Annotated in this window: 59 protein-coding genes, 1 tRNA gene, 1 pseudogene and 1 riboswitch (2 of these 62 running past the window's edge); of the genes and pseudogenes, 34 read left to right on the top strand and 27 right to left on the bottom strand. The window is 61.4% G+C overall.

What is annotated here, in order from left to right:
* From ACODTD_RS17790 to ACODTD_RS17765, 6 genes are all read left to right on the top strand, one after another.
* On the top strand, positions 1–240 hold the end of the coding sequence (locus ACODTD_RS17790; RefSeq protein WP_011332839.1) for a M20 aminoacylase family protein. The gene continues 936 nt to the left of window position 1, outside the view; 240 of the gene's 1,176 nt are visible here — the last part of the coding sequence; its start codon lies off the left edge, out of view; the stop codon is at positions 238–240.
* A gap of 79 nt (positions 241–319) precedes the next feature.
* Positions 320–1,630, top strand: a complete 1,311-nt coding sequence (locus ACODTD_RS17785) for a citrate-proton symporter (RefSeq protein ID WP_011332840.1) — start codon at positions 320–322, stop codon at positions 1,628–1,630.
* Complete coding sequence (locus ACODTD_RS17780; RefSeq protein WP_285356769.1) at positions 1,627–3,084, top strand: amidase; 1,458 nt, start codon at positions 1,627–1,629, stop codon at positions 3,082–3,084. The genes ACODTD_RS17785 and ACODTD_RS17780 overlap by 4 nt, the downstream gene beginning before the upstream one ends.
* 59 nt (positions 3,085–3,143) lie before the next feature.
* Positions 3,144–3,914, top strand: a complete 771-nt coding sequence (locus tag ACODTD_RS17775; protein WP_285356771.1) for an IclR family transcriptional regulator — start codon at positions 3,144–3,146, stop codon at positions 3,912–3,914.
* A gap of 81 nt (positions 3,915–3,995) precedes the next feature.
* Positions 3,996–4,586: a YceI family protein gene (locus ACODTD_RS17770; protein ID WP_011332843.1), complete on the top strand. Its 591-nt coding sequence runs from the start codon at positions 3,996–3,998 to the stop codon at positions 4,584–4,586.
* A gap of 1 nt (position 4,587) precedes the next feature.
* The gene (locus ACODTD_RS17765) at positions 4,588–5,745 is read left to right on the top strand and encodes a phospholipase D-like domain-containing protein (protein ID WP_323150793.1); all 1,158 of its coding nucleotides are present in this window, start codon (positions 4,588–4,590) and stop codon (positions 5,743–5,745) included.
* A 151-nt stretch (positions 5,746–5,896) separates the two neighbouring features.
* On the opposite strand, the gene bglX is transcribed toward ACODTD_RS17765, so the two are convergent.
* Positions 5,897–8,188, bottom strand: coding sequence for a beta-glucosidase BglX (bglX, locus tag ACODTD_RS17760; protein ID WP_108559965.1), 2,292 nt, complete (start codon positions 8,186–8,188; stop codon positions 5,897–5,899).
* Between bglX and ACODTD_RS17755 the strand changes: the two genes are divergently transcribed.
* The 5 genes from ACODTD_RS17755 to ACODTD_RS17735 all read left to right on the top strand — a co-directional run bounded on the left by ACODTD_RS17755 (position 8,187) and on the right by ACODTD_RS17735 (position 11,791).
* Positions 8,187–8,423 carry a hypothetical protein gene (locus ACODTD_RS17755; RefSeq protein ID WP_139831639.1) on the top strand — a complete coding sequence of 79 codons (237 nt, stop codon included), beginning with the start codon at positions 8,187–8,189 and terminating at the stop codon, positions 8,421–8,423. The two genes, bglX and ACODTD_RS17755, sit on opposite strands and share 2 nt — an antisense overlap.
* A 24-nt stretch (positions 8,424–8,447) precedes the next feature.
* Complete coding sequence (locus tag ACODTD_RS17750) at positions 8,448–9,056, top strand: LemA family protein (RefSeq protein WP_323150912.1); 609 nt, start codon at positions 8,448–8,450, stop codon at positions 9,054–9,056.
* Positions 9,057–9,069: 13 nt separating this feature from the next.
* Positions 9,070–9,822 (top strand): TPM domain-containing protein, encoded by a 753-nt coding sequence (locus ACODTD_RS17745; protein WP_489105061.1) that lies wholly within the window; start codon positions 9,070–9,072, stop codon positions 9,820–9,822.
* Positions 9,823–9,850: 28 nt separating this feature from the next.
* Complete coding sequence (locus ACODTD_RS17740; protein ID WP_192559989.1) at positions 9,851–10,468, top strand: TPM domain-containing protein; 618 nt, start codon at positions 9,851–9,853, stop codon at positions 10,466–10,468.
* A 90-nt stretch (positions 10,469–10,558) separates the two neighbouring features.
* On the top strand, positions 10,559–11,791 hold the full coding sequence (locus ACODTD_RS17735; RefSeq protein WP_489105060.1) for a class I SAM-dependent methyltransferase: 1,233 nt from the start codon (positions 10,559–10,561) through the stop codon (positions 11,789–11,791).
* Here the strand turns inward: ACODTD_RS17735 and ACODTD_RS17730 are convergent.
* A complete protein-coding gene (locus ACODTD_RS17730) occupies positions 11,781–12,695 on the bottom strand; it encodes a DMT family transporter (RefSeq protein ID WP_039772745.1) in 915 nt (304 codons plus the stop codon). The two genes, ACODTD_RS17735 and ACODTD_RS17730, sit on opposite strands and share 11 nt — an antisense overlap.
* A gap of 169 nt (positions 12,696–12,864) precedes the next feature.
* On the opposite strand from ACODTD_RS17730, the gene ACODTD_RS17725 reads away from it, so the two are divergent.
* The 4 genes from ACODTD_RS17725 to ACODTD_RS17710 all read left to right on the top strand — a co-directional run bounded on the left by ACODTD_RS17725 (position 12,865) and on the right by ACODTD_RS17710 (position 15,136).
* Entirely contained in the window at positions 12,865–13,446 is a 582-nt protein-coding gene (locus tag ACODTD_RS17725; protein ID WP_007957909.1) for a DJ-1/PfpI family protein, read from the top strand.
* A gap of 22 nt (positions 13,447–13,468) precedes the next feature.
* Positions 13,469–13,813, top strand: coding sequence for a YegP family protein (locus ACODTD_RS17720; RefSeq protein ID WP_011332849.1), 345 nt, complete (start codon positions 13,469–13,471; stop codon positions 13,811–13,813).
* Between the two features lie 154 nt (positions 13,814–13,967).
* Positions 13,968–14,612 (top strand): hypothetical protein, encoded by a 645-nt coding sequence (locus tag ACODTD_RS17715; protein WP_011332850.1) that lies wholly within the window; start codon positions 13,968–13,970, stop codon positions 14,610–14,612.
* Complete coding sequence (locus ACODTD_RS17710; protein WP_011332851.1) at positions 14,612–15,136, top strand: hypothetical protein; 525 nt, start codon at positions 14,612–14,614, stop codon at positions 15,134–15,136. The genes ACODTD_RS17715 and ACODTD_RS17710 overlap by 1 nt, the downstream gene beginning before the upstream one ends.
* A gap of 53 nt (positions 15,137–15,189) precedes the next feature.
* On the opposite strand, the gene ACODTD_RS17705 is transcribed toward ACODTD_RS17710, so the two are convergent.
* Positions 15,190–16,071, bottom strand: coding sequence for a dihydrodipicolinate synthase family protein (locus tag ACODTD_RS17705; RefSeq protein ID WP_489105059.1), 882 nt, complete (start codon positions 16,069–16,071; stop codon positions 15,190–15,192).
* Between the two features lie 26 nt (positions 16,072–16,097).
* Positions 16,098–16,880 carry an aldolase gene (locus ACODTD_RS17700; RefSeq protein WP_064594034.1) on the bottom strand — a complete coding sequence of 261 codons (783 nt, stop codon included), beginning with the start codon at positions 16,878–16,880 and terminating at the stop codon, positions 16,098–16,100.
* 108 nt (positions 16,881–16,988) lie between these two features.
* Between ACODTD_RS17700 and ACODTD_RS17695 the strand changes: the two genes are divergently transcribed.
* Entirely contained in the window at positions 16,989–17,531 is a 543-nt protein-coding gene (locus tag ACODTD_RS17695) for a helix-turn-helix domain-containing protein (RefSeq protein WP_011332854.1), read from the top strand.
* Here ACODTD_RS17695 and ACODTD_RS17690 read toward each other — a convergent pair whose 3' ends face one another.
* Positions 17,532–18,551 (bottom strand): DUF4917 family protein, encoded by a 1,020-nt coding sequence (locus ACODTD_RS17690; RefSeq protein WP_041475163.1) that lies wholly within the window; start codon positions 18,549–18,551, stop codon positions 17,532–17,534.
* Between the two features lie 155 nt (positions 18,552–18,706).
* On the opposite strand from ACODTD_RS17690, the gene yiaY reads away from it, so the two are divergent.
* Positions 18,707–19,855, top strand: a complete 1,149-nt coding sequence (gene yiaY, locus ACODTD_RS17685) for an L-threonine dehydrogenase (RefSeq protein WP_011332856.1) — start codon at positions 18,707–18,709, stop codon at positions 19,853–19,855.
* Here yiaY and ACODTD_RS17680 read toward each other — a convergent pair.
* A complete protein-coding gene (locus ACODTD_RS17680) occupies positions 19,852–21,018 on the bottom strand; it encodes an MFS transporter (protein ID WP_011332857.1) in 1,167 nt (388 codons plus the stop codon). The two genes, yiaY and ACODTD_RS17680, sit on opposite strands and share 4 nt — an antisense overlap.
* A gap of 219 nt (positions 21,019–21,237) precedes the next feature.
* Between ACODTD_RS17680 and ACODTD_RS17675 the strand changes: the two genes are divergently transcribed.
* From ACODTD_RS17675 to ACODTD_RS17660, 4 genes are all read left to right on the top strand, one after another.
* A complete protein-coding gene (locus ACODTD_RS17675) occupies positions 21,238–22,146 on the top strand; it encodes a LysR family transcriptional regulator (RefSeq protein WP_011332858.1) in 909 nt (302 codons plus the stop codon).
* A gap of 103 nt (positions 22,147–22,249) precedes the next feature.
* Positions 22,250–23,443: a CaiB/BaiF CoA transferase family protein gene (locus ACODTD_RS17670; RefSeq protein WP_285356798.1), complete on the top strand. Its 1,194-nt coding sequence runs from the start codon at positions 22,250–22,252 to the stop codon at positions 23,441–23,443.
* Positions 23,440–24,366 carry a hydroxymethylglutaryl-CoA lyase gene (locus tag ACODTD_RS17665; RefSeq protein WP_285356800.1) on the top strand — a complete coding sequence of 309 codons (927 nt, stop codon included), beginning with the start codon at positions 23,440–23,442 and terminating at the stop codon, positions 24,364–24,366. Before ACODTD_RS17670 ends, ACODTD_RS17665 begins: the two co-directional genes overlap by 4 nt.
* An 82-nt stretch (positions 24,367–24,448) precedes the next feature.
* Positions 24,449–25,780 carry an MFS transporter gene (locus ACODTD_RS17660; protein ID WP_011332861.1) on the top strand — a complete coding sequence of 444 codons (1,332 nt, stop codon included), beginning with the start codon at positions 24,449–24,451 and terminating at the stop codon, positions 25,778–25,780.
* A gap of 34 nt (positions 25,781–25,814) precedes the next feature.
* On the opposite strand, the gene ACODTD_RS17655 is transcribed toward ACODTD_RS17660, so the two are convergent.
* The gene (locus tag ACODTD_RS17655; RefSeq protein ID WP_489105058.1) at positions 25,815–26,303 is read right to left on the bottom strand and encodes a DMT family transporter; all 489 of its coding nucleotides are present in this window, start codon (positions 26,301–26,303) and stop codon (positions 25,815–25,817) included.
* 79 nt (positions 26,304–26,382) lie between these two features.
* Between ACODTD_RS17655 and ACODTD_RS17650 the strand changes: the two genes are divergently transcribed.
* The 8 genes from ACODTD_RS17650 (at position 26,383) to ACODTD_RS17615 (ending at position 32,207) form a co-directional block, all read left to right on the top strand.
* Positions 26,383–27,294, top strand: coding sequence for a LysR family transcriptional regulator (locus ACODTD_RS17650; protein ID WP_285356804.1), 912 nt, complete (start codon positions 26,383–26,385; stop codon positions 27,292–27,294).
* Positions 27,295–27,314: 20 nt separating this feature from the next.
* A complete protein-coding gene (locus ACODTD_RS17645) occupies positions 27,315–28,052 on the top strand; it encodes a PA3715 family protein (protein WP_489105057.1) in 738 nt (245 codons plus the stop codon).
* Between the two features lie 35 nt (positions 28,053–28,087).
* A complete protein-coding gene (locus ACODTD_RS17640; RefSeq protein WP_489105056.1) occupies positions 28,088–28,807 on the top strand; it encodes a PA3715 family protein in 720 nt (239 codons plus the stop codon).
* Between the two features lie 4 nt (positions 28,808–28,811).
* The gene (fos, locus tag ACODTD_RS17635) at positions 28,812–29,228 is read left to right on the top strand and encodes a fosfomycin resistance glutathione transferase (protein ID WP_489105055.1); all 417 of its coding nucleotides are present in this window, start codon (positions 28,812–28,814) and stop codon (positions 29,226–29,228) included.
* A gap of 60 nt (positions 29,229–29,288) precedes the next feature.
* Positions 29,289–29,927, top strand: coding sequence for a LysE family translocator (locus ACODTD_RS17630; protein WP_011332867.1), 639 nt, complete (start codon positions 29,289–29,291; stop codon positions 29,925–29,927).
* Between the two features lie 77 nt (positions 29,928–30,004).
* Positions 30,005–31,354 (top strand): sensor domain-containing protein, encoded by a 1,350-nt coding sequence (locus ACODTD_RS17625; protein WP_085655534.1) that lies wholly within the window; start codon positions 30,005–30,007, stop codon positions 31,352–31,354.
* 118 nt (positions 31,355–31,472) lie between these two features.
* Positions 31,473–31,628, top strand: a complete 156-nt coding sequence (locus ACODTD_RS17620) for a KGG domain-containing protein (RefSeq protein ID WP_077045875.1) — start codon at positions 31,473–31,475, stop codon at positions 31,626–31,628.
* A gap of 75 nt (positions 31,629–31,703) precedes the next feature.
* Positions 31,704–32,207 (top strand): DUF4142 domain-containing protein, encoded by a 504-nt coding sequence (locus ACODTD_RS17615; protein WP_064383040.1) that lies wholly within the window; start codon positions 31,704–31,706, stop codon positions 32,205–32,207.
* A gap of 49 nt (positions 32,208–32,256) precedes the next feature.
* Here ACODTD_RS17615 and ACODTD_RS17610 read toward each other — a convergent pair whose 3' ends face one another.
* Positions 32,257–32,667 (bottom strand): low affinity iron permease family protein, encoded by a 411-nt coding sequence (locus ACODTD_RS17610; RefSeq protein ID WP_489105054.1) that lies wholly within the window; start codon positions 32,665–32,667, stop codon positions 32,257–32,259.
* Between the two features lie 214 nt (positions 32,668–32,881).
* Between ACODTD_RS17610 and tam the strand changes: the two genes are divergently transcribed.
* Positions 32,882–33,652 (top strand): trans-aconitate 2-methyltransferase, encoded by a 771-nt coding sequence (gene tam, locus ACODTD_RS17605; RefSeq protein ID WP_285356817.1) that lies wholly within the window; start codon positions 32,882–32,884, stop codon positions 33,650–33,652.
* A 40-nt stretch (positions 33,653–33,692) separates the two neighbouring features.
* On the opposite strand, the gene ACODTD_RS17600 is transcribed toward tam, so the two are convergent.
* Complete coding sequence (locus ACODTD_RS17600) at positions 33,693–34,421, bottom strand: class I SAM-dependent methyltransferase (protein ID WP_489105053.1); 729 nt, start codon at positions 34,419–34,421, stop codon at positions 33,693–33,695.
* A 529-nt stretch (positions 34,422–34,950) separates the two neighbouring features.
* Here ACODTD_RS17600 and ACODTD_RS17595 point away from each other — a divergent pair.
* Complete coding sequence (locus ACODTD_RS17595) at positions 34,951–35,319, top strand: DUF6124 family protein (RefSeq protein ID WP_489105052.1); 369 nt, start codon at positions 34,951–34,953, stop codon at positions 35,317–35,319.
* 78 nt (positions 35,320–35,397) lie between these two features.
* Here the strand turns inward: ACODTD_RS17595 and ACODTD_RS17590 are convergent, their stop codons facing one another.
* From ACODTD_RS17590 to ACODTD_RS17510, 17 genes and pseudogenes are all read right to left on the bottom strand, one after another.
* Positions 35,398–35,796, bottom strand: coding sequence for a hypothetical protein (locus tag ACODTD_RS17590; protein ID WP_489105051.1), 399 nt, complete (start codon positions 35,794–35,796; stop codon positions 35,398–35,400).
* Positions 35,797–36,012: 216 nt separating this feature from the next.
* Positions 36,013–36,207 carry a hypothetical protein gene (locus ACODTD_RS17585; protein WP_050761152.1) on the bottom strand — a complete coding sequence of 65 codons (195 nt, stop codon included), beginning with the start codon at positions 36,205–36,207 and terminating at the stop codon, positions 36,013–36,015.
* Between the two features lie 44 nt (positions 36,208–36,251).
* A complete protein-coding gene (locus ACODTD_RS17580; RefSeq protein WP_041475514.1) occupies positions 36,252–36,656 on the bottom strand; it encodes a type II toxin-antitoxin system HicB family antitoxin in 405 nt (134 codons plus the stop codon).
* A gap of 316 nt (positions 36,657–36,972) precedes the next feature.
* A complete protein-coding gene (locus ACODTD_RS17575; protein WP_167443763.1) occupies positions 36,973–37,140 on the bottom strand; it encodes a hypothetical protein in 168 nt (55 codons plus the stop codon).
* Positions 37,128–37,862 carry a zeta toxin family protein gene (locus tag ACODTD_RS17570; protein WP_041475165.1) on the bottom strand — a complete coding sequence of 245 codons (735 nt, stop codon included), beginning with the start codon at positions 37,860–37,862 and terminating at the stop codon, positions 37,128–37,130. Before ACODTD_RS17570 ends, ACODTD_RS17575 begins: the two co-directional genes overlap by 13 nt.
* A 349-nt stretch (positions 37,863–38,211) precedes the next feature.
* Positions 38,212–38,285 (bottom strand) — tRNA-Gly (locus ACODTD_RS17565).
* Positions 38,286–38,455: 170 nt separating this feature from the next.
* On the bottom strand, positions 38,456–39,340 hold the full coding sequence (locus ACODTD_RS17560) for an alpha/beta fold hydrolase (RefSeq protein ID WP_011332879.1): 885 nt from the start codon (positions 39,338–39,340) through the stop codon (positions 38,456–38,458).
* A 316-nt stretch (positions 39,341–39,656) separates the two neighbouring features.
* Positions 39,657–40,349, bottom strand: coding sequence for a pseudouridine synthase (locus ACODTD_RS17555; RefSeq protein WP_011332880.1), 693 nt, complete (start codon positions 40,347–40,349; stop codon positions 39,657–39,659).
* Between the two features lie 33 nt (positions 40,350–40,382).
* The gene (locus ACODTD_RS17550) at positions 40,383–40,613 is read right to left on the bottom strand and encodes a cysteine-rich CWC family protein (RefSeq protein ID WP_201816676.1); all 231 of its coding nucleotides are present in this window, start codon (positions 40,611–40,613) and stop codon (positions 40,383–40,385) included.
* Positions 40,606–42,093 (bottom strand): sensor domain-containing diguanylate cyclase, encoded by a 1,488-nt coding sequence (locus tag ACODTD_RS17545; protein WP_085655528.1) that lies wholly within the window; start codon positions 42,091–42,093, stop codon positions 40,606–40,608. The genes ACODTD_RS17550 and ACODTD_RS17545 overlap by 8 nt, the downstream gene beginning before the upstream one ends.
* Before the next feature lie 168 nt (positions 42,094–42,261).
* Positions 42,262–44,034, bottom strand: coding sequence for an allophanate hydrolase (atzF, locus tag ACODTD_RS17540; protein ID WP_201816673.1), 1,773 nt, complete (start codon positions 44,032–44,034; stop codon positions 42,262–42,264).
* Positions 44,035–44,058: 24 nt separating this feature from the next.
* Positions 44,059–47,599, bottom strand: a pseudogene (locus tag ACODTD_RS17535) (urea carboxylase).
* Positions 47,600–47,879: 280 nt separating this feature from the next.
* Positions 47,880–48,521: an urea amidolyase associated protein UAAP2 gene (locus ACODTD_RS17530; RefSeq protein WP_201819592.1), complete on the bottom strand. Its 642-nt coding sequence runs from the start codon at positions 48,519–48,521 to the stop codon at positions 47,880–47,882.
* A gap of 11 nt (positions 48,522–48,532) precedes the next feature.
* Positions 48,533–49,258, bottom strand: a complete 726-nt coding sequence (locus ACODTD_RS17525; protein WP_074691078.1) for an urea amidolyase associated protein UAAP1 — start codon at positions 49,256–49,258, stop codon at positions 48,533–48,535.
* Between the two features lie 13 nt (positions 49,259–49,271).
* Positions 49,272–50,060: an ABC transporter ATP-binding protein gene (locus ACODTD_RS17520; RefSeq protein WP_489105050.1), complete on the bottom strand. Its 789-nt coding sequence runs from the start codon at positions 50,058–50,060 to the stop codon at positions 49,272–49,274.
* Entirely contained in the window at positions 50,057–50,872 is an 816-nt protein-coding gene (locus ACODTD_RS17515) for an ABC transporter permease (RefSeq protein ID WP_085611623.1), read from the bottom strand. The genes ACODTD_RS17520 and ACODTD_RS17515 overlap by 4 nt, the downstream gene beginning before the upstream one ends.
* An 18-nt stretch (positions 50,873–50,890) precedes the next feature.
* A complete protein-coding gene (locus tag ACODTD_RS17510) occupies positions 50,891–51,958 on the bottom strand; it encodes a putative urea ABC transporter substrate-binding protein (protein WP_085655521.1) in 1,068 nt (355 codons plus the stop codon).
* Between the two features lie 63 nt (positions 51,959–52,021).
* Positions 52,022–52,122, bottom strand: a riboswitch (guanidine-I (ykkC/yxkD leader).
* 283 nt (positions 52,123–52,405) lie between these two features.
* On the opposite strand from ACODTD_RS17510, the gene ACODTD_RS17505 reads away from it, so the two are divergent.
* Together ACODTD_RS17505 and ACODTD_RS17500 are read left to right on the top strand one after the other, a co-directional pair.
* Positions 52,406–52,669, top strand: coding sequence for a hypothetical protein (locus ACODTD_RS17505; RefSeq protein ID WP_064383076.1), 264 nt, complete (start codon positions 52,406–52,408; stop codon positions 52,667–52,669).
* Between the two features lie 178 nt (positions 52,670–52,847).
* Positions 52,848–53,249, top strand: a complete 402-nt coding sequence (locus ACODTD_RS17500) for a hypothetical protein (protein WP_011332890.1) — start codon at positions 52,848–52,850, stop codon at positions 53,247–53,249.
* Between the two features lie 52 nt (positions 53,250–53,301).
* Here the strand turns inward: ACODTD_RS17500 and ACODTD_RS17495 are convergent, their stop codons facing one another.
* Positions 53,302–54,414: an enoyl-CoA hydratase/isomerase family protein gene (locus tag ACODTD_RS17495; RefSeq protein WP_489105049.1), complete on the bottom strand. Its 1,113-nt coding sequence runs from the start codon at positions 54,412–54,414 to the stop codon at positions 53,302–53,304.
* A 132-nt stretch (positions 54,415–54,546) separates the two neighbouring features.
* Here ACODTD_RS17495 and ung point away from each other — a divergent pair, with 132 nt between their 5' ends.
* Positions 54,547–54,683: the 5' end (the start) of a uracil-DNA glycosylase gene (ung, locus tag ACODTD_RS17490; protein ID WP_201819588.1), read on the top strand. 559 nt of this gene lie beyond the right edge of the window; only the first 137 of its 696 coding nucleotides appear in the window; it begins with the start codon at positions 54,547–54,549; the stop codon falls past the right edge of the window.

The raw sequence follows: 54,683 nt of genomic DNA, 5'->3' as shown, positions 1-54,683 counted from the left end.
CGTCAGGTCGGCGTCGAACTGGTCGGTACCGACGCCGTCGATGGCAACACTCCGAAACTGATGGGCAGCGAAGACTTCGCCTGGATGCTCCAGCGCTGCCCCGGCGCGTACCTGTTCATCGGCAACGGCGTGGCGCGGCCGATGGTGCATAACCCGGCCTACGACTTCAACGATGACATCCTGCTGACCGGCGCGGCGTATTGGGGCGCGCTCACCGAGAGCTGGCTCAAGCCGGCCTGATTTCTTCACTTTTTGCTGCCGCTGGAACGCAGGTGCGCACGCGCCTGCGTGGTCAACCCACAGCTTCTGGAGAATCCCCATGCAGACTTCGAACGCAGGCGTTTCGCGCACCCGGCAAGTGGTCGCCGCCGTCATCGGCAACGCCCTGGAATGGTACGACTTCATCGTTTATGGCTTTCTGGCGAGCATCATCGCCCGGCAATTTTTCCCGTCCGACGACGACTACGCTTCGCTGCTGATGGCGCTGGCGACTTTCGGCGTCGGCTTTTTCATGCGGCCGGTGGGCGGCATCCTGCTCGGCATCTACTCCGACCGCAAAGGTCGCAAAGCCGCGATGCAAATGATCATCCGCCTGATGACCGTGTCCATCGCCCTGATCGCGTTCGCGCCGAACTACGCCGCCATCGGCATGGGCGCGCCGCTGCTGATCGTGGTGGCGCGGATGCTTCAGGGTTTTGCCACGGGCGGTGAATACGCCAGCGCCACGGCGTTTCTGGTGGAGAGCGCGCCGGCCCATCGCAAGGGCTTGTACGGTTCGTGGCAACTGGTCGGGCAATGCCTGGCGGTGTTCAGCGGCGCGGCGATGGTGGCGCTGGTCACGCACCTGTTTTCCCCCGAGGCGCTGGATAGTTGGGGCTGGCGGATTCCGTTTGTGCTCGGCCTGTTGATCGGCCCGGTGGGCTTGTGGATTCGCAAGCACATGGAGGAACCGGAAGAGTTTCTCGAAGCGCGCAAGAAAGCCAAAGGCGCCGCGCCGGGCCTGTGGCAGGTACTGCGCGAACATCGCCGCAGCCTGTTGGTGTCGATGGGCCTGGCGTGCGGGGCGACGGTGTCGTTTTACGTGGTGCTGGTGAACATGCCGACCTTCGCTCACAAGAACCTCGGCCTGCCGCTGGATCAGGTGTTGCTGGTGCAGATGCTCGCGGTGGGGTTGATGACCGTGGTGATTCCGTTCTCCGGCGCACTGTCGGATCGCCTCGGTCGGCGGCCGGTGCTGATGGCTTTCACCCTGGCGTTTTTCGTCATGGTCTATCCGCTTTACGTGTGGGTCGCGACGGCGCCGTCGATCGAGCGTTTGCTGGTGATGCAACTGCTGCTGTGCACGGCGATTGGGGGGGTCTTCGGCCCGGCCCCGACGGCATTGGCCGAGCAGTTTCCGATTGAGGTGCGCTCCACCGGTGTGTCGGTGGCCTACAACGTAGCGGTGATGGTGTTCGGTGGTTTCGCGCCGCTGATCGTCACCTGGCTGAGCAAAGTTCTGAACACCCCGGTGGCGCCGTCGTTCTATGTCTTGTTCGCTTGCCTGCTGACCCTGCTCGGTACTTACTGTTTGCAGGAGGCACCACGCGCGAAGAAATCCGTTGCGCTCAACCTGGGAGTGAAACCGTGAGTCCGTTAGCCATTGATCCGATTGTCGCCCTCGACGCCGATGCGCTGTCCCGGGCGATCCATGCCCGCAAGGTGTCGTGCCGCGAGGTGATGCAGGCCTACCTGACGCACATTGATCGCTTCAATCCGGCGGTCAATGCGCTGGTTTCGCTGCGCCCGCAAGACGTGCTGCTGCGCGAGGCCGATGAATGCGATCGGCAACTGGATCGCAGCGAGTCCCGAGGCTGGATGCACGGCATGCCCCAGGCGATCAAGGACCTGGCGGCCACTGCCGGACTGCGCACGACCCTCGGCTCGCCACTGTTCGCCGAGCAAGTGCCGCAGCACGACGCGATCAGCGTGGCGCGGGTTCGCGACTGCGGCGCGATCATCATCGGCAAAAGCAACGTCCCGGAATTCGGCCTCGGTTCGCAGACCTACAACAGCGTGTTCGGCACCACCACCAACGCCTACGATCCGAGCCTGATCGCCGGCGGCAGCAGCGGCGGGGCGGCGGTGGCGCTGGCCCTGCGCCTGCTGCCGGTGGCCGACGGCAGCGACATGATGGGCTCGCTGCGCAACCCGGCGGCGTTCAACAACGTGTTCGGCTTCCGCCCGTCCCAGGGCCGCGTGCCTCACGGCCCGATGCCGGAAGTGTTCGTCCAGCAACTGGCCACCGAAGGGCCTATGGGGCGCACGGTCACCGACGTCGCGCGATTGCTCTCGACCCAGGCCGGCTACGATCCGCGTGTGCCGTTGTCGCTGGCCGATGAACCTCGGGATTTCGGGCTGGATCTGCAACAGGACTGCAGTGGCCTGCGCCTCGGCTGGCTCGGCGATTACAACGGCTATCTGCCGATGGAAGACGGCGTGTTGAGCCTGTGCGAATCGGCGCTGGCGAATTTCAGTGCGCTGGGTTGCCACGTCGAGGCCTGTCAGCCGGACTTTTCCATGGAACGCCTGTGGCAGACCTGGCTCACCCACCGGCATTTTCTGGTGCAGGGCAGCCTCGGCGCGGCGTATGCCGATCCGCAAAAGCGTGCGCTGCTCAAACCCGAAGCGCAATGGGAAATCGAGGGCGGTTTGCGTCTGACGGCAGCCGAGGTCTATCAGGCGTCGGTCGCGCGCAGTGAGTGGTATCGCGCGTTGAGCGAGTTATTCGAGCGTTACGATTTCCTGCTGTTGCCCACCGCCCAAGTGTTCCCTTTTGATGCACAGCAAGCGTGGCCGCGAGTCGTCGGCGGGCGGACCATGGACACCTATCACCGCTGGATGGAGGTGGTGATCGGCCCGACCCTGGCGGGGCTGCCGAGCATCAGCGTGCCGGTCGGTTTCAACCCGGCCGGGCTGCCGATGGGCCTGCAAATCATCGGTCCGGCCCAGGCGGATCGGGCGGTGCTGCAACTGGCCTACGCCCATGAACAGTTGACCCGCTGGGTCGAACGGCGACCGCCGGCATGCCTGCAATCAGCCTGAGCGGCCCGCATCTTGCTGCACGAAGTGATCTTTCATCCGCATCCATGGAGGTCGAACACATGGGCAGCAAGGCAGACACCGGCAGCGTGCGCTCGGTCGAACGGGCGCTGGCCATCGTCGAGTTGCTCGGCGAGCATCAGGCGTTGGGGCTGGAAGAGTTGCACTACCTGACGACTCTGCCCAAGGCCACGGTGTCGCGGATGCTCGCGACCTTGCAGGAGCAGGGCTGGGTCTATCGCGGCCTCAGCGATCGCCGCTACCGGTTGTGCGCCAAGCGACTGTTCGGTGACCGTCAGCAACGTTTCAAACGCCACCTGGTGGAAAGCGCCGCGCCGATGCTGCTGGAGCTCAGCGAGCGCACCGGGTTGGTGGCGGATCTGTCGTGCTTCGACGGCGAGCGGGTCGAAGTGATGGAAAGCGCGATCCCTCAAGTGCTGCGCAAACGCTATCCAACTAACTGCCAGATCGTCGGCCATCACGCGAGCCTGTTTCATTCGGCGATGGGCCGCGCGTGCCTTGGCGAACTCGATAGCCGGGACGTGAAACGTCTGGCCGAACGCGAACAGTTGGCGGATGACGGTGTATTGCAGGCCACCGAACAAGCCTTGCATCAGGGCTTCGGCCAGCGCACCGAAGGTTATTGGGAATACCCCGTGCGCCTGCCGTTCCTGATTCGCGCGGTGGCCTTGCCGATCCGTGCGCAAGGGCGGCTGGTCGGCAGCATGGCGCTGCACTGGCCGATGGATCAGGCGCCGGTGGAGCGGGTGCTGAGCCTGCACCTCAACAGCCTCGCGTCGACCATCGGCGAGGTGCAGCAGGCATTGGCCTGAGTGTTTGCACAGACTGACAGTTTGCAATAACGCCAAGGCCAGTTAAGGTTCGTGCACGTTTATCGGCCCCACGAGTCTTCAATGTTCAACCGTTCTCTGTGCAACGCCTTCGCCGGCCTGCTGCTGGGCGCCGCTGCGCTGCCGGCCCAGGCCAACTGGTATCTGGACGGCGAGTCGTCGCGGCTGTCGTTCGTCAGCACGAAAAACGCCAACGTTTCCGAAGTGCAGCGCTTTCTGGTGCTGCACGGCAAGGTCGATCCCGATGGCCGCGCCGAAGTCGAAGTCGAGCTGGACTCGATCAACAGCGGCATCCCGCTGCGCGACGAGCGCATGCGCAAGGAGTTGTTCCAGATCGAGCAATTCCCCGAAGCGACCATCACCACCCAGATCGACCTGCGCCCGATCAACGATCTGGCCCCCGGCGCGCAGCTGGAATTGCGCCTGCCGTTGACCGTCAACCTGCACGGCAAGCAACACGAATACCCCGCCGAACTGCTTGCCACGCGCCTCGATGACCGACGCTTTCAAGTGGTGACGCTGGAGCCGCTGGTGATCAGCGCCGAGGATTTCGATCTGCTGCCGGGCCTGGAAAGCCTGCGCAACCTGGCCGGCCTGTCGGCCATCAGTCTGTCGGTGCCGGTGGGTGCGGTGCTGATCTTCACGGCGCGCTGACATGCGCGGCGCGGTGTTTCCGTGGCGTGATGGCAACCGCTTCGAGCTGTTGATCGACGGCCCGCAATTCTTCCCGCGCATGCTCGACGAGATTGCCCGCGCCCGTGAGCAGATCGAACTGGAGCTGTATCTGGTGGAAGCCGGTGCCTGTGCCGAAACCATCGTGCAGGCACTGGTGCTGGCGGCGGAGCGGGGCGTGCGGGTGCGTTGCCTGTTCGATGATTACGGCAGCCTCGCGTTTACCCTCACGCTGCGCCGGCGGCTGACTGGTGCCGGGGTCGAGCTGCGTTTTTACAACCGGCTGAACTGGCGGCGCTGGGTCGGCAATTTCTATCGCGATCATCGCAAGCTGTTGCTGGTCGACCAGCGTCTGGCGGTGGTCGGCGGCACCGGGGTCACCGATGAGTTCTGGACGCCGGGCCACGACACCAGCGAATGGCATGAGGTCATGGTGCAGATCACCGGCCCGCTGGTGCTCGACTGGCAGTTGTTGTTCGACCGCCAATGGATCGCCAACCGCCATCGCCGGGCGTGGCGGCCCAATGCGCATTTCGGCCTGCCACGACTGCCGCGCGTGCCGGACACGGGCGAGGGCATGGGCCGTGTGGCCTACGCCGACGCCCGCCAGCATCGGGACATTCTGCAATCGCTGTTCCGCGCCTTGAACAGTGGCCAAAAGCGTATCTGGCTGGCCACGCCGTACTTTCTGCCGACCTGGAAAATCCGCCGCTCCCTGCGCAAGGCTGCCGCTCGGGGGCTCGATGTGCGTCTGCTGCTGACCGGACCGCGCACCGATCACCCGTCGGTGCGTTATGCCGGGCACCGCTACTACCCGCGCCTGCTCAAGGCCGGGGTGAAAATCTACGAATACCAGCCGTGTTTCCTGCACCTGAAAATGGTGCTGGTGGACGACTGGGTGAGCATCGGCTCGTGCAATTTCGATCACTGGAATCTGCGCTTCAATCTTGAAGCGAATCTGGAAGCGCTGGATCCGTCACTGACGGCAGCGGTGGCGGCGAGTTTCGAGAAGGACTTCGGCCTGAGTCAGCAGGTGAGTCTGGAGGAATGGCGAAAACGGCCACTGTGGCGGCGGGTGAAGCAGCGGATCTGGGGCTGGGTGGATCGGGTGGTGGTCAACTTGCTCGACAGACGCGGCTAGTCGCAGTTGATCGTTCCCACGCAGAGCGTTGATCGTTCCCACGCTCCGCGTGGGAATGCAGCCCGGGACGCTCCGCGTCCCAAAGCGGACGCAGAGCGTCCATTGAGGCATTCCCACGCGGAGCGTGGGAACGATCGGTTAGCTTTAACAGTTACAGCAGTTCAAAGCTCTGCTGCGTCACGTCCTGGGAGTCCAGGCCGATCTGCACGTTGAACTTGCCAGGCTCGGCCGCGTACTTGAGCTGGGCGTTGTAGAACTTCAGGTCATCCTCGGTGATGGTGAAGTGCACAACCTTCTGCTCGCCGGCCTTGAGCATGATTTTCTGGAAGTTCTTCAGCTCCTTGACCGGACGGATCATCGAACCGGTGACGTCCTGGATGTACAGCTGCACCACGGTTTCGCCGTCACGCTTGCCGGTGTTCTTGACCGTGACACTGGCGTCGAGCTTGCCGGTGGCGTTCAGGGTGGTCGAGGACAGCGCCATGTCGCTCAGGCTGAAATCGGTGTAGCTCAGACCGAAACCGAACGGGAACAGGGGACCGGTGGTGTCATCGAAATACTGCGAGGTGTAGTTGCCCGGTTTGCCCGGCGTGAACGGCCGGCCAATGCTCAAGTGGTTGTAGTAGGTCGGGATCTGGCCCACGGAACGCGGGAAGGTCACCGGCAGCTTGCCCGACGGGTTGTAGTCGCCGAACAGCACGTCGGCGATGGCGTTGCCGCCTTCGGTGCCGCTGAACCAGGTTTCCAGAATCGCGTCAGCCTGTTCTTTCTCTTCGAGGATCGTCAGCGGACGGCCGTTCATCAGCACCAGCACCAACGGCTTGCCGGTGGCTTTCAGGGCACGGATCAGCTCACGCTGGTTTTCCGGGATGTTCAGGTCGGTGCGGCTCGACGATTCGTGAGACATGCCACGGGACTCGCCCACGGCCGCGACGACCACGTCAGCGTCTTTGGCGGCTTTCACCGCTTCGTCGATCAGCACGTTGGCCGGGCGCGGGTCATCGACCACTTCCGGGGCGTCGAAGTTGAGGAAATTCAGGTAATCGAGAACCTTCTTGTCGCTGGTGATGTTGGCGCCACGGGCGTAGATCAGGTTCGCCTTGTCGCCGATCACATTGCTCATGCCGTCGAACAGGGTCACCGATTGCGCCGGACGACCGGCGGCGGCCCAACTGCCCATCATGTCGATCGGGGCCTTGGCCAGCGGACCGACCAGCGCAACCTTCGCGGTTTTCTTCAGCGGCAGGGTTTCGTTCTGGTTCTTCAGCAACACCAGGCTGCGACGCGCCACTTCGCGGGCATCGGCGCGGTGCAGGCGACTGTCGGCGTAGGTGTCGGCCGGATCGTCTTCGGCCTTGCCGATGCGCAGGTACGGATCCTTGAACAGGCCCATGTCGTACTTGGCGGCGAGCACTTCACGCACCGCGTTGTCGATGTCTTTCTGCTCGATCTCGCCGGACTTGAGCAGCCCCGGCAGCTCTTTGCCGTACAGGGTGTCGTTCATGCTCATGTCGATGCCGGCCTTGATCGCCAGCTTCGCCGCTTCACGACCGTCGCGGGCCACGCCGTGCTTGATCAGTTCGAAAATCGCGCCGTGGTCGCTGACCGCCAGCCCCTTGAAGCCCCACTCCTTGCGCAGCAGGTCGTTCATCAGCCAGGTGTTGGCGGTGGCCGGGATGCCGTTGATCGAGTTCAGCGCCACCATCACGCCACCGGCGCCGGCATCAATTGCGGCGCGGTACGGTGGCAGGTAGTCCTGGTACATCTTTACCGGGCTCATGTCGACGGTGTTGTAGTCGCGACCGCCCTCGACCGCGCCGTACAGGGCGAAGTGCTTGACGCTGGCCATGATGCTGTCGGCCGCGCTCGGGGTCTCGCCCTGATAGGCCTTTACCATGACTTTGGCGATGCGTGAGGTCAGGTAGGTGTCTTCACCGAAACCTTCGGAGCTGCGGCCCCAGCGCGGGTCGCGGGAGATATCGACCATCGGCGCGAAGGTGATGTCGAGGCTGTCGGCGGCGGCTTCCTTGGCTGCAACGCGCCCGGACCGGCCAATGGCGTCCATGTCCCAGCTCGATGCCAGGGCCAGTGGAATCGGGAAAATCGTACGGTGACCGTGGATCACGTCGTACGCGAAAAACATCGGAATCTTCAGCCGGCTGCGCATGGCCGCGTCCTGCATCGGACGGTTTTCCGGGCGGGTGATCGAGTTGAAGGTGCCGCCGATGTTGCCGGCGGCAATCTCTTTGCGGATCAGCTCGCGGGGCATTTCCGGGCCGATGCTGATCAGGCGCAACTGGCCGATCTTCTCGTCGAGGGTCATTTGTTTCATCAGATGACTGATGAACGCGTCCTTGTTTTCCAGGGGGACCGGGGTCGTGGCGGCCAGTACTTGATGACTGGCCAGGCTGACGAACAGGCCCAGCAAACACAGCTTCTTCATGAATAGTTTTCTCAAGGGCCTAAACGGCGTTACAACACCGGCCAGCCAAAATGTAGGGAGCGACTATTGTTGTTCGGGTGCTGATTCAGAAAACGACAGCCGAATGTACGTCGAACGTCTCGGCGACATGATCGCGCAGGGCCTCTTTTTAGCCCATCGGCCCGCCGCAATCCAGTGGCGGGGCGATTATGCCGCAACCGCCGGCCAAGAATGTTTCGCGATTCATTATTCATGAAATATGTAAGGGAGCACCCGTCCGATGAATGTCAGTCCTGTCTACCGCTCGCGTTTGCAGGTCGCCACCCTGCTGGTGCTGGCCACGTTGTTGACCGCTTGCGGCATCAACAACATCCCGACCCTCGACGAACAGGCCAAGGCCGCCTGGGGCCAGGTGCAGAACCAGTACCAGCGGCGCGCCGACCTGATTCCCAATCTGGTGGAAACCGTGAAGGGCTACGCCAAGCATGAGGAAGAAACCCTGACCGCGGTGATCGAGGCCCGGGCCAAGGCAACGTCGATCCAGGTCGATGCCAGCACCCTCGACAACCCGGAAAAACTCAAGCAGTTCCAGCAGGCGCAGGATCAACTGACCGGTGCCTTGAGCCGGTTGATGGTGGTGTCCGAACGCTATCCGGACCTGAAGGCCAACCAGAACTTCCTCGCCCTGCAATCGCAACTCGAGGGCACGGAAAACCGCATCGCCGTGGCCCGTCGTGATTTCATTCTGGCGGTGCAGAAATACAACACCGAGATCCGCACCTTTCCTGGTCGCCTGTGGCACAGCGTGATGTACAGCGATCTGCCGATCCGTGAGACCTTCGAAGCCACCAGCCCCGCTGCGGACAAGGCCCCGGAAGTGAAGTTCTGAGCCGGGGATGCCCATGCGTGTGTTGAAGATGGGCCTGGTGCTGATGTTGTGGCTGTTCACCGTCAGCGCCCGGGCCGAAATGACCTTTCCGGCGCTGACCGGGCGGGTGGTGGACGACGCGCAGATGATCGAGCCGTCGGTGCGGGCGCAACTGAGCCAGCAGTTGCAGGCCCACGAACAGGCGACCGGCGAGCAGTTGGTGGTGGTGACGCTGCCGAACCTGCAAGGCGCCACCATCGAGGACTATGGCGTCGAACTCGGCCGGCACTGGGGCATCGGCCAGAAGGACAAAAACAACGGCGCGCTGTTGATCGTCGCCCGTGACGAGCGCAAATTGCGCATCGAAGTCGGCTACGGGCTGGAAGATCGCCTGACCGATGCCCAGAGTTCGGTGATCATCCATCAGGTGATCACGCCATCGTTCAAGGCCGGCAATTTCAGCAAGGGCATCAGCGACGGCGTGGCGGCGATGCTGGTGGTGCTGGGTGGCAATCCGCTGGACGAACCGTCCACGGTGTATGAATCGGCTGGCGATCCCGCGGATGATTTCGTCTCGCGCCACCCGGCGTTGTTCGTATTTCTGGTGATGTTGTTCATCCTGACTGTTTTTGTCTGCCAGATGCTCGGTATCCTTCCCGCCGGCCGGGGCGGCTCCGGAGGAGGGGGCGGCTTTGGTGGCGGAGGTTTTGGCGGCGGCGGTGGAGACGGGGGCTTCAGCGGCGGCGGTGGCAGTTTCGGCGGGGGCGGGTCCTCCGGCGGCTGGTGATAACAATAATGAGCAGGCACTTCACGACATGGCATTACTGACTGAACACGAACAACGCAAGGTCGCCGAGGCCATCGCCCGAGTCGAGCGCGACACCGACGCCGAACTGGTGACGGTGCTCGCGGCCCGCGCCGACGACTACGCGTACATCCCGCTGCTGTGGGCCAGCCTGCTGGCGCTGGTGGTGCCGGGGATCGTGCATTACCTGACGGGCTGGCTGACGATGCACAGCCTGTTGCTGGTGCAGTGGGTCAGTTTTGTCGTGCTGTGCCTGGTGTTTCGTCTGCCAAAGGTCACCACTCATCTGATCCCGCGCCACGTCCGCCACTGGCGCGCGTCGAACCTGGCCCGCCGGCAGTTTCTCGAACAGAACCTGCACCACACGGTGGGCAGCACTGGCATGCTGATTTTTGTCTGCGAGGCGGAGCGGTATGTGGAGATTCTGGTGGACGAAGGGATTTCCAGAAAGCTGGATAACAAGAGCTGGGATTCGATTGTCGCGGTGTTTACCGAGCAGGTGCGACAGGGGCAGACGTTGCAGGGCTTTGTCACCTGCATTGAAGCGTGCGGCGAGTTGCTCAAGGTGCATGTGCCGGTGACGCAGGTGAGGAATGAGTTGCCCAATCGCTTGGTGGTGTTGGGATAAGCCGTTCGGGAAATTAGCCGTGCCCTCGAACGCCATCCCCCCTAAACTAGCGTCCATTCCTGATTTGCCCGTCCGAGGCCGCTTTTTCCCATGTCCGTTACCGCTCCTTCCGCATCTGCCAAACCGGCGCCCGATCACCACGCCCGGTTCATCGAGCTGCTGCAAACCAGCCTCGAACAGAACGGCTTCATCAAACTGGTGCTGGCCAAGTACGTCGGCGAAGAAGCGGACCTGCAGCGGATCATCATCAAACCGGTGACGGTCAAGGCGCAGCCGTGCCTGTCCTTCGTTTATCGCTACAAGACCCGCGACATCACCAAGAACCTGCCATTGGACGAAGCGGTCACGACGATTGCCGGGCTGCTGCCGGCCGCGTTCAAAAATGCGCATTTGCTGGCGTTGACTGACGAAGCCCAGCTCGAATACAGCAAAAAGGGCAAGAGCTCGCTGTTCATGAGCAAACCTCAGCAATTGCGTGAAGTGCCTTCCGCCGAGCACAACCGCGAGAAGAACCGCTTTCTCGATCTGAACCGGCCGTTCCTCAAGGATCTGGGCGTGACCAATGCCCAGCACGAGCTGATTCCAGCGATGTCGCGCAAGTGGAAGCAGATCAACAAATTCATCGAAGTCTTCAGCCACGCGCTGACCTCGTCGCCGCTGGCCCTGGACAAACCGGTGCGGGTGGCGGATTTCGGTTCAGGCAAGGGTTACCTGACGTTCGCCATCCATGATTATTTGCGTAACACGTTGAAGGCCGAGGGCGAAGTGACCGGCGTCGAGTTGCGCGAAGAGATGGTCAATCTGTGCAACACCGCCGCCGCGAAGCTGGAACACCCAGGGCTGGTGTTCAAGTGCGGCGATGTGCGCAGCGTGGCGCCGAGCGAGCTGGACGTGATGATCGCCCTGCATGCCTGCGACATTGCCACCGACTACGCGATCCACACCGGCATCCGCTCCGGCGCCTCGATCATCATGTGCTCGCCGTGCTGCCACAAACAGATCCGCTTGCAGATCCAGAGCCCGGCGCTGCTCAAGCCGATGCTGCAATATGGCCTGCACCTGGGCCAGCAGGCGGAAATGGTTACCGACAGCCTGCGCGCGCTATTCCTCGAAGCCTGCGGTTACGAGACCAAGGTGTTCGAGTTCATCTCGCTGGACCACACCAACAAGAACAAGATGATCCTCGCCGTGAAGCGCGCCGAGCCGGTGGACCCGACTCAGCTGCTGGTGAAGATTCAAGAGCTCAAGGCGTTCTACCAGATCAGCGAGCACTGCCTCGAAACCCTGCTGCTCGCTGACGGCCTGCTGACGCTCAAGGCTTGAGCTGAACCCCGGCCGGTAGCGTGCCCGGTTGAGCCGGGCGCACCGCGGTCTTGCGCCCGAGCATCACCGTCGCGATCACCCCGCAGGCGAACAGCCAGGTGATCGGCTCCACGTGTTCACCGAAGAACAGCGCGGAAAACGCGATGGTGAAGAAGATCTGCAGCAACTGGATCTGACTGACCCGGGCAATGCCACCCATGGCCAGCCCGGCGTACCAGGCGAAGAAACCCAGGAACTGCGAAAACAGCGCGACGTAGCCGAAGGCCCACCAGGTTTTCGCCGACACCGCGCCCTGATGCTGGAAAGCCAGATACAGCACCGGGCCGATCAGCAACGGCGTCGACAGCACCAGCGCCCAGCAGATCACCTGCCAGCCGCCCATCTCCCGGGCCAGACGCCCGCCTTCGGCGTAACCCAGACCGCCCACCGCAATCGCACCCAGCATCAGCAAATCACCGGCCTGAATGCTGCCGGCGCCGGTGTACAACGCATAACCCAGTACCAGCGCACTGCCCAGCGCGGCGCAGGCCCAGAAGGCTTTCGACGGACGCTCATGGGACAACCATGCGGCGTACAGCGCCACGCACAGCGGCTGCAAACCGTTGACCAGCGCACCGTGGGACGCCGGCAAGGTCTGCATGGCCCACGCCGACAACACCGGGAAACCGAGAATCACCCCGGCAATCACCAGACTCAGACCTTTGACCTGCTGCCAGGTCGGCCACTTTTCCCGTCGCCACAACAGCAGCGCCGCTGCCGGAATTGCCGCAAACAAGGCGCGGCCGAGGCCGTTGAGCAGCGGATGCAGTTCCTGCACCACGATGCGGGTGAAGGGCAGGGTAAGGCTGAAAATCACCACGCCGAGCAGGCCGAGGGCCATGCCGGTGTTTTCGCGCGAAGACATGAGGGCAAACCGATTCAAAGGTGGCAGGGAGGTGCCTTCATCTAGCCACAAACCACGGCAGTCGGGCTGTTACAGCTGAGCGCAGAGTTATCCATACAGTTTGCGAACGCCATCGCGGTCCTTGGGCTACTGTGAATATTCCTGCGTATTCACCCGAGGAGCCCTGCCCATGGCCGCGAAAAAGATTCTGATGCTGGTCGGCGATTACGTCGAAGACTACGAAGTGATGGTGCCGTTCCAGGCCCTGCAAATGGTCGGTCACACCGTGCATGCCGTGTGCCCGGACAAGGCCGCCGGCAAGACCGTGCGCACCGCGATCCATGACTTTGAAGGCGATCAGACCTACAGCGAGAAACCCGGTCACCAGTTCGCCCTGAACTTCGATTTCGCCAAGGTCGATGCCAAGGATTACGACGCCTTGCTGGTGCCCGGTGGGCGTGCGCCGGAATACCTGCGGCTGAACGAAAAAGTCCTGGAACTGGTGCGCGCCTTCGACAAGGCCGGCAAGCCGATTGCGGCCGTCTGTCATGGCGCGCAACTGCTGGCGGCGGCGGGGATTCTCGAAGGTCGCGAGTGCAGTGCTTATCCGGCCTGTGCCCCGGAAGTGCGCTTGGCCGGCGGCACCTACATCGACATCCCGGTCACGGACGGCCATGTCCAGGGCAACCTGGCCACCGCGCCCGCCTGGCCGGCGCACCCGAAATGGCTGGCCGGTTTCCTCGGTTTGCTTGGAACCAAAATCACCCTGTGACACATCGATAAGGAGAAACACCATGTCCGGATGGTATGAGTTGAGCAAAAGCAGCAACGGCCAGTACAAGTTCGTGCTGAAAGCGGCGAATGCCGAAACCATTCTGACCAGCGAGCTGTACACCAGCCGCACGGCCGCCGAAAACGGCATTGCCTCGGTGCAGACCAACAGCCCGCTGGACGAACGTTACGAGAAAAAGTCGACGAAGGACGGCCATCCGTACTTCAACCTCAAGGCGGCCAATCATCAGATCATCGGCAGCAGCGAGTCCTATTCATCGGATGCGGCGTGTGCCAAAGGCATCGCCAGCGTCAAGGCCAACGGGCCGTCCAAGGTGATCAAGGACAAAACCCTGCCGGTGCTTTGACCCCCCCGTGACATTCGGTCGCCAAATCTTTGGCGACTGAATTCTGGCTATGTGCCATCATTTCGCTTATCCTCCGCCGCCAATCCATGGAAGGGGCGCCGAGATGACTCTTTCGCGGATTTTTTGAACAACCGCTGCCAGAGTTTTCCTGCCAATGATCCGCTTTTTCGCTGTCCTGACCCTGCTGCTCGGCTTGAGCGGCTGCTATAGCCTGTCTCCTACAAAAATCGATGATGAACTCGCACCGAGTGCCGATTCCGGCACGGCGTATCTGGTGGGTGTGGTTGGCATCTGGCCGAAAGCGGCCTATGCAGCCCAGGAACAGATGCTGCTGATCCGCAAGCGTGGCAGCGACGAGTTCGCCAGTGCGCGCCTGCACAACGAGTTCTATGCCCGCACGGCACGGGACGTGCGCGAGACCGGCCGTGGTATCGGCACGCTGTTCGTGATGCCGCTCAAACCCGGACGCTACGAGATCTACAACGTGCGATTCGATCGCGGCAGATCGGTGTCCTGGAGCCGTGAAGACTTCACCATCGGCATGCAGCTCGAGGCGGGTAAGGCTTATTACATCGGTGACTTCCGCGCCGGCTGCGTGTCCCCCAGCGACAGCACCTGCCTGTTCCTGCACAGCGATCACCTCGAACGCGACGCCGCGCTGGTCCGCGCCGGGTATCCGCAAGTGCCCGGTCTGCAACGTCTGGACATGCCGAACCTGTACACCGCCACTCCGTTCATTCGCGAAGAGAACGGCACCAGCGCCTCCGTCTACAAAGCCATGCTCTCGGGGAAATTCTGATGCTCATCAAACGTCTGCTTCTGGGTTTGCTTCTGCTGCTCGGCGGTTGCCAGGCCACTCATTCGCTGAAAGCGCCGGATGTCGATTACAGCAGCCAGCAATTGCCGGCCATCAACGTCAGTGTGATCGGCATGCCAAGCTGGATGCTGCGTGACGAATTGCGTCGGCGTGGCACCTTTGAAGAAGTGAAGGCCGGTCGCAGCGAAGACGGCTACAACGTACTGGTGGTCGCCAACAGCGATGTCGGCGGGATTCAGCCGCAGATGCTTCTGAGCGCCTTCACTCTGTTTCTGGTGCCGGTGCCGGTGAGTTTCGACAGCACGGTGGTGTTCAGCCTCAGCCATGGCAAGCAGATACTGGGCGTCTACACCGTGAAGAACCACACCGAATCCTGGCGCGGCGCATTCAACGCCTCGGGCGGTCAGTTCGAACACATGCGCTTGATCAGTGACACGTTCATCGCGCAGATTCTCAAGGATCAGCCGTTCCACCGCGAAGCCATGAAACGCGCCGCCAGCCTCTGATCGACGGCCACAAAAAATCCCGCCCGGGGTGAACCGGGCGGGATTTTTTTCGTTCAGCGCAAGGTGTACAGCAAGGCCTGCAATTGCGTACGCCCGGCCTCAGCCAGCGGGAACACCGGCAAACGCGGATCGCCGACTTCCAGACCGGTCAGTCGCAGACCGGCCTTGATCGTCGCCGGCAAGCCGCCCTTGAGGATGAAGTCCAGCAGCGGCAACTGGCGGTAGAACAGCTCCCGCGCCTTGCCGAGATCCCCCGCCAGTGTGGCTTCGTACAAATCCAGGTTGAGCTGCGGGATCAGGTTCGGCGCTGCCGTGCACCAACCCTTGGCCCCGGCGGCGAACGCCTCCAGCGCCAGCGGGTTGCAGCCGTTGTAGAACGGCACCCGGCCTTCGCCCAGCAGTTGCAGCTTGTGCATGCGCTGGATGTCGCCGGTGCTCTCCTTGACCATGGTCACGTTCTCCACGCCGTTGACGATGCGCAGGATCAGCTCCACCGACATGTCGGTGCCGCTGGTGGCCGGGTTGTTGTAGAGCATGATCGGCACGCCGATGCTGTCGCCGATGGCGCGGTAGTGGGCGAGGATTTCCGCTTCGGTGAGCTTCCAGTAGGACGTCGGCAACACCATCACCACGTCGGCGCCATGGGCTTCGGCAAAGCGTGCGCGGCGTACCGCTTTGGCGGTGGTCAGGTCGGACACGCTGACCACGGTCGGTACGCGCTTGGCCACGTGCCTGATACTGAATTCGGCGACCTGGTCCCATTCCGCATCGCTCAGGTAGGCGCCTTCGCCGGTGCTGCCCAGTGGCGCAATGGCGTGGACGTCGCCGGCGATCAGACGGTCGATGGAGCGGCCGAGGGCCGGTAGGTCAACGCCTTCGCCGTTGGCGCCGAACGGGGTGATGGTGTAGCCGATGATGCCGTGAATGTTGGACATGAGAGTGCTCCGCAAGGATGAAGTGTTCAGTTCAGGCAATCGGCGTGCTGACGCAGGTTCTGCCGGGCGTAGTAGTTGAAGGCTGCGGCGTGGCGTTTCGGTTTCGACACCCAGTCATGGGCCTCGCGACCCAGTTCGGGAATGATCGGTTTGATCGTCCCGGCGGCCATCGCCAGCAATTGCAGTTTGGCGGCGCGCTCGATCAGTTGCGCGATGACACAGGCTTCCTCGATGGTCGTCCCGGTCGACAGCTGCCCGTGGTGGGAAAGCAGGATCGCCCGTTTGTCACCCAACGCCCCGGCAATCAGTTCGCCTTCTTCGTTACCCACCGGCACACCCGGCCAGCCTTCAAGGAACGCGCAATCGTCGTACAGCGGGCACAGGTCCATGTGGGAAATCTGCAGCGGCACTTCCAGCATCGACAGCGCGGCAATGTGTGTCGGGTGGGTGTGGATGATGCAGTTCACATCCGGCCGCGCGCGGTACACCCAGCTGTGGAAACGGTTGGCCGGGTTGGCCATGCCGTGGCCTTCGAGCACTTCCAGGTCTTCGTTGACCAGCAGCAGATTGCTCGCGGTGATTTCATCGAAACCCAGGCCCAGTTGCTGAGTGTAGTAAGTGCCTGGCTGCGGGCCACGGGCGGTGATCTGCCCGGCGAGGCCCGAATCGTGGCCGTTCTCGAACAGGATCCGGCAGGTCAGCGCCAGCTTTTGCCGGTCCGTCCACGTATTATCCGCCAGGGTTTTTTGCATCTGGGTCAGCGCTTGCTTGACCAGTTCGTCTTTGGGTAGTGCTAATGTCTTCGCCATATCCGTGTCCTGTGGTGGTTGCCATGGATGACACTTATGAGGCTATATGACACTTTGTGTCATTGGCAAGGACAAATCGTCTTTCCTTTGCTGGATTAATCGCTTCGCATGTCTATCCGTTTGAAATTATTGAGAAAAAAACTTGGCGTAACCCTTGAGGCACTGGCCGAGAAATCCGGCATGACCAAGAGTTATCTGTCGAAGGTCGAGCGCGGGTTGAACACACCGTCGATTGCCGCCGCGCTGAAACTGGCCAAGGCGCTGAACGTGAAAGTCGAGGAGCTGTTCTCCGAAGACAACGTCAGCCTCGACGGCTACAGCCTGGTGCGCAGCCACGAACGCCAGTCGCTGGCGGCCAACGACCACAGCCCTGGCTACGCGGTGCTGGCCCATCAGGTCAGCGAACGCAGCCTGCTGCCGTTCATCATTTATCCGCCGAGCGAATTCACCGACAAAACCTTCAAGGAACATTTGGGCGAGGAGTTTCTGTTCGTCCACGAGGGCCGGGTCGAAGTCGACTTCGTGAACGAACGGGTGCTGCTGGAGCGGGGCGATGCGCTGCACTTCAATGCGCAGAAGCCGCATCGCATCCGCTCAGTGGGCGAAGTGCAGGCGCAGTTGCTGGTGGTGGTGCACAGCAGCGAGGAGTGATCAGATCTCGACCGGTACCGACAGCTTCGGATGGCCCAGCGCATGGCTCTTGGAATCAAAGAACCGCAACTCGACGCCCGTGCCCTCGAACAGCTTCGCGTAGTGGCGCTTCTGGTGCTGGATGAACGCCGCGCTGCGCGGGTAGATCGAGATCGCCACGGTCTTCGGTTTCGCCAGACGCAGGGCGCGCACGAGGTGGCTGTCCTGTTCGCCGAGGGCGTGGCCGAAGATGCACAGGTTGTCGCCGTGTTCGAGTAACTGGTCGTAGCAGAACGACAGATAATCGGAACTGCGGATGGTCTTGAGCTTGTCGGCGCTCGGCCCTTCGTTGACGAACAGCGGCACATCATCGAGCGTCTTGATCGTGTTGTTGATCGCGAAACTGCCGAGCAGCGTGCCCTCGGTCGCTGTCAGTTTGCGCGCGGTGCCGTCCTGATTGCGCACCAGATGCAGACCACCATGCAGGTACAGCAGACGCGGTTTTCCAGTGTGGCTTTCGCACAGATCGAAACTGGCATCGGGGCCGTTGAACAGGTCGTCGATGACCTCGCCCTGATGTTGCAGGGCCCAGTAATTGAGCAGGTCGTAATTGGTGGTGAACACCGTGCGATAACGCGCCAGTTCGCTGTTCAGGGTCGTCAGGGTTGAGGCTTCGATCAGCCGCCACGGGATGTGTACCGCGTGCACGGTGTTGATCAGCGCTTCCTTGATCGCGTAGTAGCGGTTGCGCGGCGCGGCCGAGCTGACGGCCAGCGCCTTGTTGACCCGACTGGTGGTTTTCAGCGCGCCGAGCACCTGCTCGAAACTGCGCGTCTGCAGCGCATCGAACACGCTCAGCTCCGACGGGCTTAACGGTTTTTCTTCCACCGTACGGGCGTTTTCGAACAGCGAGTCGTAGCCGAAATCGTCCCACACCGCACGACTGGCGCCGTTGCCCAGCAGCAGGCCACTGAAGTCGGTGGTGGCGCGCAACGCGGTCCAGTCTTCGAGGGTGGCGTCGACATCCAGAAAATCGGTCATTGCAGGGCACGTCTCAAAACAAAGGGGCAGATGGACGGCGACTTTATCACGAGCGGGCATTGAGCCAGATCAACATCCGCCGTGACCGATCGGTCGATCCTTTGCGCACCCGCCGAATTGCAAGCATCGATTCGGCCCCAGCCAGGAGACGCGCCATGAGCAGCACCTTTTTCATTCCCGCGGTAAACATCATGGGCAGCGGCTGCCTCGATGAAGCCATGAATGCGATCCGCAACTACGGTTTTCGCAAGGCGCTGATCGTCACCGATGCCGGGCTGGCCAAGGCCGGCGTGGCGACGATGATTGCCGAGAAACTGGCGATGCAGGACATCGATTCGGTGGTCTTCGATGGCGCCAAACCCAATCCGAGCATCGCCAACGTTGAGGCGGGGCTGGCGCTGCTCAAGGAGAGTCGCTGCGACTTCGTGGTGTCGTTGGGCGGCGGTTCGCCCCACGACTGCGCCAAGGGCATTGCGTTGTGTGCCACCAACGGCGGGCAGATCCGCGACTACGAAGGCGTCGATCAATCGACCAAGCCACAACTGCCGCTGATCGCCATCAACACCACCGCCGGCACCGCCAGCGAGATGACCCGGTTCTGCATCATCACCGACGAAACCCGTCACGTGAAAATGGCCATCGTCGACCGCAACGTCACGCCGCTGCTGTCGGTCAACGACCCGGCGCTGATGGTCGCCATGCCGAAAAGCCTGACCGCCGCCACTGGCATGGACGCGCTGACCCATGCAATCGAAGCCTATGTGTCCACCGCCGCCAACCCGATCACCGACGCCTGCGCGCTCAAGGCCATGACCCTGATCAGCAACAACCTGCGCCTGGTCGTGCGCGACGGCAGCGACCTGGCGGCGCGGGAAAACATGGCGTATGCGCAGTTCCTCGCCGGCATGGCGTTCAACAATGCCTCCCTCGGTTACGTGCATGCGATGGCGCACCAGTTGGGCGGTTTCTATGACTTGCCCCACGGTGTTTGCAACGCGGTGCTGCTGCCCCATGTGCAGACGTTCAACGCACAGGTCTGTGCCGGTCGCCTGACCGATGTGGCCCACGCCATGGGCGCCGACATTCGTGGCTTCAGCCCGGAGGAGGGCGCGCAGGCCGCGATTGCCGCGATCCGTTGCCTGGCCAGGGACGTGGAGATTCCCGGTGGCCTGCGTGATCTCGGCGCCAAGTGCACCGACATCCCGGTGCTCGCCGCCAACGCCCTGAAAGACGCCTGCGGCTTCACCAATCCGCGAGTGGCGGATCAGCGGCAGATCGAGGAGATTTTCCGCAGCGCGTTTTAAGCGGGCTGATGATCGGGCGTTAACCTCGTGCAGAGCACCGCGCCAAATGCCAGAACGCAGCACAGCATCGATAGCGGCCATGCCTGCGGACTGGCGAGCAGGCTGGCCACCGCGCCGATCAGTGCAGCCATCAATTGGTGGATGAAACCGCTCAGGGCCATCGCGTAAGCGCCGGCAATCGGCGCACCATCGTTGGCCCGTGACAGGCTGATCGGATAGTTCAGCGACTGGCCGAACACGGCGACGCAGTAAGGCAGCCAGAGCAGCCAGGCCATCGAGCTGGCCAACAGACTGCCGGCCAGCATCACGCCAGTGCCGGCCATCACCAGGCTGACCCCCAGTGTCATCAGCCGGTGCTGACCGGTACGCAGCACAAAGCGATTGACCGCCAGCGCCCCTAGGAAATATGCGGCGCTGATCGGCCAGCCCAGCAACCCATATGCGGTCGCCGACCAGTTGAACGGGCCTTGCAGAATCAACGGCGCAGCGCTGTTGAACGCGATGATCACGCCATAACCCAGACCGCCCGCAAGCGCCGGCAGCAGAAACGCCCGATGGATCAGGATCGTTCGATAGACCTCCCAGGGCGAAGCGGTTGTGGGCGCTTCGACGAGTTTCGGGAAACTCAGGCGCGAGACTATCGCGGCCATCAACAGGCTGACCGCGCCCAGCAGATAAAAGATCGCCTGCCAGCCCAGCGTCACCTGAATGAGCGAACCGGCGTATTGCCCGATCCCGAGCGCGACAACGAACGAAATCGAAATCCACGACAACGCCTTCGCCAGCAGATCCCCCCGAAAGCTGTCTCGAATCAGCACCCGCGCCATCACCGAAATGCCGCTGGCGCCGATCCCCTGAAGCAGTCGCAGCAACAGGAACGATTCCAGCGTCGCACCCAGCGGCAGTGCCAGATTCGCCAGGCCATAAATTCCCAGCGCCGCGAGCAGCACCGGCTTGCGGCCGATGCGTTGCGCCAGGCTACCCCAGAGCAGCATCGGGAGCGCCATCCCGATCAGGTACAGCGACAAGCCCCAGGCCACCTGTGTTGCATCGACCTGTAAATGCTTGGCGATCTGTGGCAGCGCCGGCAGGTAAATGCTCATGCCCAACTGGGCGAGGAACACGGTGGAACAGGTGATGAGCAGAATGAGGCTGGGGTTCATGAGTCGTCCGTGGGGGGCAGAGATGTTCACTGTCGGTCAGCAAAAAACCAGGCGAATGATACGTCAGGCCAGCATCGGCTACGTCCGGTAGTGCTGTGTGTTTCTGGAATTTTTCCTGTAAGGCAATGCCAGTGTTGAATACAAGGCAATTGAGTGTCTGCACGGGGCGCAACCCGGCTATCCTGCCGGGATCAACGAACCCACGTTATCGAGCTTGCCATGCTGCAAAAAAGCCTGATCCGCCGCCTCGACCTGATCACCCTGCAACTGTTCGTCGCCGTCCACGAGGAAGGCACGCTGACCCGTGCCGCGTCCCGCGAGGCGATTGCCGTGTCGGCGGCGAGCAAGCGCTTGATGGAGCTGGAGGAAGCGCTGGGCATCAGCCTGTTCGTGCGTCAGGCCAAGGGCATGACCCTGACCCCGGCCGGCGAAACCCTGTTGCACCACGCCCGGCAGATGTTGTTCAACGTCGAGAAAATGGGCCTTGAACTGGGCGAGCACAGCCACGGTGTGCGCGGCTATGTGCGGATGCTGGCGAACCTGTCGGCGATCATTCAGTTTCTCCCCGAAGACCTGCGCGATTTCACCGCGCACCAGCCGCAGGTCAAGACCGATCTGGAAGAGCGGCCCAGCGCCGGCGTGGTTCAGGGCGTGCTCGATGGCGTGGCGGATCTTGGCATCTGCTCCAGCGACAGCGACATCAAAGGCCTGCACAGCGTGCGCTATCGCCGGGACAAACTGGTGGTGGTGATGTTGCCCGAGCATCCGTTGGCGGTGCGCGAATCCGTGGCGTTCAGTGAAACCCTCGACAGCGATTACGTCGGCCTGCACGCCGCCAGTTCGATCAACATGCGCACCCACGCTGCCGCGCGTCAGGCCGGCAAAGTGTTGCGCATCCGCATTCATGTGCCGGGCTTCGATGCCGTGTGCCGGATGGTGCAGGCCAACATGGGCATCGGCATCCTGCCGCAGCGGGCTTATGAGTTGTTCGGTCGGGCGCTGGGGCTGCAGGCGGTGCCGCTGACCGATGGCTGGTCGGATCGTGACTTGCTCGTGGTGGTGCGTGACGAGGCCGGGTTGTCGCCGGTGAGCCGGATCCTGTTCGAGCATTTGCGCGCAGCCAGCTGAGCGTTCGCGTTTGGCGAACGGCCGTTGCCGAGTGACGGCTGGATCGCAGCCATGACGTTCCTCTAGCCTTGGCCGCAATTCCAAGAACAAGAGGTACCCCGCGATGACTGCCCCTTTGAGTGCGATCAAAGTGATCGAAATCGGCACCCTGATCGCTGCGCCGTTTGCCGCGCGGATGCTTGCCGAATTCGGCGCCGAAGTGATCAAGATCGAAGCCATGGGTCAGGGCGACCCGCTGCGCAAATGGCGCAAGCTGCACGAAGGAACGTCGCTGTGGTGGTACCTGCAATCGCGCAACAAGAAATCCTTGGCGCTCAATCTGAAATCCGCCGAAGGCATCGAGCTGGTCAAGCAACTGGCTCGCGATGCCGACGTGATCATCGAAAACCTGCGCCCCGGCGCCCTGGAAAAACTCGGCCTGGGCTGGGACGTGCTGCACGGCCTGAACCCCAACCTGACCCTGGTGCGCATTTCCGGCTACGGCCAGACCGGCCCCTACCGTGACCGCCCCGGTTTCGGTGCGATCGGCGAGGCCATGGGGGGCATTCGCTACACCACCGGCACTCCCGGTTCACCGCCGGCGCGGGTCGGAGTCAGCCTCGGCGACTCACTGGCTTCGCTGCACGCGGTGATCGGCGCGCTGATGTCGCTGCTGCGGGTCAAGACCGGGCAGGGCGGCGGGCAGGTTGTCGATGTGTCGCTGGCCGAAAGCGTGTTCAACGTCATGGAAAGCCTGGTGCCGGAATACGACATGCTCGGCCATGTCCGCGAACGCAGTGGCGGCGCGTTGCCGGGCATCGCACCTTCCAATACTTACCTCACGGCTGACGGCGCCTACGTGGTGATCGCCGGCAACAGCGACCCGATCTACAAGCGCCTGATGCAGGTGATCGGTCGGGATGATCTGGCCGAAGCCGAAGAATTCGCCCACAACGACGGTCGTGCCGCAAAGAGCGGTCTGCTCGACGCTGCCATCACCCACTGGACGAGCAGCCTGCCGATCAATGACGTACTGGCGGCGCTGGAAGCCGCCGAAGTGCCGGCCGGCCGCATCTACTCGGTGGCCGACATCGTTGCCGATCCGCACTATCAGGCCCGGGACATGTTGCTTGACGCCGCGTTGCCCGGCGGGGCGACCGTGAAGATGCCGGGCATCGTGCCCAAACTCTCGGAAACCCCCGGTGGTGTGAACTGGTCGGGCCCCGGCCTCGGTCAGCACACCGATGGCATCCTCGCCGGTCTCGGCCTGACCGCTTCTGACATCGAACGCCTGAAAAACCAGGGGGTGGTGCAATGATCAGCGATTACTCGCAGACCCTGATCGTCCAGGAAGTCTCGCCCCGGGACGGCTTGCAAATCGAACCGACCTGGGTCGAGACCGAAGACAAGATCGCCCTGATCGATCAACTGTCCCGGGCAGGATTCAGCCGCATCGAAGCCGGCTCGTTTGTCTCGCCGAAAGCGATCCCGGCCCTGCGCGATGGCGAGCAGGTGTTCAAGGGCATCCAGCGTCAGCCGGGGGTGATTTATGTCGCACTGATTCCCAACCTCAAGGGTGCGCAACGGGCACTGGAGGCTGGCGCCGATGAACTGAACCTGGTGATGTCCGCCAGCCAGACCCACAACCTGGCGAACATGCGCATGCGTTGCGAAGCCTCGCTGGCGGCGTTTGGCGAGATCGTGACTTTCGCCAGCGGCTCGGGCGTGCGGCTCAACGGCAGTATCGCGACGACGTTTGGTTGCCCGTTCGAGGGCGGGATCGACGAAGACCGCGTGCTGCAAATCGTCGAGGCCTATCAACAGCTCGGCATTCAGGGCATCTCCCTGGCCGACACCACCGGCATGGCCAATCCGCGACAGGTCGACCGACTGGTGCGGCGGGTGTTGCAGCGGGTTTCGGCGGCGGATCTGACTCTGCACTTTCACAACACCCGAGGCCTGGGATTGTGCAACGTGCTGGCAGCTTACGAAGCGGGCGCCCGGCGTTTCGACGCGGCGCTGGGCGGGCTCGGCGGCTGTCCGTTCGCGCCCGGCGCATCGGGCAACATCTGCACCGAAGACCTGGTCAACCTCTGCGATGAAGTCGGCATTCACACCGGCATCGATCTGCCGTTGCTGCTGAAACTATCCCGTGGCTTGCCAGCGCTGCTGGGCCACGACGTGCCGGGGCAACTGGCCAAGGCCGGACGCAATTGCGATCTGCACCCGATGCCCACCTGATGTCACACGCTCACTGACTTACCCCCAACCAGACAACAAAAACAATCGGACGCCCACCGGCAGTCCGCCTGGAGAAAAAACTATGAGCCTCAATGTAATGGAGGCGGGCGCAAGCTCGTCCGTCGATCACGATGCCGAAAAAGCCCTGGTCAGCAAGGTCGCCTGGCGCCTGATGCCGTTGATCATGGTCTGCTACCTGTTCGCCTTCTTCGACCGCATCAACATCAGCTTCGCCAAGTTCCAGTTGCAGGCCGACCTGAGCCTGAGCGACACCGCTTACGGTCTCGGTGCCGGTCTGTTCGTGGTCGGTTACGTGCTGTTCGAAGTACCGAGCAACATGATGCTGTACAAGGTTGGCGCGCGGCGCTGGATCGCCAGGATCATGATGTCCTGGGGCGTGGCGACGGCGCTGATGGTGTTCGTCAACAGCGAATGGCAGTTCTACGTGCTGCGCTTTCTGATCGGCGCGATGGAGGCCGGTTTCGCCCCCGGCGTGCTGTATTACCTGACGCTGTGGTTCCCGCAGCACTTCCGTGGCCGCATCACCTCAATGCTGTTTCTGGCCTCGGCGTTTGCCGGGCTGGTCGGTGCGCCGTTCTCCGGACTGGTGCTGGAACACCTTGATGGCGTGTTGCAGATGCGCGGCTGGCACTGGTTGTTTCTGCTCGGTGGCGTGCCCTGTGTCGGCCTCGGGTTTTTGGTACTGACCTTGCTCAAGGACCGCATCGAGGACGCTCACTGGCTGACCCCGGAAGAGAAAAAACTGTTGGCCAGCCGCATCGCCCATCACGAACCGCACAAGAGCGGCGGCTCGTTGCTGGCGGCGCTGAAGATTCCGGGTTTCCTGACTTTGGGGCTGATCTACTTCCTGATCCAGGTCGCGTCCTACGGCCTGAATTTCTGGGCTCCGCAACTGATCCGCAGTGCCGGCACCGAGAGCCCGGTGATGATCGGCCTGCTGACCTCGATCCCCTACATTTGTGGTGCGATCAGCATGGTGGTGATCGGTCGTCTGTCCGATGCTACGGGTGAGCGGCGCAAGTTTGTCGCGGGGCTGGTGATCGTCGGCGCCATCGGCTTTTTCAGCGCGGGGATTTTTGCCAGCCACACCACGTTTCTGATCGTCGCTCTTGGCTTGTTGGGTGCCGGGATCATTGCGTCGATTCCGAGCTTCTGGACCTTGCCACCGAAACTGCTGGCGGGTGCCGGGGCCGGTGCGGCGGGCGGGATTGCGGTGATCAATACACTGGGGCAGTTCGGCGGCATCGTCAGTCCGGTGATGGTCGGCCGAATCAAGGACCTGACTGGCAGTACCACACCGGCACTGTATGTCATCGGTGTGGCGGCACTGATCGCGGCGGCGTTGCTGCTGTGGGGGCTGCCGCAGAAATTGCGCACACTCGACAAGTACTGAGGTTGCGGGCTGGTCGTTCCGATCACGCGAACGATCAGCCCGCCGGTGCCAAGGACTTGGCGGCCGAGTCACCAAACTGGATCAGCACCACTCCCGCCATCAACAACAGCGCGCCGAACAGGCGTGGCAACGTCAGATGTTTCTCCACCAGCCCGAACAGGCCGAAATGATCCAGCACGATTGACGTGATCATTTGCCCGGCCAAAGCCAGCGCCAGAAATCCCGAAGCCCCCAGCTTCGGCAGCAACACCACCGCCAATGCGACGAAGCACACCCCGAACGCGCCGCCGGTCCACATCCACAACGGGAGCTTGCTGGCGAGGGCCAGCGACGGCAACGGCAGGCGCAGGGCGACAATCACCGGCAAAAGCACCAGCACGCTCACCACCAGCGAGGTGAACGTCGCCCACAGCGGATGCCCCAACCCCCGCGCCAGATTGATGTTGATCGCACTCTGAAACGGCACCACCGCCCCGGCGAATACCGCCAACAGCAGCCATCCGACCCACTGCATCGTTCCCATGATTGTTCTCCGGCAAAGATTTTGCTGGACTCTAGGGTATTCGTCGAGCAGATTTAAATTCTGTTTTGGTATCCGGAACATGCATCGAATGAATGATTTGCGCCGCATCGACCTCAATCTGCTGGTGATCCTCGACGCCTTGCTCACCGAGCAACACGTGACCCGCGCTGCCGAGCGTCTGCACCTGAGTCAACCGGCGGTCAGCCATGCGTTGGCGCGTCTGCGTGACTTGCTCGACGATCCGCTGCTGGTGCGGGCCGGTTCGGGGTTGGTCCCCACCGCGCGGGCGTTGGAGCTGGCGGCGCCGCTGGCGGAAACCCTGGCCCAAGTGCAATCGCTGCTGGCGCCGAACACCTTTGATCCGACCAGCGCCCGTCGGACCTTTCGCCTCGCGATGTCGGACTACGGCGCGGCGCTCATCCTGCCCGGGCTGATTCGCACCTTGCGCGCAGAAGCACCGGGCATCGACCTGCAAATCAGCCACGCCAGCCGCGAAGGCATGGTCGAAGGCCTGCTCAACGGCGACATCGACCTTGCTGCCGGCGTACTGCCCGAACTGCCCGGCGAACTGCGCAGCACGCCGTTGTTCGAAGAGCGCTACGTCTGCCTCCTGGATCGTCAGAGCCTTCCCGCCGGAGGTGTTCTCGACTTGCCAACCTATCTCTCCCGTCCCCATGTCTTGCTGGAAATGCGCGGCAGCGGCACCCCGGAAATCGAACGCACCCTGACCGCCCTGCGTGAACGCCGCCGCGTCGCCATCAGCCTGCCGCACTGGAGCGTTGCGCCGCGGTTCATCAGCGGCACGGATCTGATCCTGACCGTGGCTTCGCGGGCGTTGAACGAGGTGGATGACCAATCGCTGATCGTCTTGCCGCCGCCGTTTGAAATTGCACCGTTCACGTTTGTCTCGGCGTGGCACAAGCGGCGGGGCGGGGATCAGGCGTTGAACTGGTTGAATCGGCGGATTGAGCAGGGGATAGTGCGCGGCTGACAAACATCAAGGAGCGGGGCGTGACAGTGAAGTCTGGGGTCGTTGGTTGGGTGGCGCTGTGTGGGGCGTTGATGGCGGGGCAGGTGTTGGCTGATTGTGTGCCTGCGCCGGTGACGGGCGCGCGGGACTTTTCAGTGTGCAAGGCGTGGCCCGCTTATCCTGGCTTGACGCTCAAGGCTGTCGCTAAATTTGCGCCGGATCCGGTTTATGGCAAAACCGGTGATGTCGGCAGTTACGATCTTGCTCTCTCTGTTGTCTCGGTCGAGGGGCCGGAGCCTCTGGCCACCTATCACAAGCCTTCTGCATTCCAGTCCGATGCCTTCGCGCTGGACAGTTTGGAATTCGATACCGCGCGCTACAAATTGACCCCTGAAATTCGGGCCTTTGGTGTTCGGGTTGTCTTCAAAGGCTCCTCCCGCGTCAATCCCATGGATGAGACTTCGCTGTCCCTTTACGTGAAAGAGGGCAACACGTTACGCCCCGTACTGGATCGGCTTGTGGTGTATGGCTACAACGGAGAGTGGGATGGAAATTGTTCGGGAGAACGTGCGAGCACCCTGCGCACGATCGAGATTGGAAAGACCAGTTCTCATGGTTACGCCGACTTGATCGTCAAATCGGTGACTACGGGTACTGTTGGCAAAGGCGATCCAGACGCTTGTGATGAGAAAACCACAACCGGTAAACCTGTGCTGACAACCCTTCACTACGACGGAAAATCATACGTCTTGCCTAAAGGTTTCAAAGCCATCGAGTGATACAGAGCCAACGCGACTTATTTCAAGGAAGAACAATGTTTACCCCAACCCGACTTCTCATCGTCCTAGGCTTCCTGGCCGTAACCACTCAGGCCCACGCCGCCTGTGAGATCAAGAAATTCGACGGTCACTCCCTGTCACGCTGCAAAGTGTGGCCGGCCTTCCCGGACAAGGCGATCTCGGCAAAATCTACCTTCGTGTCCGACTCCGAAGGTGATCACGACGGCGTTTTCGATCTTGAGTTGTCGCTCCTCAACGCCTCGAATGCCAAGCCTTTGGCGAATTACGTCAAGCCTGGAGCCTATAACTCCGACGCGATCCGCTTCGATGACTTGAAGATCGATACCGCGCGATACCGTCTGGCGTCGGACGTTCGTGCCTTTGGCCTGCGTTCGGATTTCGCCGACCGTCTTTCAAGAGCCAACCCCTACGCGAAAACCGATCTGGCGCTGTATGTGCGCGAAGGCAGCAAGTTGCGACCGGTTCTGGAAGGTCTGGTCATTCGGAAAGAATTTGGCGAGGGTAGCGGGGAGTGCGAAACCAAGGACACGAAAATCCTCAGGACCGTGGAAATCGGCTCGTCCAGCCATAACGGGTTCGCTGATCTGATCGTCTCCTCAAGTGGTGTGGTGTACACCTCGACCCAGTCAGGCAAAGAGTGCGTTTCCAAAACCACCGACCTGAAGAAAACCCAAATCACCCTGACCTACGACGGCAAGCAATACCTCATCCCCGAAGACCTCAGAGGTTACTGACCCGATGCTCACCGGCCTCAACCACCTGACCCTCGCCGTCACTGACCTGGACCGCAGCCTCGCGTTCTACCGTGACGTGCTGAAGCTGCGGGTCGAGGCCACCTGGGACGCCGGTGCCTACCTGTCGCTCCCGGGCCTGTGGTTGTGCCTGTCCCTCGATCCGAAGCGCCTTCCCGAGCCCGCCGCCGACTACACCCACTACGCCTTCAGCATTGGCGCGGCGGATTTCCCGCTGTTCGTGCAACTGCTTCGCGCCGCCAACGTGCGGGAATGGCGCGATAACCGCAGCGAAGGCGCGTCGTTCTACTTTCTCGACCCGGACGGGCACAAACTCGAAGCCCACGTCGGCGACCTGGCCTCGCGACTGGCCGCGTGTCGGCAAAAGCCCTACGCGGGCATGGGTTTTTTCAACGAGCCGTGAACATTCGCCAAACGCTGGGATAGACTGGCGGCCACGTTTTCCGGGACTTGCAGGTTTTCCATGACTCCATCGTTGCTAATGGCCGTGCTGGCCTCGGGTTTCATCTACGGCATCACGCCGGGGCCGGGTGTGCTGGCGGTGTTCGGCATCGGCGCCGCACGTGGGCGGCGGGCCGGGGCGGGATTCCTGTGTGGGCATTTGCTGGGCGACGTGATCTGGTGCAGCACTGCATTGATCGCGATTGTCGGCGCCCGGGAAATCGGCAGCACCGCTTTCGATGTGCTCGGTGTGCTCAGCGGCCTGTACCTGTTCTGGCTCGGCTGGCGTGCAGTGCGGGCCAAACGCAGTAACGGCGAGCAGCCCCAGGGCGCGGCGCGTCAGCCGTTCTGGCACGGCATTCTGTTCGGCCTGACCAACCCCAAGGCCTACCCGGTGGCGGTGGCGACCTTCACTGCGTTGCTGTCGAGCCGCGCCGAACTGCTCAACTGGTCGATGCTGCCGATGCTGATCGCCTTGAGTTTCCTCGGCGGATTGCTCGCCTACGCTATCCTGATTGGCATCGTCGGGGCGCGCCAGGTGCGTACGTTGTACCAGCGTCATGAACTGGCGATCACCCGGTTGTGCGGGATCATGTTCATCGGTTTTGCCATCAACGCGCTGGTGCATGCGCTGCCAGGGCTGATACCGAACAAGGCTTGAAAACATTCGCTGGGATGCGAGGTCGAGGTCATGGATGGTTGAACAGTGCTGCATTGCCCGGACACCCACGCTGAACCATGGAAAGCCGAAATTCCGCGCCGTTGGCGAGTTACATCGATCTGCTGCTGGATGCCGTTTGCGCGGTCGACAAGCAAGGTCGCTTCGTTTTTGTCAGTGCGGCCTGCGAGCGGATTCTCGGCTACACGCCTGACGAACTGATCGGCCAGTCGATGATCGACTACGTCTACCCGGCCGACCGTGAGCGCACCCTGGCCGCCGCGAGCGACATCATGGGCGGCGAACCGAAGCACAATTTCGAAAACCGCTACGTACGCAAGGACGGCAGCGTCGTGCACATCCTGTGGTCGGCGCGCTGGTCGGAAGTCGATCAACTGCGCATCGCCGTGGCCCGGGACATCACCGAACGCAAACTCGCAGAATCCCGTCAGGCGGCGTTGTACGCGATCTCCGAAGCGGCGCATGCGGCGGAGGATCTGCTGGCGCTGTTCAAGCGCATTCACCTGATCATCGGCGAGTGGCTGCCGGCGCTGAACTTCTCCGTGGCGCTGTACGACGAACATTGCGCGCAGCTGAATTTTCCCTATCACGTCGACGATGACGAGTTGCAACCGGAACAACCCGGCACCGTCACCGGGCGCCTGTGTGCGGAAGTGATCCGCAGCCGCCAGCCAATCCTCCTGACCCCGGATTGCCCTCATGCGCCGCCGGAGTTCGCCGCGCTGGTGGCCGGCCAGCAATCGCCGTGCTGGCTGGGTGTGCCGCTGAGTTCGAAAGACCGCACCATCGGCGCGCTGATCGTCAAAAGCCTGGCCGGCGGCGAGCGCTACACCGAACGCGACAAGGAACTGCTGCAATATGTCTGCGCCCAGGTCGCCACCGCCATCGAACGCCAGCAACTGCACGCCCGCCTGCGGCGCATGGCGCAGTATGACCAACTGACCCAGTTGCCCAACCGCGAACTGCTGCGCGACCGGCTCAAGGCTGCGCTGAACCATGCGCGGGAACAGTCCGGGCACATGGCGCTACTGTACGTCGATCTGGATCGTTTCAAACAGGTCAACGACACCTTTGGCCATGGGGTCGGCGACATGCTGTTGCAGGCGGTGGCCAACCGGCTCAAGGGCTGCGTGCGCGAGACCGACACCGTGGCGCGGATCGGCGGCGACGAGTTCGTGGTGCTGTTGCACAGCGTCCACGCCGCCGACGATGCCGACAGTGTCGCGGAAAAAATCCGACAGGTACTGGTGCAACCCATGCGCCTGGACGGGCACAACCTGCACATCGAACCGAGTATCGGCGTGGCCCGTTATCCCGAGCATGGTGATGAGGAACAGCAACTGTTTCGTCACGCCGACCAGGTGATGTACGCCGCCAAACGGCAGAATCATAAAAGGCTGGACAGCTGATCGGCGGGTCACCGTTCGTCGCGGCGACGGCAACTTTTCTAAACCTTTGGCAGTCAGGAAATTCTCAATCTAGGCGGGCACCTGCTCGCTTACGATCAATGCCAAGAGGTAGAGAATCATGCCTAACTCAAGAAACTCGAACTCGGGAAACTTCGCCAACGATCGAACGAAGGCGTCTGAAGCCGGTCGCAAAGGTGGGAAAACCACCACCACGACTGTCGACAAAGAGCCTAAAACCGACATGGGCCGCAAGCCTGCTCAGAAATCGAAGTAGTCGGCGAAGGTTGTTTTGATTGAGAGGCGGGGGCGCAAGCTCCCGCTTGAATCTGCACAGAAGGAGGGCGCGACCATGAGCCGGATGGCCACCCGAGTACGCCACATCAGTTTTGTCAGCCTGCTGGGGTTGTTCGCCAGCAGCGCGTTTGCCCAGTCGCCCGCCGACTTCATCAACGAAGCCTCGGCCAAAGGCATGGCCGACATCGAGGCCAGTCGTCTGGCGCACAGCAAGGCCGAGTCCAAAGAAGTCAAGGACTACACCATCCAGGTCATCAACGACCGCACCACCGCCAATCAGCATCTGGCGAAAATCGCCAAGAAACTGGACCTGCCGGTTGCACCCCGCGAAGAAGTCGCCGACAAGGCCAAGACTTTGATGCCGGAGGTCAAAGAGGGCGCCAGCTTCGATCAGGCCTACGCCGCCAGCCAGGTCAAAGCCACGGAAGAGGCCATTCAGCAGATCCAGCAGGAGGCTCAGACCACTGACGTGCCGGAGATCAAGGCGTTTGCCGACGAGACCCTGCCGAAATTGCAGAGTCATCTGGAAATGGCCCGGGCCCTTCAGGCCAGTCGCTGAATCCGCAGCAATGAAAACGGCGCTTTTTTAGCGCCGTTTTTTTTGCCTGTCAGCATTCATTCAGATCCTGCTTCGGCTTGCTCTTGTCCCCCAGACCTTGCAGGTCAAACACCTCATTCTCACCCATCGCCCGGTAATGCCGACGCAACGCTTCCAGCTGCTTGAGATCCAGCGACTCCAGCCCGAGCATCGCGTTCTGCGCCTCCTTGTTCACCCGCAGCAGCTCATCGAGTTTCAAATGCAGGATGTCGGTGTCGCGGTTCTGGGTGTTCTGGATCAGGAACACCATCAGGAATGTGATGATCGTGGTCGAGGTGTTGATGATCAGTTGCCAGGTGTCGTTGTAATCGAAAATCGGCCCGCTCAACCCCCAGAGCCCGATCAGAATCAACGCCCCCATAAACGTCTTGGGGCTGCCGGCCCAGAGCGCCAGCGTCTGGGAGATCTTTGCGAATTTCATGGCTGTGTTCCTTGTGGGGGGAGCTTGAAATTCAGACATCGGAGGGGGGCGGAAAATTCTACTTACAGTTTTCTGAGTCCCTGTGGGCATGGTGAAGACAGCGCTCCCGGCGATATCGGACGTACGTAGGGGAAGGCAGATAAACACGATCGCTGTATCGTGACGTCAGCCACTTTTCCACGTTTCGCCAGAACGTCCACGACAGGAGAACGCAATGACCTGGTCCGCCAAGCAATACGTCACTTTCGAAGATGAACGCACCCGCCCGGCCCGCGACTTGCTGACGGCGATTCCCACGCCCGAGGCGCGTTCCGTGGTGGATATCGGGTGTGGTCCGGGCAACTCGACCGAACTTCTGGTGGAGCGTTTTCCGGGGGCGAAAGTGCAGGGGCTCGACAGTTCGCCGGACATGATCGACGCCGCGCGCAAGCGTCTGCCGCAGTTGCAGTTCGCGGTGGCGGACATCGATAAATGGGCGGATGCGGGGCCATTCGATGTGATCTTTGCCAACGCCGTTTTGCAGTGGGTGCCGGATCACGCGACGTTGCTGCCGGCACTGGCGGGCAAGTTGGCGCAGGGCGGCAGCCTGGCGATTCAGATGCCGGACAACCTCAACGAGCCGTCCCATCGGTTGATGCGTGAAGTGGCGGCCAACGGGCCGTGGGCCAGCAAACTGGCGGACGCGGCGGGGCAGCGGACCGAGATGGCGGATGCCAGTGCCTATTTCTCGATGCTGCGGCCGCATTGTGCGCGGGTCGATGTGTGGCGCACCACCTATCACCATCAGTTGGCGGGCGGGGCTTCCGGCGTTGTCGAGTGGTTCAAGGGGAGTGGTTTGATTCCGTTTCTCAGTCCGCTGACGGATGCGGAGCGGGCGGAGTATCTGGCGCACTATCTGGCGGAGGTCGCGAAGGCGTATCCGGCGCTGGCGGATGGTTCGGTGCTGTTGCCGTTTCCACGGTTGTTCATTGTCGCCACACGTTGATACGAAAAAGGGCCGATTTGATCGGCCCTTTCTTTTGCGGTCAGCGCTGTACGGCGACCAGCATCATCATCGGTCGCTCACGCTCTTCAGCGAGGGCCGGTTGTGCGGCCACTTCCGCGTCACTCGGGCCCCATTCATTGACGTGTTGAATCGTGAATCCGGCGTCGATCAGCGCGTTAAGCAGCGTGCCGACCGTACGATGCTGCTTGATCACACCGTCGGCCAGCCAGTTCGTAACTCGCTCGCCTTCCATCTGATAACTGTCCAGCGGCCAGCGCTTGTGGCCCTCGCTGTCGATCAACCAGCCCGGATGGCGCGGCGCCATGAAGATCGGGTGCTCGATGGAAAACACAAAGTGCGCACCGGGTTTAAGCGCCGCATGCAGCTTGGTAAACAGCCCCGAGAGATCCTTAATGTAGTGCAGGGCCAGTGAGCTGTAGGCCAGATCGTAAGTGCATGCAGGCAAGTCGAGGTGTTCCAGGTCGGCACGTTCGTAGCGGATGTTTGCGGCCGAGGTGGTTTCCTTCGCCCGCTCGAGCATTTTCTCCGAGACATCCAGCCCCAGCACTTGGGCAGCGCCGTGTTCGCTGGCCCAGCGGCAGAACCAGCCATAGCCGCAGCCCATATCCACCACTTGCAAACCGTGCAGGGAGGGCAACAAGGCTTTCAGCGCGGGCCATTCCGGCGCGGCATCGAGGCCGCCGATGGAGCGGTTCATCTGGCTGTAGCCCTGGAAAAAATCGGGGTCGTCGTAGATGTTCTGGGTCATGGATTTGCTGCTCTTTTGAATTTGATTTGGGTGGCTCGCAGGCCACGGTTTTGAATCCCTCGAAACGTGATGGCGCGTATTCGTTGATGGCCGCGCAGGGGGAGGGTGGTGGGCGATGGGGAAATGCTAGCGGGTCGTGGCGAGTGTGAGAACCGGGGGAGTGTTGGGGATCTGTAAACGAGGTTTTTCGATACGGGATGTTTAAAGAGTTGGCCCTGTTTACTGAACCTTCCCACAAGGTTTTCAGGTTGTCCGTCGGAAGTGCGGACTCTAGCCTGTGAGGGTCGCTGATGAATCGGCGATCGGGATTGGAACCCCGGCGACTTCCCAAAAAAGCAAAAGCAGCTTTCATGACGTATGCTTGCCTGCCTTCATGGTGTGCACACTGTTATGGCGGCTGTGCGCGAGAGACTTCGAGTCTGTCGGGCTTTTGGCTTTTTTCGCCCGGGTTCCAACTCGTGTACAGCTGCCACCTCTTCGATTGGAACCGAGTAGGTCAGCTCCACCTATCGACTAGAAAGAAGCCATTATGAAGAAGCCAACCCCGAATCCCCCCGAAGTCGAAACCGACCCAACATCCCCGTACGTCTCGATCGACTCCAGAAAACTCAACGACGCCGCCAACCGCGCCCTCGATCACTACCTCTGCCCCGGCGCCCATGTCATGGGCACGACCAACCAACCCGACCCGATGTACTTCGCCAACCCGGCCTACGACACCGAATCCCTGCTGGCCAACGCCAGCGAATCACTGGGCTCGGCATCCGAGATGCTCAACAACTTCGCCGCCACCCTCGACCCCGCCCACCGCAGAACCGCGATAGGCATTGCGCAACTGGTGATGCTGGGTGAATTGGCGGTGAATCAAGCGCTGGATCATGTTGAGGTGAAGAGTTAACTGCGTTGATGCAATGTTTCAGAAGGCATAAAAAAACCGGCTCATTGAGCCGGTTTTACTTTACGAAGGTTTTCTCCTTCAAGGTGCGCAGGGCTCCAGCTGATCGACATCAGTGCCACTGCCAGCGCTACGGTCAACCTCGCCGTTGCTCCCGATATGAATTTTAGTCGTGGGCCATTTCGGGGTGATCTTGATGCAATGGTTTTGCCCGGAATTACGCCAATCAAATTCCATAAAAAAATCATCATCGGGAAACAGATCCCCTGGTCCGCCCGTAGACTCTCCGGGGGCAAGGTTTCCGCGAAAGATCTCATTTTGCGTATTCAGCACAAACCTCAAATCACCTGTGCCTTCTTTCGAGAAATAAATCTCGACGCGTGGCACTGCGACGTACCAAACCAGATACGTCAACACCGCCAAAATAAGTACCCGCATGACGATATAGAGCGGGCGTCGCTTACTTGCATTCGTGGACACGGACTACATCTCCCCATGTCCTGGTAATGAAAAAACGTGTTTATCGCCCAAGCATGCGGAAGAAAGCATGAATCGTCCTTGTTGAGTACATCCGTTAACCCCAAGCGTCCTCTTGGGTGTGCGAATGCTAGCGGAGTCTCAAGGACTGGTCGCTGGGAAACGTCTGAAAACATGGCGAGCATCACGCCATGTTTGTGTGCGGCGATTCCTACAGGATTACTGGTCGTTCGTTCGGATGTCGTTCTTTTCAGTGGGCATCGGGTAGTGCTCCTTCTCATATTGCTCGATAAGCACTGCGAGGTTTTCCAGTTCATTTCCATCGGATGATCCGGGTTCAGCCCCCCAGAGCTTTTCCATCCGAGCAAATGCAATGTTCAGGTCTTTTCGGTTACGGATGGTTTCGCTGTTCATTGCAGATTCTCCGTGCAGATCAGATCCATCGGGGTCGAGATTATTCACGAACTCAACATACGCAACGCAGCCGAAGCCAAAAACGCGGAACGACTCTTTTCCTCCGGATGCTGGCTGACGTGAAGGTCGATGCGGCTCAACAAATAGCCTGGGAGTGTGATGTTGACCTTTTGCGTATTCCCCAGGCACTGACTGATGTCCACATCCACCAACGCCCATACGCAGTTTGCAAACCTCGGATCGGAAACATGGTTACTGATCTTGCTGGCGGCAGGTATCACTGCACCGCTCTCAGCGAGAATCTCGATGTGGATTTCTATCGCTTCTTTGGCCATTTCCAACGCATGGTCCTGATCGTTTCCGGCGGAGAAACAACCGGGGAGGTCTGGTACTTCAACACCCCATGTTGAGTCGCCTTCGCTGGGGGATATTGCGATTGGATAAAGCATGCGGATCATTTCCCTTGGGGCCGAACGCTTCGACATAGGAGCGCTCACGACATGAGTGGCTGATTGTCAGGAGCGTAAGCGCACACGGGGGAATTCAATCAACGTGTTGTTTCTGAATGGTTCAAAACTAGCTTGCGTGTCATTAGACATCAGGCCTCAAAAAACGGCCATCTACGCCGGTCTACTGAATTTCTCCCCTGTAATGATCCGCGCGAGACTCTCATATTCTTTTCGTGCAAAAGCTTGAGAACCACGCCAACGTCAGAATGAAAAAGCCCGGCACTTGGCCGGGCAATTTTGGAATCCACTAACGTAATCAGGCTTGCTTTTCACGTGCAGCCAGCATCACTTCATTCTGTTTTTTGGTGGCTTCGGTTAGCACTTCACTGTAAACGCGCTTTTTTTCTTCCGATTTCGCATTACGAATGAAGTCTGCGAATGGACTCGTGGACTCCTTTGGGGATCCGAGTTTCATGGAAAACATGGGGTTGCTCCGTCATTTATCCCAAGCATGGCCATCAGGTCGTGTCTCGTATGCTTCTCTGGGATATGGTAGTCGATCTTGTCAACGCCAGCCTTGTAGAGGCGGCCAGAATTATCAATGTGCTTCACAAGCAGATCGACATGAAGATCCTTGCCAAACTCTAGCTTAAGCGTGTTTACCACGTCACGTGCTGCAAAATATTGGTCGACGAAATGCTCCGGTCGAATTCTGCGTCCTTCGGCTTCCTCACGAGCCCTGACAAAGGACCAGGCAAGCCTGGGGTCTTGATAGACATAGAGAATTTGTACAAATCTCCCCTTGTCCAGGCAACGCCGCACATTGTTCCTTGCGATTTCTATATTCGAAAGCGTCCCGTCGAGCAGGAAAGATTGTTTTCGATCCAGGGCAAGATCAATCAGCTTTCCTACCAGAATTGAAACGGCGCCTTGGAAAAGCCAGGCATTGCCACCTTGATAGGCTTCAAATTCGTTTCTGAGGTCGTCTGGATCGATTCGCAGGATCGGCGTATCAGAGAAAAGGTTCAGCAGGGCTAATGATGCCTCTGTCTTGCCAGCGCCCGGCGATCCAGCCATGAAAACTGAAACAGGCTCTTTTTCGGGCGGATACCGGGTCTGATCCGTGAGTCGCTTGCCAATAACCTTCTTGTTTGATCGTGCGAACCTGATCGCATCGTCCCAGATGGCCTGTTCTTCATCCGTCATTCCAAGCCTTTTGTCTTCCTGCACTGGATGTGAACCCTCTTCGATTAAAAGGCCATTTACGGTTTGCGCTCTGTATTTACCGCAGTGTAGTGGTTTCCAATCGGTCAGAATCTTGATGGGAAACCGTACTCATGGATCATTCCTTTGAGCAAATTGTGTTTCTTGTGGTTGGAGAGAATGAAGAGTAGAGAGGCGTACCGTAACTGCAATCAACGGTGTGTTTCTGAATTGTTCTTTGCCGAACAAGCAGTTGACCTCAAAACGCAGACACAAAAAAACCGGCCATCAAGGCCGGTTTTTTCTGTTTCCGCATCCCCCGTCAAACCACGACGCAGGACATAAATTCGATTGGAGCGGGTGAAGGGAATCGAACCCTCGTTATCAGCTTGGGAAGCTGGAGTAATGCCATTATACGACACCCGCTCAGAGCGGCTGACTTTGTACCAGACTCGGCCACGGATTTGAAGTTTTCTTTGCACGCGAACTACGGAAAGTCTTGAAACAGAGCCGAAATCGGTCAATCGCGGGCAAGCGCTGCGGGCTGGAGGACGGCTGAATCTCAGGCCTGCAGGCTTGCTCGCGACGACACTGTTTCAAATGGCCAATGCATGGTGATCCTGGACAAACTGGTAACGCGTTCGGCTGGCCTGTTGCGCCGGTTTCAGGAAACCGAGCAGGGCGTTCTGGCTGTCCCGGCAGGCGGATTTGTGTTCCATGTCGAGGAAGTGCCCGGTGGCCTGCAGGGTGGTGAAGGTGCTCTGCGCGACGTGGTTGCCGAACAGGCGCGCATCTTCGGCGGCGGTGTATTCGTCCCATTCGCCGTTCAGGAACAGCACCGGTACGTTGATTTTCTTCGCCGCGTTCAAATAGCACTGACGATCGCTGTGCAACACGTCGTTGATGTGGAAATGCATCTGCCCGTATTCGTGCTCGGCCAGGCTGCTGACGTGGCGATAGTTGAAGCGCTTGAACAGCGACGGCAGGTGTTTGCCGATGGTGTCGTTGACGAGGTGGCCGACCCGATCGCCGTCGCGTTTGCCGAGGCATTCGACGCCGCGTTCGAGGTAATCAAGCATGTGTGCATTGATCACCGGGGAGAACGAGCTGATCACGGCTTTTTCAATGCGCCGAGGCTGATGCGCGAGGGCGACCATGGTCGCAGCGCCACCCCAGGAGAACGACAGCACGTGTTCAGCGGCGAAGTGATCGATCAGCTCCAGCAGGATCAGACCTTCGACTTCTTTCGTCAGATGTTTCTCGTGGCGGTTGTGGACTTTCGACTTACCCGCGTAGGGCTGGTCGTAGCAGACCACGTTGAATTGCGGGTGCAGATTTTTCACGGTTTGTGCAAACGACGCAGTCGTGGCCATCGAGCCGTTGACCAGGATGATGGTCTTTTCTGCGGCGTCTGCGCGATAGAACTCCGTGTAAACCCGATACTGACCCTGTATATCCAGCACAGCGATTTCTGGCCTCATGTCATAAGACTCCTGGCAAGCAAGCGGGTATGCGCGCAAATGAGATTGCACGAGCTTTGTGACAGGTAGGCATATGCCTGGAATTTTGTGGCCCATGTCGATCCGATACGGCAGGTCGACGGGTGTTGTTATTGGCGGGCAGTCTGCCGGCTGAGGCGCAGCCCTGATGGGCTGTCTACCGACAAAAAGTTTCTTGGATGTTATGTGTGACTCATCGGTCACAATTTGGCCGACGACCTGATTCAAGCAGGGGGATCCGGATCGCGCAAGTGCCGTTGGTAAATTGTTCGACAACTTCTGCTGAGCGGTCGGCTGCTTAGAACAAATGAATCTCTTCGGTGCGCAAAGCGCGGTACTCGCCCGGTTTTAGCGCGTGATCCAGCGCCAGCGGGCCCATGGATTCGCGGTGCAGGCGCAGCACTTTGTTGTTGAAGTGGCCGAACATGCGCTTCACCTGATGGTAACGACCTTCGACGATGCTCAACCGCGCCGTTCGCGGGCCGAGCACTTGCAGCTGCGCCGGTTGGGTGGTCAGGTCCTCAAAGGCGAAGTAGATCCCCTCGGCGAACTTGATCGCATATTCCGGGCCGATCTCCTGTTCGGTCTCGACGTAATAGACCTTCGGCAGTTTGGTCTGCGGCTGGGTCAGGCGCCGCGACCAGCTGCCGTCGTTGGTGATCAGCATCAGCCCGGTGGTGTTGAAATCCAGACGCCCGGCGATGTGCAGGTCGTCCTTGTCCGGCTCGTGAATCAGGTCGAGCACGGTCGGATGCTCGGGATCGCGGGTGGCGCTGACGCAGCCCTGCGGTTTGTTCAGCATGAAGTAGCGCGCCGGTTTGCCGGGTTGCAGCACTTCGTCGTCGACCTCCACGCGGCTGAACTCCAGGACTTCGCTGTGGGGATCGCTGACGACTTTTCCGTCAATGCGCACGCGCTTTTCCACCAGCAACAGGCGAACCTGCTTGCGATTGTAGCGGGGCAGGTTACTCAGGAAACGGTCGACACGCATGATCAGGAATCGGCAGGAAGCGGGGCGCGCATCTTACGGGATCGACGGCCTGGCCGCTTGCAGTTGCGCCTCGACCTGGGCGCAGCGCGGGCACAGGCAGGACTTGTCGCGCAGTTCCGGCGGCAGGGCTTCGAGCACTGCCGGGTCAATGGATACGCCGTAGCACCAGCAGGCGCGGTCGGCGGTGCGCGGGTCGGCCAGGGTGCAGTCGTTGCGGGCGCCGCAGGCCGGGCAGAGGTCAGGTGTGTTCTTGGTGTCAGGCATAGGTCGAGTGAGGCATTTCCACGCAGGTGCGGTTGCGGCCGGTCTGTTTGGCCCGGTACATCGCATGATCGGCCCGGGACAGCAGACTGTGCAAGGTGTCATCCGGTTGCAGGGTGGTGGCGCCGATGCTGACGGTCAGATTCAGGGTGTGACCGTTGTAGGCATATTCATGCTGTTCGACGTGCTGGCGGATCTTCTCGGCAATCTTCTGACCGGTCTCGCCGTCGGTGTCCTTCAGCAGCACGATAAATTCCTCACCGCCCCAACGGCAGACAATATCGGAATGCCGCAGACAACTTTGCAGGTCCCGGGCGAATCCGATCAGCACCTGATCGCCGGCCATGTGCCCGTAGGTGTCGTTCAAAACCTTGAAGTGATCCAGATCCAGCAGCAGCGCGGTCAGCGGTTTCGGCTCACGGTGCGCTTCGTGCAGCGCTTGCACCGCGAGCAGGTCGAAGCCGCGGCGGTTGGGCAGTTCGGTGAGGCTGTCGAGGGTGGCCTGAGCGTGGATCTTGTCCTGATAGCGCTTGATCAAGCGATTGACCAGCGCCAGCACGATCAGCGTCACCAGCAGGCAGATCAGCAGGTTGAGATAGAGCGACTGGCGGATTTCACTCAGCGCGCCGTCTTCGCGTTTGTCGACGAACAAGTACCAGTTCAGCTCCGGAATAAACCGCACGTTGAGGAAATGCCCCTGGCCGTGGGTGGAATATTCGTAGCTGCCGCTGTGGGGTTTGGGCAGCTGGCTGACCAGGCTTTTCATGCTGTCGAGGTCGGTCAGGCTTTTCCCGACCCGCGCACCTTCCGGCCCGCCCTCGGCGCCGGTCAGTACCAGCCGACCGAAGGTGTCGACGAAGTAAACACTGCGTTGATAGCGCTGTTGATATTTGTCGATCAGCTTGATTACCGCGTCCACCGTCAGCCCTACGCCGGCGGCGCCGATGAAGCGATTGTTGTAGTCGTAGACCTTGTAGTTGATGAAGAAGGTCATGTTGTCTTTGTTGGCCAGATCCGGGTCGACATTGATCTCGTACGGATCCTTCATGTCGCGCACGCGGAAGTACCAGGCGTCGCGCGGCTCGTCGATCTTTACCTGCTTGAGCACACCTTTGGCGTGGTAGTAAGTGTGGGTGCTGTTGGAGACGAAAAACGCTGTGTAGGCGCCGTAGTGGGTCATGACCTCGTCGAGGTAGCGGGTCATCTGGTCGCTGTCTTTCTCGCCGTTCACCACCCAGTCGCGCATGAAGGTGTCGCGGGACATCATCGAAGAAATAAGGATCGGCCTGACCAGGTCTTTCTGGATTTCCGAATAGACCGTGTCGGAGGTCAGCGGCAGTTCGGTGTTGACGATGTTGTCGCGGATCGACGCCCGCGAGGCGTAGTAGCTGAGCAGCGAAGTAGCAAGGAAACCTGCGCCGAGCAGGGCGACGAGGGTCAGTACCAGCGAACGTTGGGAGTGAAACGCAGATCTGAGCGGCATTGGCAATTCCGTTGACAGTGACCCGATGGGCAGCATTCTAGTGGCACGGCGGGGAAAAGACTGCGGGATTTGTGCCTGAAATGCGGGGGGATCAGCCGGGCAGGGGTGTCTGGAGAATGGCTCACTCATCCAGCCCCCTCCCGGAACGAAAGGGGGCCGCTGTTCGGATCAGTTTCCGGTTTGCAGATACGCTCGCCACCCGCCCAGGTGGCTGATGTCGATCGCACCTTCCAGGCCGTAGGGTTCGCAGATGAATCCGCTTTCCCAACGGCCATCCGCCAGTTGCACCTTGCCCAGTCCCAGCGGTGCCGGGATGCCGGTCAGGAACGAGCCCAGTTCACTGCTCGGCAACTCCCAGACTTCCACTGCAATGGCCACGCCACCTTCGGCCACGCGCAGCATTCCTGGACGCAACGGTGGGCCGCCGGCCAAGGCATAGAGTTTGTAGTTCTTCGAGCTGTAAGTGGCCTCGATCAGGCGTGCGCCGCGTTGCCGCAACTGCCAGTTCAGGGCCAGTCCGTCCAGGTGCGCACCGCAGACCACCAGTCGTGCACGGTCATGTCGCGCCGGGTTGTTCGGCGTCGGCAGCGCGAGATCATGCTGGCGCTGCAAGGCATCGGCCATGCCCAGCAGATACTGATCGGTGAACGCTCGGCCAAACAGCGTTACACCCCACGGCAGCCCGTTGGCCATGAAACCGCTGGGCACGGCGACGGCAGCGTAATCGAGCAGGTTCATGAAGTTGGTGTAGTAGCCCAGTTCGGAATTGCGCAGCACCGGTTCGGCGTCGAGTTCCGCCAGCGTCACCGGACGACCGATGGTGGGCGTGAGCACGCAGTCGAGTCCTTCCAGTGCTTTATCGCAAACGGCTTTCAGCGCTTGCAGGCGGTATTGCGCACGGAACGTCTGCACGCCGCTGACGGCCGGTGCTTTGGCCAGCACCGCGCGGATCACCGGCAGCACTGCTTCGGGATTTTCTTCCATCAACTCGCCGGCCACGCTGTAGCGCTCGGCCACCCACGGCCCTTCATAGAGCAACCGCGCCGCTTCGAGGAACGGCGACAAGTCCAGCTCGACCGCTTCACCGCCCAGAGCTTTCAGACGGTCGATGGCATCGCTGAACAGCAGCGGGCCTTCCTCACAGCCGAAAAACGCCAGGTCTTGCGCACGCGGTACACCGAAGCGAAACGGCCGTGGCGCGCCGAACGCGGTGCCGTCGTTCCATGACGGATTGCTGCGGCTGTATTCGTCCCTCGGATCGAGGCGCGCGGTCAGCGCCAGCAGCTGACTGGCTTCCCGGGCCGTTGCGGTGAACGTGGTGACGCAGTCCAGCGTGCGACAGGCCGGCAGCACGCCGGCGGTGGAGATCAGCCCTTTGCTGGCCTTCAGGCCCACCAGATTGTTCAACGCCGCCGGCACCCGGCCGGAGCCGGCAGTGTCGGTGCCCAACGCGAAACTGGCCAGGCCGAGCGCCACGGCCAGCGATGAGCCGGCGCTTGAGCCGCCGGACGGATATTCCGCCAACACGCTATTCGGGCAGGCGCCGTACGGCGAGCGGCTGCCGTTGAGACCGGTGGCGAACTGGTCGAGATTGGTCTTGCCCAGCGGGATCGCGCCCAGCGCCAGCAGTTGCTCGACGATGGTCGCCGAACGTTCCGGTACGTAGGCGAACGCCGGACATGCAGCGGTGGTCGGGACACCGGCCAGATCAATGTTGTCCTTGATCGCGAACGGCACGCCATACAACGGCAGGCTGTCGAGGTCGCGACCGTCGAGGGCGGCCAGATACGGTTCCAGTTCTTCGGCGCTGAGCAGATGGATGAACAGGTGATAGTCCGGGTTCAGCGCGGCGGCTTTTTCCCGCAACGCCAACAGCAATTGCCGGGGTGTGGTGTCGCCATTGCGGTAGGCCCGGCGCAGGGCATCGAGTTGCAGATTCATGGGTTGATCCTTTGGCAAATGGTTTCAGTCGAGTTCCAGCACCACGACCCGTTGTCCGGCACGCACCGCCGATCCCGGCTGCACGCGAATGTCCTGCACCACCCCGGCCATGGGCGCGAGCACGGGGATTTCCATCTTCATCGACTCCAGAATCACCAGCACATCACCGGCCGCCACGCGGCTGCCGACCTCGACCTGCACCTGCCAGAGGTTGCCGGCAATGTGGCTGTCGATACTCTGCTGGCCGCTGGTCAGCGGTGTGTCTTCGCTGCTGTCCGGCACGGCTTCTTCGCTGTCGAAGTGCGCCTGGCCGCTGGCGATCCAGCGTTCGCGCTCCGCCTGAAAGGCACCCTGTTGCTGCGTTCGGAAGGCGTCGATGGTCTCGGCTTCGCGTTGCAGAAAGGCCTGGTAGTCGGCGAGGTTGAGCTGGCTCTGTTCGATGTTCAGGTCGAAGCGGCCGAGAGGAAAATCCCGGCGGATGCGCAGCAGTTCTTCGGCGCTGACCGGGTAGAAACGGATCTGATCGAAAAACCGCAGCAGCCACGGTTTGCCGTCGAACGCGGCGACTTCGCGATAGCGGTTCCACATCTGCAAGGTGCGCCCGACAAACTGATAACCGCCGGGGCCTTCCATGCCGTACACGCACATGTAGGCGCCGCCGATGCCCACCGAGTTCTCGGCGGTCCAGGTGCGCGCCGGGTTGTATTTCGTGGTCACCAGCCGATGGCGCGGGTCGAGCGGGGTGGCGACCGGCGCACCGAGGTAGACGTCACCCAGGCCCATCACCAGATAGCTGGCATCGAACACCGTGCGCTGCACCTCGTCGAGATTCGGCAGGTCGTTGATGCGGCGGATGAACTCCAGATTGCTCGGGCACCACGGCGCGTCCTTGCGCACGGTGGTCATGTATTTCTCGATCGCCAACTGGCAGGCCGGGTCGTCCCACGACAGGGGCAAGTGGACGATCCGCGACGGCACTTGCAAGTCCTGGGCGGCGCACACCGCATCCCATTCACCGGCGACGATGCCGAGCAGATCGGCCAGCGGCAGTTGTTCGGGCTGGTAGTGGATCTGCAGCGAACGAATGCCCGGTGTCAGGTCGATCACGCCGTGCAGGTTTTTGCCTTCCAGCGCCTGCATCAGGGCATGGGCGCGAAAGCGCAGGACCAGATCCAGTTCCGGCGCGCCGATTTCCAGCAGCAGATGGGTATCGCCGGATACACGCCCGACCAGCCGCTTGTCGCCCTGACCCAACTCCAGAATCACAGGCGTCCCATTTGAGGGCGAGATCGCGTGCGGTCTTGAGATCGACGGGCACGAACTGCACTTTGTCCCCGGCCTTGAGTTGACCCAGTTGCCAGAGATCGGCCTCGATCACCGTCACCGGGCACACGAAACCACCGAGGCTCGGGCCGTCCGGGCCGAGGATCACCGGCATGTCGCCGGTGAAGTCCACGGCGCCGATGGCGTAGGGGTTGTCGTGAATGTTCGATGGATGCAGCCCCGCCTCGCCGCCGTCGGCGCGCACCCATTCCGGCTTTGGTCCTATCAGGCGCACGCCGGTACGGCTGGAGTTGAAGTGCACTTCCCAGTGCGTGGCGAAGAACGTGTCGATGTAGTGTTCGGTGAAATATTCGGGCGCGCCGTGGGGGCCGTAGATCACCCGGATCCGGCGCACGGCGGGCAACGCGCTGACGTGATGCGGGGCCAGGGTCTGCCCGGCGCTGCGGTCGCTCAGTGGGGCCAAGTGCAACACGTCCCCGGCGCGCAGGGCTCGCCCGCCATGACCGCCGAACTGACCGAGGGTGAAGGTGCTTTTGCTGCCCAGATAGTCCGGCACCTGCAGGCCGCCGCGCAGGCACAGGTAGCTGCGGGCGCCGGCGGCTTGCAAACCGCCGAGATTCAACTGGCTGCCTGCCTCGATCAACAGCGCGGTGTTCATCGGCACCGCTTCGCCGTCGAGGGTCAGCGCCAACGGCGCCCCGGTCACCGCCACCACCGCATCGCAATTGAAGCGCAGCAGCGGCCCGTTCATGGTGATTTCCAGTGCCGCCGCGCCTTCGGCATTGCCCAGCAAGCGATTGCCCAGGCGCAACGCGCGGCTGTCCATCGGCCCCGAAGGTGGCACGCCGACCGCCCAGTAACCGAGGCGACCGGGGTAGTCCTGGACGCTGGTCTGGGTGCCGGCGCTCAGCACTTCAAACGTGTTGGCCCGGTACACCAGGCCTTCCAGGCAACGGGTCCAGGGCTGACCGCTGGCGAACGGTGTATCGAGCAGAATCTGCCGCAGGTAATCGCGGTTGGTTTCCACGCCGTACAGCTGGCTGTCGCCGAGGGCCTGGTGCAGTTCGGCGCGGGCCTGTTCGCGGGTTGGCGCCCAGCTGATGACTTTGGCGATCATCGGATCGAAGTAGGGCGGGATCTCGCAGCCAGCCTCGACCCAGGTGTCGATGCGCAGTTGAATGCCGTTGGCCGCAGGAAACTCCACAGCGGTCAGCAGCCCTGGGCTCGGCTGGAAATCGCGCCCCGGATCCTCCGCGTACAGTCGCGCCTGAATCGCGTGGCCGTCCGGTTTCAGGCCCTCAAACAATGTGCTCAGCGGCGGCAGATCTCCCGCCGCCAGTTCAATCATCCAGCGCACCAGATCGACGCCCCACACCTGTTCGGTAACGCCGTGCTCAACCTGCAACCGGGTGTTCACTTCCAGAAAATAGAAGCGCTGCGCATCGCTGTCGAAAACGAATTCGACGGTGCCGGCGCTGCGGTAATTCACCGCTTTGGCCAGTTTGATCGCCGCCGCACACAGCTCATCCGCCATGCCTTCGGGCAGGTTCGGTGCCGGGGTTTCTTCGAGGACTTTCTGATTGCGCCGCTGCACCGAGCAGTCGCGCACGCCGAGGGCGATCACTGCGCCTTGGCCGTCGCCGAACACCTGGACTTCCAGATGCCGCGCACGCTGGATGTACTTCTCGATGAACACCCCGGCGTCGCTGAAGTTGTTCTGGCCGAGGCGCTTCACCGCTTCGAACGACTCGCTCAGTTCGCTGGCGTTACGGCACACGCGCATGCCGATGCCACCGCCCCCGGCGGTGCTTTTGAGCATCACCGGATAACCGACCTGCGCGCCGGCAATCAGCGCGGCGTCGAGGCTGTCGAGCAGTTCGGTACCTTCGAGCATCGGCACGCCGTGCTGTTTGGCCAGGGCCCGTGCGGTGTGCTTGAGTCCGAACACCCGCAGTTGCTCCGGTGTCGGGCCGATGAAGGCAATGCCATGGTTGGCGCAGGCTTCGGCGAACGCCGCGTTCTCGGAAAGAAAGCCGTAGCCCGGATGGATCGCGGTGGCGCCAGTGGCTTTGGCGATGGCGAGAATCTTGTCCACGGCCAGATAGGTGCTGGCCGCGGCGCCTTCACCGAGGCTGTGGGCTTCGTCCGCTTGCAGGATGTGCAGGCTGGCGGCATCGGCTTCGGAGTACACCGCGACGCCTTCGACGTGCAGTTCACGCAAGGTGCGCAGAATGCGGCAGGCAATCGCGCCACGGTTGGCAATCAGGACTTTTTCGAACATGGCAAAACCCCTGAAGGGGATGCGGGCCGTCCCGCAGTTTTTCGATGAGCGCCGGGGTCGTCCCCGACGGCAAAATCACAATTTCGAAAGTCACCATTGACCTTGTGGGAGCGGGCTTGCCCGCGATGGCGGTGTGTCAGTCATCATCAATGTTGGCTGTGCCGACGCCATCGCTGGCAAGCCAGCTCCCACAGGGTTCAGGGGTGTTTTGGGGATTTCAGACACTGGCCGGAACGGGCCTGGCACAGGGCAAACAACCAGCGGCGCAGACGGGCGAATGTCAGTTCCATACCAGTAGCTCCGCAGGTGTCGGGTTGTAGGCGTTGCACGGGTTGTTCAGTTGCGGGCAGTTGGAGATCAGCACGATCACGTCCATCTCGGCGCGCAGGTCGACGTACTTGCCCGGCGCGGAAATGCCGTCCTCGAAGGTCAGGCCGCCGTCGGCGGTCACCGGTACGTTCATGAAGAAATTGATGTTCGGCCCGATGTCACCTTTGCTCAGGCGTCCGTCGTGGACGCAGGCACGCAGGTAGTTATCGCGGCAGCTGTGCATGTAGCGTTTTTCCAGGGCGTAGCGCACGGTGTTGCTCTCCTGCGCGCAGGCGCCGCCGAGGGTGTCGTGGCGGCCGCAGGTGTCGGCGATGATGGTCAGCATCGGTTTGCCAAGGTTGGAATACAAAACGCTGCCGGTGCTCAGGTACACGCTGTTCTGCCGGCGCAAAGTGCGTTGCACGTCGTAGCGCTCGCGGGGATTGGCGAGGCTATAGAACAGCGTATCGACCGCCTGGTTGCCCTCAAGATCGAGGATACGCAGAGTCTGGCCGGCCTTGACCTCCATCAGCCAGGGTTCGCCGGCGGGAATGGTGGCGCGGTACACCGCAGCGTCGGGTTGTTTTTGCGAAGTGGCGATAGCAACTGACATGGCGATGATCCTCAGGCGAACAAACGGTCGGTGTTGATAAAGCCGCGCTCGTTCTCCGGGCGCGAGGTACGGCAGTGTTCGGCGACGCTGGCGTCGGCGTTCATCCAGCTCAGCTTCAGTGGTTTTGGCGCGTAGTCGGGCGACGGATCCATCGGGTGTTGCAGGGCAGTGAGGACGACGAGGGTGTCCATCGGCGCGTACAGCTCGATGTAGTCGCCGGCCTTCGAATGGCCTTCGACGAAATGGAATCGCCCGGCTTCATCGACGTTGACCCGGCTGAACAGGTTGAGGGTCATCAGCAGGTCGGACAGGCCCAGGCCCCACTTGCCCAGTTCTACCAGCAGGTTGTCGGTGCCGTTGCGAAAGAAGCCGTTGCGCAGTTCCTGATAGCGGCCCTGGCCGTATTTTTCCGCGACCTCTTCAGCGCACAGCACACCGCCGAGGCTGTCGCTCCAGCCGCAGGTGTCGGCGGTGATTGCCGCCAGCACCCGACCCATGTCCGAGTACAGGCAATGGCCGGTGGTGAGCTTGGCGGTGTGTTGGCACTTGAGGCTGTCGGGCAGGTTCAGGCGCTCGGTTTTCTCGTTGGCGTTGAGCAGGGTCAGGCTGACGTTGGCCCCACCGCGCAGGTCGGTCAGGCGCAGCAGCTGGCCGCGTTTCAGGACGAAGGAACGGTGGCCGCCGCCGGGCAGGGTTTCTTCGGCGAAGGGTGGAAACAGTTGGGTCGAATCAGTCATGGGAGCAGTCCTCTCAGGCAATACGAAGCGTGCCGGCCAAAGCGGCGGGCAGGGCGTCGACGGCGGCGCGTTGGGCGCGACGGTCGCTGTTCAAAGGGATGTCGTAGGTGATGCGGGCGCCATAGGCGCCGGGGGCGTGCGGGTCGAGGCGGACCTTGTCGAACACCAGCAGGCGAGTGCCGAGGCTGAAGCCTTCGGACAGGTCGTGGGTGACCATGAACACCGTCAGTTGCGTTTCGCGCCATAGCTCCAGCAGCAGCGCGTGCATGTCCTTGCGAATGCCCGGGTCGAGCGCGCCGAACGGTTCGTCGAGCAGCAACACGCGCGGCTTCATGATCAGCGCCTGGGCAATCGCCAGCCGCTGTTGCATGCCGCCGGACAGTTGCGCCGGGTACTTGTCCAGCGCATGGCCGAGGCCGACTTTGTGCAGCAGCGCCGAGGCCTGTTCGCGGGCGTCCCGTTTGGCGCCGCCGAACAGACGTCCAAGCAGTGGCGCGCGAGGCAGTTCGAGGCCGAGGGCGACGTTGTCCAGCACGCTCAGGTGCGGGAATACCGAGTAACGCTGGAACACCACGCCACGGCTGGCATCCGGCTCTCGGGCCAGCGGCTGGCCGTCGAGCAGAATCTCGCCGCGACTGGCGGTTTCCTGCCCCAGCAGCAGGCGCAGGAAGGTCGACTTGCCGCAGCCCGAAGCACCGACCAGCGTGCAGAACTCGCCCTCGTTGACGTTGAGGTTCAAGCCTTCGAGCACCACTTGGTCGGCGTATTGCTGCCAGACGTTTTTCACCGTGATGAAGCTCATTTGGCGGCCCCCTCATACCAGGGAAATGCCCGACGGGTCAGGTATTTGAGGCCCCAATCCATCAGCCAGGCGAGCAGGGTGATCCAGACCACGTACGGCAGGATCACGTCCATCGCCAGGTAACGGCGCACCAGGAAAATCCGGTAGCCCAGACCGTCGGTGGAGGCGATGGCTTCGGCGGCGATCAGGAACAGCCACGCCGAACCGAGCATCAGCCGCAGCGAGATCAGCAGACGCGGCAACAGTTGCGGCAGCACCACACGCAGCATCAATGTCCAGGTCGAGGCGCCAAGGGTCTGCGCCTTGATCAGCAGTTCGACGGGGATGTCCCGGGCGCGCTGTTCCAGATCTCGGGCCAGGGCCGGGGTGATGCCGATCACGATCAGCATCACTTTCGACAGCTCGCCGAGGCCGAAGACGATGAACAGGATCGGGAGGATCGCCAGTGGCGGCACCATCGACAGCACCGTCAGCATCGGCGACAACGGTGCGCCGAACAGCGGCAGGGTGCCGGCGGCCATGCCCAGGCATAACCCGGCCAGTGCCGCGATGCCGAGGCCGATGGCCAGGCGTCGCAGGCTCGACGCGGTGTCCTGCCACAACAGGTATTCACCGGTGCGGCTGTCGGCGTTGAAGGCCAGGCGTTTCACCGCGTCGGTCATCTGCACCGCGCTGGGCAGCAGTTTGTCGTTGGGATTGTCCGCCAGGCGCTCGGCCGAGCCCATGAAATAGGCGAACAGCACCAGGGCGAACGGCAGGATCACCAGCAACAGGCGACTCGGGCGATCCGGGTGGCGATTGATCAGGCGCATGGCCAAATCCTCCGTGGCTTACAGCTTGGCGTCAGCGGCCATCTGCACGTAGGTCGGATCGAAACGCAGCTTGAGGTTGCCGGTGTCGCCGCTGGTCACGCCGTTGGCGAACGCCATGCCGACCGCGCTGGTGTCTTTCGCGCCTTCACCGAGCAAACCGTGCTGGAACGAAAACTCGGCAACCCTGCGCATGGTTTCCGGCAGTTGCTTGCTGGTGGCGAACGCCAGGGCTTCTTTCGGTGTGGCGAACAGTTTTGTGGTGTCCAGTTGCGCCTGGAATCCGGCCAGGTCGGTGCCCGAGGCTTTGGCCATGTGCTCAAGTGCGGCTTTGCCCGCCGCGTTCTTGGCGTTCATCAAGTCGACCACTTCGAACCACGCGCCGGTCAGCGCCTTGCCCAGCGCCGGGTTGTCTTTGAGGGTGGCACTGTTGACCACCATCATGTCCATGATTTCGCCGGGGATCTGGCTGGAGTTGAAGACTTCGGTCACGCCCGGTTTGGCCTTGATGTCCGAAAGCATCGGGTTCCAGGTGGTGACGGCGTTGACCTGCTCGGTGTTGAAGGCGGCGGAAATGTCGGCGTCGGAGGTGTTGACCACTTTCAGGTCTTTCTCGGTGAGATCCACCGAATCCAGCGCGCGGGCCAGCAAGTAATGCGAGACCGACAGTTCGACCAGGTTGACGTCCATGCCCTTGAGGTCGGCGACTTTCTTGCCTTCGCCCTTGAGGACGATGCCGTCATTGCCGTTGGAGAAATCGCTGACGATCAGCGCAGTGCTGTCGACGCCACCGGCGGCGGGAATGGTCAGCGCATCCATGTTGGTCATGGTGCAGCCATCGAACTGACCGGCGGTGTATTGATTGATCGATTCGACGTAGTCGTTGAGCTGGACCACATCGATCTTGATCCCGTACTTCTTCGCCCATTTGTCGACGATGCCCTGGCTACCGGCGTATTCCCATGGCATCCAGCCGGCATAGATCGTCCAGCAGACGCTGAAGTGGTCTTTCTGCGCGGCGGGGGATTGAGTGCTGATCAGCGCGGCGAACGCGGCGGCGAGCAGGGCGGGCAAACGTAGTCGGGACATGGTGGCTTCTCCAGTTGATCGAGGGCGGACAGGAAGGCAACGCGGCACCGCGAACGGTGGCTTGTCTCCCGGGCTTTTGTCCCGCCGTGTAACCTCAACTGGAGGTCGCCAACTCTCGGACCAGTCACTCGCAGATGCGAGCCGGAACCCTAGTCAGCCATTGCAAATTGTGGTGCCGCGAACCTTTGATGACTCCTGCACGAGTTTGCTAAAGCGAGAGGCGTGCCAAGTCGGGTCGGGCGCTCTGTTACGGGCTTTCGTGACGTTACGGCGGATGGCGAACGCCTGTGGGCGCTTTGTGTTGGTGCGCGGTTGCACCGTCATGCAGCGTCCGCTGCCGCTGATCCGATGCCCCTGAGGGTTGGGCACTCGGTAGCGGTCAGCCAGTCAAATCTGATGTCAGCCGGTCTGTGCCGACTGCTGTCACAGGTCTTTCAGGAGGCCGCCATGCGTATTTCAAAATTGCTGCGTCGGGTGCTGCTGGGAGCAGTGCTCGGTCTAGGGCTGTCCGGCTGTTACTACTACGCCGGCGGCTACGATGTTTACTCCACGCCCTACTACTATCCCGGCTATTACTCGCCCTATTACTACGGTGGTTATTACGGCCCGCGTTACTACGGTGGCGCCCGCTATTACTACGGCGGCCATGGCTATCGCGGCGGTTACGGACGGGGTTATCACGGCGGCGGATACCACGGTGGGCACCACTAATCAGCGGCTGAATGACGGCGTTTCTGCATGAACAAGGTTTCATCAATCACTTGTTTCAAGTTGTTGCAGAAACGCACCGGATGCCGAAATCGCTGTCAGATATTTCGTCAGTCGCCGAATAAAAGACTGACGCCTGCCAGCGTCGCTGGTGTGGCTACCCGCGGTCCAGGAGGCCGCCATGTATCGCCGAATTCTTCTGTTTACCGTGATGCTTTTTTCCCTTGGCGGATGCGTCCCTTATTCCTACGGAGATGGCTACTACAGCTCAGAGGTCTACACATCGCAGGCACCTTCGTACTACAGCGGCGGCACCTACTACAGCGGCGGCAGCACGTACTACTCGGCGCCGCGCTACTACCAGCCAGCACCGCGCTATTACCAACCGGCGCCCCGTTATTATTCAGCGCCCCGTTACTACCAACCGGCCCCGCGCTACTACGAGAACCGTCGCTGGCACGGTCATGATCGCGGACGCTGGGACGACCACCGTCGCGGTGGCTGGGATGACCGCCGGGGTCGTGGCAATTACGACCGTCACAGTGGACGTGGCGATTACGGCCGACACGGCAACCGCTGGTAACCCCCCGCAGAAAAAGCGGCGCATTGAGCGCCGCTTTTTTTGTGCCTGGATTTCAGTAACTGGAGAGATCCGCCAACGGATGCCGCCCCTCCCAGACTTTGTGAAAGTGCGCCTCGACCACCGCGTCCGGCACCCGGGCGATGTCCGGCCAGTGCCAGTGCGGTTTGTGATCCTTGTCGATCAGCCGCGCCCGGACTCCTTCGCTGAATTCCGGATGCCGGCAGCAATTGAGGCTTAGGGTGTATTCCATCTGAAAGACTTCGGCCAGCGACATGTGGCGGGCACGAATGATCTGCTCCCAGACCAGATGCGCGGTCAGTGACGAGCCTTCACTCATGGTTTTCGCCGCACGGGCAATCAACAGGTCGCTGCTGTCGCGATGCAGGCTGATGGCTTTCCAGGCACAGGTCACGTCGCTGACATCCAGCCATTCATCGATTTGCTGCCGACGCGGCAGCCATTGCGCCTCGGGCATCTGCGCCACGGCTTCCTGCTGCAACGCCTTGAGCAGGCTGTTGAGCTGCATCGCGGTCTGTTCCTGCCAGTTCAACTGCAACAGGCCGTCGATCAGTTCCTGCTGCTGTTCGTCGAGCAGGAAGCGGTCGGCCAGGTCCAGATCGATCGCATCGCGACCGTTCATGTGCGCGCCGGTCAAACCAAGGAACAAGCCGAGCTTGCCCGGCAGCCGTGACAGAAACCAGCTGGCGCCGACATCCGGGTAAAGGCCGATGCTGATTTCCGGCATCGCCAGACGACTGCTCGGCGTGACGATCCGGATGCTCGCGCCTTGCAGCAGGCCCATGCCGCCGCCGAGCACATAACCATGGCCCCAGCAGATCAACGGTTTCGGGTAAGTATGCAGGCTGTAGTCCAGACGGTATTCAGCGTTGAAAAACTGTGCGGCCAGCGGCGGCACTTCGCCGGGATGGGCGCGACAGGCTTCCACCAGGCTGCGCACTTCGCCGCCGGCGCAGAAGGCCTTGGCGCCGTTGCCGCGCAGCAGCACGCAGACGATTTGCGGATCCTTGGCCCAGGCGTTCAGTTTGTCGCTCAGGGCGTGGATCATCGGCAGGGACAGCGCATTGAGCGACTTTTCGGCATCCAGCGTGGCCACGCCGATGCGCGCGCCGTCGGTGCCGGTGAGTTCTTCGAAGTGCAGATTCATCGTGACCTCGATCGGGAATTTGAACGATCAGTATGATCGCTGTGTGGGAAAGTGCCGGATCTGCGTCAGATCAATTGACAAGCGTGGTCGGCTTTCCTAGGGTTCGCCCCATTGTTTTTGCCGGGTATGACCATGACTGCTGACGACCGTATCAAACTCGAACCGAGCTGGAAGGAGGCACTGCGTGCCGAATTCGACCAGCCCTACATGGCAGAGTTGCGCACTTTTCTGCAGCAGGAGCGGGCGGCCGGCAAGGAAATCTATCCGCC

It is taken from the genome of Pseudomonas sp. FG35 (genome assembly GCF_057809295.1).
The sequence above is the reverse complement of the archived record's forward strand: the minus strand, read 5'-3'. Positions and strand labels throughout refer to the sequence as shown.

Excerpts from the sequence above, each read along its gene's own strand:
- ACODTD_RS17695 (WP_011332854.1), top strand. The coding sequence starts at position 16,989 with ATGTCTATCCGTTTGAAATTATTGAGAAAAAAACTTGGCGTAACCCTT.
- ACODTD_RS17640 (WP_489105056.1), top strand. The coding sequence starts at position 28,088 with ATGTTTACCCCAACCCGACTTCTCATCGTCCTAGGCTTCCTGGCCGTA.
- ACODTD_RS17600 (WP_489105053.1), bottom strand. The coding sequence starts at position 34,421 with ATGACCCAGAACATCTACGACGACCCCGATTTTTTCCAGGGCTACAGC.
- ACODTD_RS17775 (WP_285356771.1), top strand. The coding sequence starts at position 3,144 with ATGGGCAGCAAGGCAGACACCGGCAGCGTGCGCTCGGTCGAACGGGCG.
- ACODTD_RS17530 (WP_201819592.1), bottom strand. The coding sequence starts at position 48,521 with ATGTCAGTTGCTATCGCCACTTCGCAAAAACAACCCGACGCTGCGGTG.
- ACODTD_RS17520 (WP_489105050.1), bottom strand. The coding sequence starts at position 50,060 with ATGAGCTTCATCACGGTGAAAAACGTCTGGCAGCAATACGCCGACCAA.
- tam (WP_285356817.1), top strand. The coding sequence starts at position 32,882 with ATGACCTGGTCCGCCAAGCAATACGTCACTTTCGAAGATGAACGCACC.
- ACODTD_RS17770 (WP_011332843.1), top strand. The coding sequence starts at position 3,996 with ATGTTCAACCGTTCTCTGTGCAACGCCTTCGCCGGCCTGCTGCTGGGC.
- ACODTD_RS17725 (WP_007957909.1), top strand. The coding sequence starts at position 12,865 with ATGGCCGCGAAAAAGATTCTGATGCTGGTCGGCGATTACGTCGAAGAC.
- fos (WP_489105055.1), top strand. The coding sequence starts at position 28,812 with ATGCTCACCGGCCTCAACCACCTGACCCTCGCCGTCACTGACCTGGAC.
- ACODTD_RS17650 (WP_285356804.1), top strand. The coding sequence starts at position 26,383 with ATGCATCGAATGAATGATTTGCGCCGCATCGACCTCAATCTGCTGGTG.
- ACODTD_RS17510 (WP_085655521.1), bottom strand. The coding sequence starts at position 51,958 with ATGTCCCGACTACGTTTGCCCGCCCTGCTCGCCGCCGCGTTCGCCGCG.
- ACODTD_RS17550 (WP_201816676.1), bottom strand. The coding sequence starts at position 40,613 with ATGCCTGACACCAAGAACACACCTGACCTCTGCCCGGCCTGCGGCGCC.
- ACODTD_RS17655 (WP_489105058.1), bottom strand. The coding sequence starts at position 26,303 with ATGGGAACGATGCAGTGGGTCGGATGGCTGCTGTTGGCGGTATTCGCC.
- ACODTD_RS17505 (WP_064383076.1), top strand. The coding sequence starts at position 52,406 with ATGCGTATTTCAAAATTGCTGCGTCGGGTGCTGCTGGGAGCAGTGCTC.
- ACODTD_RS17690 (WP_041475163.1), bottom strand. The coding sequence starts at position 18,551 with ATGACCGATTTTCTGGATGTCGACGCCACCCTCGAAGACTGGACCGCG.
- ACODTD_RS17560 (WP_011332879.1), bottom strand. The coding sequence starts at position 39,340 with ATGAGGCCAGAAATCGCTGTGCTGGATATACAGGGTCAGTATCGGGTT.
- ACODTD_RS17700 (WP_064594034.1), bottom strand. The coding sequence starts at position 16,880 with ATGGCGAAGACATTAGCACTACCCAAAGACGAACTGGTCAAGCAAGCG.
- ACODTD_RS17575 (WP_167443763.1), bottom strand. The coding sequence starts at position 37,140 with ATGTTTTCCATGAAACTCGGATCCCCAAAGGAGTCCACGAGTCCATTC.
- ACODTD_RS17750 (WP_323150912.1), top strand. The coding sequence starts at position 8,448 with ATGAATGTCAGTCCTGTCTACCGCTCGCGTTTGCAGGTCGCCACCCTG.
- ACODTD_RS17745 (WP_489105061.1), top strand. The coding sequence starts at position 9,070 with ATGCGTGTGTTGAAGATGGGCCTGGTGCTGATGTTGTGGCTGTTCACC.
- ACODTD_RS17515 (WP_085611623.1), bottom strand. The coding sequence starts at position 50,872 with ATGCGCCTGATCAATCGCCACCCGGATCGCCCGAGTCGCCTGTTGCTG.
- ACODTD_RS17620 (WP_077045875.1), top strand. The coding sequence starts at position 31,473 with ATGCCTAACTCAAGAAACTCGAACTCGGGAAACTTCGCCAACGATCGA.
- ACODTD_RS17625 (WP_085655534.1), top strand. The coding sequence starts at position 30,005 with ATGGAAAGCCGAAATTCCGCGCCGTTGGCGAGTTACATCGATCTGCTG.
- ACODTD_RS17580 (WP_041475514.1), bottom strand. The coding sequence starts at position 36,656 with ATGCTTTATCCAATCGCAATATCCCCCAGCGAAGGCGACTCAACATGG.
- ACODTD_RS17730 (WP_039772745.1), bottom strand. The coding sequence starts at position 12,695 with ATGTCTTCGCGCGAAAACACCGGCATGGCCCTCGGCCTGCTCGGCGTG.
- ACODTD_RS17680 (WP_011332857.1), bottom strand. The coding sequence starts at position 21,018 with ATGAACCCCAGCCTCATTCTGCTCATCACCTGTTCCACCGTGTTCCTC.
- ACODTD_RS17735 (WP_489105060.1), top strand. The coding sequence starts at position 10,559 with ATGTCCGTTACCGCTCCTTCCGCATCTGCCAAACCGGCGCCCGATCAC.
- ACODTD_RS17630 (WP_011332867.1), top strand. The coding sequence starts at position 29,289 with ATGACTCCATCGTTGCTAATGGCCGTGCTGGCCTCGGGTTTCATCTAC.
- ACODTD_RS17740 (WP_192559989.1), top strand. The coding sequence starts at position 9,851 with ATGGCATTACTGACTGAACACGAACAACGCAAGGTCGCCGAGGCCATC.
- ACODTD_RS17525 (WP_074691078.1), bottom strand. The coding sequence starts at position 49,258 with ATGACTGATTCGACCCAACTGTTTCCACCCTTCGCCGAAGAAACCCTG.
- ACODTD_RS17665 (WP_285356800.1), top strand. The coding sequence starts at position 23,440 with ATGATCAGCGATTACTCGCAGACCCTGATCGTCCAGGAAGTCTCGCCC.
- ACODTD_RS17715 (WP_011332850.1), top strand. The coding sequence starts at position 13,968 with ATGATCCGCTTTTTCGCTGTCCTGACCCTGCTGCTCGGCTTGAGCGGC.
- ACODTD_RS17610 (WP_489105054.1), bottom strand. The coding sequence starts at position 32,667 with ATGAAATTCGCAAAGATCTCCCAGACGCTGGCGCTCTGGGCCGGCAGC.
- ACODTD_RS17615 (WP_064383040.1), top strand. The coding sequence starts at position 31,704 with ATGAGCCGGATGGCCACCCGAGTACGCCACATCAGTTTTGTCAGCCTG.
- ACODTD_RS17675 (WP_011332858.1), top strand. The coding sequence starts at position 21,238 with ATGCTGCAAAAAAGCCTGATCCGCCGCCTCGACCTGATCACCCTGCAA.
- ACODTD_RS17595 (WP_489105052.1), top strand. The coding sequence starts at position 34,951 with ATGAAGAAGCCAACCCCGAATCCCCCCGAAGTCGAAACCGACCCAACA.
- atzF (WP_201816673.1), bottom strand. The coding sequence starts at position 44,034 with ATGAATCTGCAACTCGATGCCCTGCGCCGGGCCTACCGCAATGGCGAC.
- ACODTD_RS17755 (WP_139831639.1), top strand. The coding sequence starts at position 8,187 with ATGAATAGTTTTCTCAAGGGCCTAAACGGCGTTACAACACCGGCCAGC.
- ACODTD_RS17785 (WP_011332840.1), top strand. The coding sequence starts at position 320 with ATGCAGACTTCGAACGCAGGCGTTTCGCGCACCCGGCAAGTGGTCGCC.
- ACODTD_RS17710 (WP_011332851.1), top strand. The coding sequence starts at position 14,612 with ATGCTCATCAAACGTCTGCTTCTGGGTTTGCTTCTGCTGCTCGGCGGT.
- ACODTD_RS17705 (WP_489105059.1), bottom strand. The coding sequence starts at position 16,071 with ATGTCCAACATTCACGGCATCATCGGCTACACCATCACCCCGTTCGGC.
- ACODTD_RS17495 (WP_489105049.1), bottom strand. The coding sequence starts at position 54,414 with ATGAATCTGCACTTCGAAGAACTCACCGGCACCGACGGCGCGCGCATC.
- ACODTD_RS17585 (WP_050761152.1), bottom strand. The coding sequence starts at position 36,207 with ATGAACAGCGAAACCATCCGTAACCGAAAAGACCTGAACATTGCATTT.
- ACODTD_RS17660 (WP_011332861.1), top strand. The coding sequence starts at position 24,449 with ATGAGCCTCAATGTAATGGAGGCGGGCGCAAGCTCGTCCGTCGATCAC.
- ACODTD_RS17545 (WP_085655528.1), bottom strand. The coding sequence starts at position 42,093 with ATGCCGCTCAGATCTGCGTTTCACTCCCAACGTTCGCTGGTACTGACC.
- ACODTD_RS17720 (WP_011332849.1), top strand. The coding sequence starts at position 13,469 with ATGTCCGGATGGTATGAGTTGAGCAAAAGCAGCAACGGCCAGTACAAG.
- yiaY (WP_011332856.1), top strand. The coding sequence starts at position 18,707 with ATGAGCAGCACCTTTTTCATTCCCGCGGTAAACATCATGGGCAGCGGC.
- bglX (WP_108559965.1), bottom strand. The coding sequence starts at position 8,188 with ATGAAGAAGCTGTGTTTGCTGGGCCTGTTCGTCAGCCTGGCCAGTCAT.
- ACODTD_RS17570 (WP_041475165.1), bottom strand. The coding sequence starts at position 37,862 with ATGACGGATGAAGAACAGGCCATCTGGGACGATGCGATCAGGTTCGCA.
- ACODTD_RS17670 (WP_285356798.1), top strand. The coding sequence starts at position 22,250 with ATGACTGCCCCTTTGAGTGCGATCAAAGTGATCGAAATCGGCACCCTG.
- ACODTD_RS17765 (WP_323150793.1), top strand. The coding sequence starts at position 4,588 with ATGCGCGGCGCGGTGTTTCCGTGGCGTGATGGCAACCGCTTCGAGCTG.
- ACODTD_RS17555 (WP_011332880.1), bottom strand. The coding sequence starts at position 40,349 with ATGCGTGTCGACCGTTTCCTGAGTAACCTGCCCCGCTACAATCGCAAG.
- ACODTD_RS17500 (WP_011332890.1), top strand. The coding sequence starts at position 52,848 with ATGTATCGCCGAATTCTTCTGTTTACCGTGATGCTTTTTTCCCTTGGC.